Source organism: Marinitoga hydrogenitolerans DSM 16785 (assembly GCF_900129175.1).
Lineage (GTDB): Bacteria > Thermotogota > Thermotogae > Petrotogales > Petrotogaceae > Marinitoga > Marinitoga hydrogenitolerans.
Map to the genome: position 1 here is coordinate 1 of NZ_FQUI01000015.1, position 46,419 is coordinate 46,419.

At 26.1% G+C, this 46,419-nt stretch carries 41 protein-coding genes and 1 pseudogene; 21 read left to right on the plus strand and 21 right to left on the minus strand.

From position 1 onward, the window contains the following. Positions 1-396: 396 nt before the first annotated feature. The 9 genes from BUA62_RS05550 to BUA62_RS05590 are packed head-to-tail and all read right to left on the minus strand — an operon-like array spanning position 397 to position 9,463. Complete coding sequence (locus BUA62_RS05550) at positions 397-768, minus strand: hypothetical protein (protein ID WP_072864320.1); 372 nt, start codon at positions 766-768, stop codon at positions 397-399. A 60-nt stretch (positions 769-828) separates the two neighbouring features. After that, positions 829-1,518, minus strand: a complete 690-nt coding sequence (locus BUA62_RS05555) for a 16S rRNA (uracil(1498)-N(3))-methyltransferase (RefSeq protein ID WP_072864322.1) — start codon at positions 1,516-1,518, stop codon at positions 829-831. Further along, on the minus strand, positions 1,518-2,792 hold the full coding sequence (gene serS, locus BUA62_RS05560; RefSeq protein WP_072864324.1) for a serine--tRNA ligase: 1,275 nt from the start codon (positions 2,790-2,792) through the stop codon (positions 1,518-1,520). Before serS ends, BUA62_RS05555 begins: the two co-directional genes overlap by 1 nt. Next, positions 2,789-3,433 (minus strand): LptA/OstA family protein, encoded by a 645-nt coding sequence (locus BUA62_RS05565; RefSeq protein WP_072864326.1) that lies wholly within the window; start codon positions 3,431-3,433, stop codon positions 2,789-2,791. Before BUA62_RS05565 ends, serS begins: the two co-directional genes overlap by 4 nt. After that, positions 3,430-4,224 (minus strand): hypothetical protein, encoded by a 795-nt coding sequence (locus BUA62_RS05570; protein ID WP_143148335.1) that lies wholly within the window; start codon positions 4,222-4,224, stop codon positions 3,430-3,432. Before BUA62_RS05570 ends, BUA62_RS05565 begins: the two co-directional genes overlap by 4 nt. After that, on the minus strand, positions 4,211-5,002 hold the full coding sequence (locus BUA62_RS05575; protein ID WP_072864330.1) for a patatin-like phospholipase family protein: 792 nt from the start codon (positions 5,000-5,002) through the stop codon (positions 4,211-4,213). Before BUA62_RS05575 ends, BUA62_RS05570 begins: the two co-directional genes overlap by 14 nt. Next, on the minus strand, positions 5,002-7,332 hold the full coding sequence (locus BUA62_RS05580) for a coiled-coil domain-containing protein (protein ID WP_072864332.1): 2,331 nt from the start codon (positions 7,330-7,332) through the stop codon (positions 5,002-5,004). Before BUA62_RS05580 ends, BUA62_RS05575 begins: the two co-directional genes overlap by 1 nt. A gap of 12 nt (positions 7,333-7,344) precedes the next feature. After that, positions 7,345-9,033 carry a PEGA domain-containing protein gene (locus BUA62_RS05585; RefSeq protein ID WP_072864335.1) on the minus strand — a complete coding sequence of 563 codons (1,689 nt, stop codon included), beginning with the start codon at positions 9,031-9,033 and terminating at the stop codon, positions 7,345-7,347. Next, the gene (locus BUA62_RS05590) at positions 9,020-9,463 is read right to left on the minus strand and encodes a MarR family winged helix-turn-helix transcriptional regulator (protein ID WP_072864337.1); all 444 of its coding nucleotides are present in this window, start codon (positions 9,461-9,463) and stop codon (positions 9,020-9,022) included. Before BUA62_RS05590 ends, BUA62_RS05585 begins: the two co-directional genes overlap by 14 nt. A gap of 50 nt (positions 9,464-9,513) precedes the next feature. On the opposite strand from BUA62_RS05590, the gene BUA62_RS05595 reads away from it, so the two are divergent. The 7 genes from BUA62_RS05595 (at position 9,514) to BUA62_RS05625 (ending at position 17,223) form a co-directional block, all read left to right on the plus strand. Beyond that, entirely contained in the window at positions 9,514-9,981 is a 468-nt protein-coding gene (locus BUA62_RS05595) for a YybS family protein (protein ID WP_072864339.1), read from the plus strand. A gap of 89 nt (positions 9,982-10,070) precedes the next feature. Then, a complete protein-coding gene (rlmD, locus tag BUA62_RS05600; protein ID WP_072864341.1) occupies positions 10,071-11,408 on the plus strand; it encodes a 23S rRNA (uracil(1939)-C(5))-methyltransferase RlmD in 1,338 nt (445 codons plus the stop codon). A 98-nt stretch (positions 11,409-11,506) separates the two neighbouring features. Next, entirely contained in the window at positions 11,507-14,074 is a 2,568-nt protein-coding gene (glgP, locus tag BUA62_RS05605; protein ID WP_072864343.1) for an alpha-glucan family phosphorylase, read from the plus strand. A 121-nt stretch (positions 14,075-14,195) separates the two neighbouring features. Then, on the plus strand, positions 14,196-14,408 hold the full coding sequence (locus tag BUA62_RS05610; RefSeq protein WP_072864345.1) for a ferritin family protein: 213 nt from the start codon (positions 14,196-14,198) through the stop codon (positions 14,406-14,408). Then, positions 14,380-14,697 (plus strand): ferritin family protein, encoded by a 318-nt coding sequence (locus BUA62_RS05615; RefSeq protein WP_159429499.1) that lies wholly within the window; start codon positions 14,380-14,382, stop codon positions 14,695-14,697. Before BUA62_RS05610 ends, BUA62_RS05615 begins: the two co-directional genes overlap by 29 nt. 61 nt (positions 14,698-14,758) lie before the next feature. Continuing rightward, positions 14,759-16,645: a thiamine pyrophosphate-dependent enzyme gene (locus tag BUA62_RS05620; protein WP_072864349.1), complete on the plus strand. Its 1,887-nt coding sequence runs from the start codon at positions 14,759-14,761 to the stop codon at positions 16,643-16,645. Then, complete coding sequence (locus BUA62_RS05625) at positions 16,645-17,223, plus strand: 2-oxoacid:acceptor oxidoreductase family protein (RefSeq protein WP_072864351.1); 579 nt, start codon at positions 16,645-16,647, stop codon at positions 17,221-17,223. Before BUA62_RS05620 ends, BUA62_RS05625 begins: the two co-directional genes overlap by 1 nt. Before the next feature lie 50 nt (positions 17,224-17,273). Here BUA62_RS05625 and uvrB read toward each other — a convergent pair whose 3' ends face one another. The 9 genes from uvrB to BUA62_RS05670 all read right to left on the minus strand — a co-directional run bounded on the left by uvrB (position 17,274) and on the right by BUA62_RS05670 (position 25,785). Then, on the minus strand, positions 17,274-19,250 hold the full coding sequence (gene uvrB, locus BUA62_RS05630; RefSeq protein ID WP_072864353.1) for an excinuclease ABC subunit UvrB: 1,977 nt from the start codon (positions 19,248-19,250) through the stop codon (positions 17,274-17,276). A gap of 91 nt (positions 19,251-19,341) precedes the next feature. Continuing rightward, positions 19,342-20,559 carry a 6-phosphofructokinase gene (locus BUA62_RS05635; protein WP_072864355.1) on the minus strand — a complete coding sequence of 406 codons (1,218 nt, stop codon included), beginning with the start codon at positions 20,557-20,559 and terminating at the stop codon, positions 19,342-19,344. 120 nt (positions 20,560-20,679) lie between these two features. After that, the gene (locus tag BUA62_RS05640; protein ID WP_084670720.1) at positions 20,680-21,852 is read right to left on the minus strand and encodes an inorganic phosphate transporter; all 1,173 of its coding nucleotides are present in this window, start codon (positions 21,850-21,852) and stop codon (positions 20,680-20,682) included. A 54-nt stretch (positions 21,853-21,906) separates the two neighbouring features. Beyond that, positions 21,907-22,557 carry a DUF47 domain-containing protein gene (locus BUA62_RS05645; RefSeq protein WP_072864359.1) on the minus strand — a complete coding sequence of 217 codons (651 nt, stop codon included), beginning with the start codon at positions 22,555-22,557 and terminating at the stop codon, positions 21,907-21,909. 36 nt (positions 22,558-22,593) lie between these two features. Further along, a complete protein-coding gene (locus BUA62_RS05650; RefSeq protein ID WP_072864361.1) occupies positions 22,594-23,037 on the minus strand; it encodes a J domain-containing protein in 444 nt (147 codons plus the stop codon). A 103-nt stretch (positions 23,038-23,140) separates the two neighbouring features. Next, complete coding sequence (locus tag BUA62_RS05655) at positions 23,141-23,413, minus strand: thioredoxin family protein (RefSeq protein ID WP_072864363.1); 273 nt, start codon at positions 23,411-23,413, stop codon at positions 23,141-23,143. A 94-nt stretch (positions 23,414-23,507) separates the two neighbouring features. Then, positions 23,508-24,467 carry a calcium/sodium antiporter gene (locus tag BUA62_RS05660; RefSeq protein WP_072864365.1) on the minus strand — a complete coding sequence of 320 codons (960 nt, stop codon included), beginning with the start codon at positions 24,465-24,467 and terminating at the stop codon, positions 23,508-23,510. After that, a complete protein-coding gene (locus BUA62_RS05665; protein ID WP_072864367.1) occupies positions 24,464-25,294 on the minus strand; it encodes a hypothetical protein in 831 nt (276 codons plus the stop codon). The genes BUA62_RS05660 and BUA62_RS05665 overlap by 4 nt, the downstream gene beginning before the upstream one ends. Continuing rightward, on the minus strand, positions 25,249-25,785 hold the full coding sequence (locus BUA62_RS05670) for a hypothetical protein (protein WP_072864369.1): 537 nt from the start codon (positions 25,783-25,785) through the stop codon (positions 25,249-25,251). The genes BUA62_RS05665 and BUA62_RS05670 overlap by 46 nt, the downstream gene beginning before the upstream one ends. 211 nt (positions 25,786-25,996) lie before the next feature. Between BUA62_RS05670 and BUA62_RS05675 the strand changes: the two genes are divergently transcribed. The 7 genes from BUA62_RS05675 to mnmG all read left to right on the plus strand — a co-directional run bounded on the left by BUA62_RS05675 (position 25,997) and on the right by mnmG (position 32,811). Next, positions 25,997-26,395 (plus strand): PspC domain-containing protein, encoded by a 399-nt coding sequence (locus BUA62_RS05675; protein WP_072864371.1) that lies wholly within the window; start codon positions 25,997-25,999, stop codon positions 26,393-26,395. A gap of 4 nt (positions 26,396-26,399) precedes the next feature. After that, positions 26,400-27,239 (plus strand): LiaF transmembrane domain-containing protein, encoded by an 840-nt coding sequence (locus tag BUA62_RS05680; RefSeq protein ID WP_072864373.1) that lies wholly within the window; start codon positions 26,400-26,402, stop codon positions 27,237-27,239. A gap of 9 nt (positions 27,240-27,248) precedes the next feature. After that, the gene (locus tag BUA62_RS05685) at positions 27,249-27,728 is read left to right on the plus strand and encodes a LiaI-LiaF-like domain-containing protein (protein WP_084670718.1); all 480 of its coding nucleotides are present in this window, start codon (positions 27,249-27,251) and stop codon (positions 27,726-27,728) included. Next, positions 27,721-28,620 (plus strand): ABC transporter ATP-binding protein, encoded by a 900-nt coding sequence (locus BUA62_RS05690; RefSeq protein WP_072864375.1) that lies wholly within the window; start codon positions 27,721-27,723, stop codon positions 28,618-28,620. The genes BUA62_RS05685 and BUA62_RS05690 overlap by 8 nt, the downstream gene beginning before the upstream one ends. Positions 28,621-28,630: 10 nt before the next feature. Beyond that, a complete protein-coding gene (locus BUA62_RS05695) occupies positions 28,631-29,779 on the plus strand; it encodes an ABC transporter permease (RefSeq protein WP_072864377.1) in 1,149 nt (382 codons plus the stop codon). Further along, entirely contained in the window at positions 29,772-30,824 is a 1,053-nt protein-coding gene (locus tag BUA62_RS05700; protein ID WP_072864379.1) for an ABC transporter permease, read from the plus strand. The genes BUA62_RS05695 and BUA62_RS05700 overlap by 8 nt, the downstream gene beginning before the upstream one ends. Positions 30,825-30,936: 112 nt before the next feature. Then, complete coding sequence (mnmG, locus tag BUA62_RS05705; protein WP_072864381.1) at positions 30,937-32,811, plus strand: tRNA uridine-5-carboxymethylaminomethyl(34) synthesis enzyme MnmG; 1,875 nt, start codon at positions 30,937-30,939, stop codon at positions 32,809-32,811. A gap of 17 nt (positions 32,812-32,828) precedes the next feature. Here the strand turns inward: mnmG and BUA62_RS05710 are convergent, their stop codons facing one another. Next, entirely contained in the window at positions 32,829-34,547 is a 1,719-nt protein-coding gene (locus BUA62_RS05710) for an HD domain-containing phosphohydrolase (protein ID WP_072864382.1), read from the minus strand. A 54-nt stretch (positions 34,548-34,601) separates the two neighbouring features. On the opposite strand from BUA62_RS05710, the gene BUA62_RS05715 reads away from it, so the two are divergent. From BUA62_RS05715 to BUA62_RS05745, 7 genes are all read left to right on the plus strand, one after another. Continuing rightward, positions 34,602-36,044, plus strand: coding sequence for an alpha-amylase family glycosyl hydrolase (locus tag BUA62_RS05715; protein ID WP_084670719.1), 1,443 nt, complete (start codon positions 34,602-34,604; stop codon positions 36,042-36,044). Between the two features lie 9 nt (positions 36,045-36,053). Continuing rightward, positions 36,054-36,644, plus strand: coding sequence for a transglycosylase SLT domain-containing protein (locus tag BUA62_RS05720; protein WP_072864384.1), 591 nt, complete (start codon positions 36,054-36,056; stop codon positions 36,642-36,644). A gap of 161 nt (positions 36,645-36,805) precedes the next feature. Next, entirely contained in the window at positions 36,806-38,056 is a 1,251-nt protein-coding gene (locus BUA62_RS05725; RefSeq protein ID WP_072864400.1) for a glycerate kinase type-2 family protein, read from the plus strand. 263 nt (positions 38,057-38,319) lie between these two features. Further along, entirely contained in the window at positions 38,320-40,257 is a 1,938-nt protein-coding gene (locus BUA62_RS05730; RefSeq protein WP_072864386.1) for a CotH kinase family protein, read from the plus strand. A 10-nt stretch (positions 40,258-40,267) separates the two neighbouring features. Beyond that, positions 40,268-42,175, plus strand: coding sequence for a CotH kinase family protein (locus BUA62_RS05735; RefSeq protein WP_072864388.1), 1,908 nt, complete (start codon positions 40,268-40,270; stop codon positions 42,173-42,175). Continuing rightward, complete coding sequence (locus BUA62_RS05740; RefSeq protein WP_072864390.1) at positions 42,175-42,846, plus strand: polyphosphate polymerase domain-containing protein; 672 nt, start codon at positions 42,175-42,177, stop codon at positions 42,844-42,846. Before BUA62_RS05735 ends, BUA62_RS05740 begins: the two co-directional genes overlap by 1 nt. A gap of 27 nt (positions 42,847-42,873) precedes the next feature. Beyond that, the gene (locus tag BUA62_RS05745; RefSeq protein ID WP_072864392.1) at positions 42,874-43,548 is read left to right on the plus strand and encodes a DUF4956 domain-containing protein; all 675 of its coding nucleotides are present in this window, start codon (positions 42,874-42,876) and stop codon (positions 43,546-43,548) included. Between the two features lie 17 nt (positions 43,549-43,565). On the opposite strand, the gene glgB is transcribed toward BUA62_RS05745, so the two are convergent. Both glgB and BUA62_RS11480 read right to left on the minus strand, forming a co-directional pair. Then, positions 43,566-45,767: a 1,4-alpha-glucan branching protein GlgB gene (gene glgB, locus BUA62_RS05750; RefSeq protein WP_072864394.1), complete on the minus strand. Its 2,202-nt coding sequence runs from the start codon at positions 45,765-45,767 to the stop codon at positions 43,566-43,568. Positions 45,768-46,094: 327 nt separating this feature from the next. Then, positions 46,095-46,419 (minus strand): annotated as a pseudogene (locus BUA62_RS11480) (transposase); the annotation flags it as partial.

Here is a 46,419-nt window from a genome sequence, read left to right on the forward strand (position 1 = left end):
TATTTACCATATTTTCTGCTTCTTTTTCACTTATGTTATCGACTCGACCAAGATTCGCTATTACCTTTTGTTTGTTTTTACCGTTCTCTCTATAATTTTCAACAATTCTCAAATATTCTGTTCCTTTATTATTTTTAACAATTCTTAAAAACATAAAAATCACCTCTTGATTTCATAATGTCACTGTATATTATACCACAAAAACACTATGAAATCAAGAAAATTACACTATTGTTAAAATACTTTGTGTCACCACACGATTTTTTTTAATCCTATTTTTCCATACTTTTATCGTCTCAAACCCGCATTCTACCGTTCCATTTTCCTTAAATTTCCCAGATTGCTGTCAAAGTTAGGAAGATATATAAATAAAAAAGGCGGAGATTTCCGCCTTAATCAATAATTTTTTGAACTATTTGATAACCTAAATGTTTCCGTTCTATCATTATCATTTACTATATGCAAATATCGGTCTTTGGCTTCTTTAGCTTTTTTTCTCAATATTGAAGGCAAATCTGAAGTTTCGAATTCTTCCTTTAAAATGTTCATTAAGGGTTCTTCAAAATAGTAACCTTCTTCAAGTTCTTCATCAAATACAATATAATTTAAGTGTTCATCTGTGATTTTGTCTGGGAATGTTTTTTTCAAAAAATTTAAAGTATACTTTGCAAAAACATTTACAACATCATGAGGTCTTTTAGCATGGTTTAACATGTCATGATACTCTTTTTTTGTTTCTTCATAGAATTTAATATAAGATTTCATCATACTTTTCCCTCCCATTTATGAGTCTATTTATATTTGACTCTAGAAAAAAAGGAAAAGTTCTTAATATAATCTATTAAAATAATAATTTAATATACTTAATATATAAATTCCGGCTGTTTCAAATCGCATTATAGAATTTCCAAGATTTATTCTGTACAAGGATGGTAATTTCGATAATTCATCATTAGAAAAACCCATATCTGGCCCTAAAATAATAGAGATGATTTCAGGATTGTTTAGTTGTTTCAATGCAAAATTGATATCTGATTTTGCTGTTAAATCTAGAATAAATGGGTTTTTTATTGAATTTAATTTTTCAAATTTAATTAATTCAACTTTTGGGAATATCGGATACTCTGATTGCTTTGAGCTTTCTATAATAGTCCTTTTGAATTTTTCTAAATTTTTGAATTTTAATTGTGACTTTTGTCCGTGAAAAATATAAATATTATTTACCCTTAATTCAACTAATTTTTCTATTAATAATTTCATTCTATCGAATTTGCTTGCACCAATATAGAAGTTTATTTGCGGTTTATATATTTTTTCAAAACACACTTTTTTTACTATTTGGCAAATAGTTTCATTTTTTTTAATTTTATCAATTTTACAATAATAAATATTTCCATTGCCATCATATACTTTAATTTCGTCATTTTCATGAAATCTGACTATTTTTATATGAGAAGTTTCATTTTTATCAAGTATAATAGTTTCGTTTTTTACAGTACCATAAAAGGCATTAGGCATTAACCAATAACCTCCACTCCCATGTATGGTATTAAAACATCAGGTACTTTTATTTTTCCATCTTTTAACTGATAATTTTCCATTATTGCAACGAGTGTTCTACCAACAGCTAGTCCTGAACCATTTAAAGTATGAACATATGCCATTTTATTTTCTCTAGTTCTATATCGTGTATTACCTCGTCGTGCTTGAAAGTCTTTTACATTACTACAGGAAGATATTTCTTTATAATTATTATAACTTGGTAACCAAACCTCAAGATCATAAGTTTTAGATGCTCCAAAACCTAAATCACCAGTACACAATGTGATTACCCTATAAGGTAATTTCAATAATTGCAGAATTTTTTCAGCATGAGAAGTTAGTTCTTCTAAAGCCGATTCTGAATTATCAGGGGTGGTATACCAGAATAATTCAACTTTATCAAATTGATGTTGTCTAACCATACCTCTTACATCTTTACCATAACTTCCAGCTTCTCGTCTATAACATGGAGTATATGCAACATATTTTAATGGTAAATCTTTAAAACTTAAAACTTCATTTTGATGCATGCCGGCTAAAGTAACTTCTGCAGTTGGAATTAGAAATAAATCGTCATCTTTTGTATTATATGCATCTTCTTCAAATTTTGGTAATTGTCCAGTTCCTAACATTGTTTCTCTTTTTACTAAATGAGGTGGTATTATTTCTATATATCCATGTTCTTTCGTATGAACATCAAGCATAAAATTTATTAATGATCTTTCTAATTTTGCAAGCTGTGATTTTAATATAGAAAATCTTGAACCACTTAATTTTGAAGCTCTTTCAAAATCTAACATTCCGAGTTGAGGACCCAAATCCCAGTGAGCTTTGGGTTTGAAATCAAAATTTCTTGGGTTTTCCCAACGTTTTATTTCTATATTATCCTCTTCAGATTTTCCCACAGGAACAGAATCATCAGGAATATTAGGTATATATAATAATTTTATATGTATTTTATCTTCGATTTCTCTCATATCAACTTCTAATTTTTTTATTTCATCACCAATTTCTTTTGATTCAATCATAATATCTTTTAATTCTTCAGTGTCACCAGATGCTTTTAACTTTGCAATTTGTTTAGATAAAGAGTTTCTTTGTGCACGTAATATTTCCACTTTTTTTTGTATATGTCGTTTGGATTCATCTAATTCTATTATTTGGTTAATTAGATCAGTTTCATGATGTCTTTTTTTTAAAGCTTCAATTACAATTTCTGGATTTTTTCTTATTAATTTAATATCAATCATTTATTTTCCTCCTTATTCTCAATTTCAAGAGTCAGTTTAACTTTTTCAGCGGAAATTTCATTTTTATCTGTTTTAAATGTAGCTTGAGAAGTATCCATATTTATTTTTTTCTTATCATTTTTAATTTTTACATTATCTTTCAATATGAGTATTTTTGTGTTTTCATCATATTCAAATGATTTTGCGAAGATTATATAATCTTCTTTAATTATTTTTACCAAAGCATTTTCATCTAACATTTTTCCGGAATAAGTTTTATTTTTATTATCAAAGTTGATTATATCACAAAAAATATATATATCTTTTTTTTCTTTTTTTAAAGTAATTTTGGTTTCTACAGAACCTTTTAATATTCCTATATCATTCTTTAAATCATAATTTAAATTTGATGAAGTAGCTTCCATTGTATCAGTTTTAATTTTTATACCACCTTCAGCTTCTAATTTCCTCCATTCATCATTAACTAAAGTAACAGTAGCTAAATTTGTTAATACATTAAGTGTATCTTTAATAACTTGAACATTGTTTTTTAAAACATAAAAGTCGTCTCCGCCTTTAACAGTGTCAGCACTCACATGAATAGTTGAAGAAAAAGAAACAATAGTAAAAATAATAAAAAATAAAAGAATAATTTTTTTCATTCTAAGACCTCCAAATTCTTTTCAATCCATAATTTAGCAGTTTTTTTTGCGTTGTTATAAGATGCTCCACTTAAAGACAATGAAGCAGGTTTTAAAGGAGTTAAAACATCGGTGTCTTTAGTAATTATATCAAATAATTTCTTTTTTCGCAAAAAAAATGAATAAAGTAAGATTTCAGCACCATTTTTAGGTATAGGCAATTTCAAAGAACATTCTAATGAGGTCACAATATCAATGTTTTTAATTTCCAAAGGGCATAATGATATTTCAGCTGTTGGTATAAGTTTTTTTTCATTATATTCAAAATATTTGAAAAATGGAGGTGACGAAAAAGAAGATAATAATGCATTGATATATAATTCATCAGGACTAAAATTATAAATTTCTTTTTTTAATATATCATAAGTCTCAATTTGAAAGAAATTTCCTAAATCTTTAATTTTTATATTTCCAAAATAATTTTTAAATTCTTTTTCTAATTCTTTGTGAGATTCAAATTCGAATTGCTTTTTCCTATTTAATCTCCATAAAGCAAGAGCTTGATTATATAAGTTTTCATATATACTATCTTTAAAAAAATAACGATCTAATATCTTTGAATTTTTTATAAATTCAATCATTTTACCGAAAAAATTATTTTTGTATTTTGAAATAAAAAATATTAATAATACACTGGATCCAGATGCTTTTAAAAAAATAGGTATATTATGATTCATAAATTCGGATATTACTCCAGAATTCCAATAAACACCATATTTAAAATCTCCGGAAGCTATTTTAATTGTACGCATTTTTTTCACTTCTTTCAAGTTTCTTTTTTGCTTCAAAATAAATATCTTTAAATTTATTAAAATCATACCATTGGTATATTGAATCAAATATATATACTTCATTAGCTTCTTTTAAATGATTATTTGTTATATAATCAACACTTAAAGATGAAATAAAATTTATATATTCTAATCCATCACTAAAAGAATTACTTTTTTGTGGTATATGAGAAGCAATAACATATTCAGCACCTAATTTTCTACATAAATTTATAGGAACTTCTTCAATCACACCACCATCAATTAATCTCATTCCCCCTAATAATTTTGGTGTAAAAGCAGCGGGAACATTAGACGAAGCCATTACAGCATCTAAAATATAACCTTCAGTAATTTCTTCAATGCTTTCTGAATCAATGTCGACGGCAACAACACCAAATGGTATTTTACAATCTGAAAAACGTTTTTTATGAAATAAAGACTTTAAAAGATTAAATAATATATCATTGTTTAATATACCAGTTGAAGCTAATAATCTTGCAAATCCAGTAACTTTATTCTCTAAATTTTTTCTTATATGATTAATTTCTTTAGATGAATGATTAATAATATAATTTAGTTTTTTCATTATTAATGTACTATTAGGTTCTAAAGAATAAAGAGCGCCTATTATAGATCCAGCACTACAACCAGTTATTACTAAAGGTTTATTATTATACTTTTTTTCTAAATATTCCAAAAGAGCAATATGAGCCATTCCTCTGATTCCACCACTTCCTAATGCGATTCCGTAATTCATTATATTCCTCCCATTATTACATATACAGCAATACCGCCCACAATACCACCAACTAATCCGTATATAATATTATTTAAAATATTTTGATTATTAATTCTATTTTCTAATTCTTGAACTTTCGAATTCAAATCATTTGTATTAGATATATCTTTTTTCATTTCCAAAAGTTCTGAAGTAATTTTGTTATTTTGGGATTTCAACTCAGTAATATTTTTTTCCAAATTAATAACTTTTTCATCAATATAAGATATATCAGAAACATTTTCAACTTTCTGTTCAACATTGTTTAATCTTGTTATAATAGATTCTAAAGACTTCATATTTTCTTTTATTAAATCATCCTTTATCTGCATATATACGTAATTTTTAATATCATCAGATTTTTTCATCATAGATTGGGTGACCATTTCCCCTATAATTTCTGTCAAAGCTTCTTTATTATTTGAAGGTAAATTTTCCAAAGTATAGATAGAATTTTCTAATGATTTTAATCTCTTTTCAAATGTATCTAATTGTGACATTTTCTTATCAAATTCACTTTTCAGTTCAAATAAGGTTTTGGTATTGTTAATAACATCAGTTTGTAATCTTTCTGTTGGAGGTTGAAGAGCCAAGTCTTGAACTAATTTATTCATATCTCTAATTTTCTTTGTCAAATCATCATCTTTGATTTTTAATTCATTTATTACTTTTAATTTATCATTTATTTTTTGTATTTCTTGATAATTTTTTGTACTTAATTGTTCAATATTTGAAATTTTGGGTAATGCGGAATTTATATTTGTTAAAAGTTCTCCAATATTATTTAATCCGCTTTCTTCTACAGCATTTTTGAAATCTTGTAAATCCTTTGCCATACCTAAAACTTGAGCAGTAAGATTTGAAACAGCATAATCATTAGTATTAATTCTTGATTCGATTTGATCAAGTTTTGTAAATAGATTAGAAATACTTTCATTTTCTTTGTCAAACGCTGCTCCTTCTAATAAACCAATTCTTTGATCATATTCTTGCAATTTTTTACTAAATTTATTTATTTCATCAGCTGCATTTTGTAATTTCGTCATATTGTTTAAACGTTCTTCTATTATAGATAATCTATCTAATAATTCTTTTGGTAATTCTGTTTGTATAGTTGTTTTTAAATTGCTTAGATCCTTTTGGAATTCTAATATTTTATTATCAAAATTGTTTAATCTATTTGATGAATCAGATAAAATAGCAGAATATGAATTCGTTACTTTTTCTAATTCTTCAACCTTAATTTTTAATGATTCAAGTGAATTTATAGAATTTTCAATGCTTTGCAATTTTTTAAAAAGCAATGTGTCATTTGAAATTGTTGAATAATCAGTAGGACTTATTCCTGATGTTTCTAATTGTAAAACCTTATCATTTAATTCTTTTATTTGATTGCTTAATTCGGGGATTTTTGTTGTTAAATTTATTAGAGGTTTTATTTGGAAATCAAATTTTTGCTGTATAATGTTATCAATATATGCATTAGAAGAAGATAATTCATTTTTCAAATCATTAATTTCATTCATTAATTGCGTAATAGTTGCACTATCGCTATCCTTTTTCCAACGCATTTGTGCTGCAACTTCGTTAGTAATAAATAATTTTAAACCATCTCTTTCTTTAGTGAATAATTCATCTATATATGATTTATAATTATTTTGTTCTCTTTTTAAATAATCATCTAAGGTATTGGTCATATATTCTTTAGTTTTAGCAAATTGTTCTAAAACTTCTTCAACAGCACTTTCAAACTCATTCATTCTGTTGCTGAATATTACTATGGAGGCTAAAGTAGTTTCATATAATTCATTAATTTTTTCTACAGATTTTTTTTCTGCAACCATATATGCATTTTGAGCAATAGCATTAAAAATAGGATTATTTGAATCAGTTGATTCAATTGTTATAGCATTTTCTAAATTTTTAACTTTATCAGAAAGTTCCATTACAATATTTTTTGTATTTTTATAATCAGCATCAAGTGAGAATATAAAATTTTCTAACGTATATACTCTTTCAGGTAGTTTTTCTGTTTCTAAGTTTGTTAACGATGCGTCTAAGGAGTCTAATCTTTTCTTATAATTTGTATCAAGATAATCTAAAAGATTAGAGCCAAATATTGCTAAATCATATCTTGAAACAGAAATAGCTCCATTAAATTTTCCTTGTGTATCAGTTTCCATTATACCTGCATTAACTACTTTATACACATAAGGATAAACTGGAGATGCTGGTTTTACGTCTATTATTTCTCCAAATAAAAAGGAAACAAATATTAGCATTGTAACAAAAATAAGTAATTTCTTCATTTTATAGCCCCCTTAATACCAATTATCCAAATTAATATATTTACCTTCATCTGTTAAATAAATATATCTTTCGGTAATTTTTCTTTCTCCATTATATACACTTATTTTATGAACTCCATATTCTAATCTTAAATCTAATTCCGAAGCTGTATATTTAATATCATCAATATATATATCAAAAGATTTAGTATTTATTATTTTTACAGGAACAAGATTAGCCTTAGAAAAGAAAATAACTTTATGTTCGAAATTATTGATATTTATGTTAATATTATATGTTTTTCCATCAGCGAATTTAAAAGTAACATTATGAACTCCATTATTTAAAACATGTCCTAAAACATATCCTTTGTTTATATATTTTCCGTCAATATATATTAATGCATAAGAGGAAGAAGTGAATAATGAAACCGCACCAACGTTATCAGAATTGGTTAAAAAAATTGTTTGTGATCTATTTTTTCTTAATGTTGTTGATTTTTTTGAATTTAAATAATACACATCTAATGTTTTTGTATTTTGCATAGTATTTATTAATATTGTAGAAGGCGCGAAAGCATATTTATCTCCAATATATGTTAATATTTTTTTATTTGACAAAACCTCTACTGATGTTGATAACCTTGGATTTAGAATAATTTCTTTTGGGAGATCTTTATTTATAATATATCTGAAAAAAATATTTTCGTTATTTTTTGAAACTATTTCTATAATGTGAGGCATGCCATCTAATTCTAAATATTCAACATTTTCTCCAATATATTTTCCATCTAAATAAAAATCAAGATTTTCTGAATCTTGAAATCTTATAATTCTATTATTTTCGTATAATTCAAAAAATAATTGTTTTTTTTCTAAAGATTTATCTAAGTTTATTGATAATTCTTTTGAGATGTAACCAATTTTTGATAAAATTATTTTTAGACTTCCTGAGGGTACTGTAAATGTATTTGGAGTATATCCCATTTTTTTTCCATTTATTGTGACTAAAGCATTTTGTGGTGAAGAATCAATATATAATTTAATTCCTTTTTTTAATTCATATTGAAGTTTTATAGGTTCATCGTTTTTTAGAGAAATATTTTTTTCAAAAGTTAAATAACCATCTTTTTTTAATTTTATATTATATGTGGAGTTTAAAGATAATATTGTAGAATAAGGTGTTTCGCCTACAAAAGTATTGTTTATATATAAATTAGCTGTAGGAGTGGATTCAAAAGTGACCATACCGTTTGGTATAAAATCAATATATATTTTTTTTGTTTCAAAAGGATTTAATTCGAGATTTATTGTTTGAGGTTTATAATTTTCTGTGGAAGCTATAATTTGCTTAATGTTTATGGGTATTTTTAGAATTTCCCCGTTGTAAATTGATATTTTGTTTTCCCCAAAAGTAACATAAAATTTATCCAGATTCGAATGAAATTCAATGCTGGCAATTGGGATTAATTCAGCTGTAACTATTTTATCAGAGTTTAACGATATAGAAGTTTTATAATCCATATACCCGAATTTTGATATAGTTATTTCATAATTTCCTTTACTTAAAGACAATGTTTCCTGTGAATTTTTCATTGTTAAGATATATTGATTATTGACGTATACAAGAGCCCCTTTTGGAGCATTAATTGTTAATTGAAATGAAAAAGATAAAATGGTGAGAGTTAAAAAAAATATTAGAGAGAACTTACTTGTTTTCATTTTTTCTCACCTCATTAATAATATTATCCAAATTTTCTAATTCTTCCATTAGTTTTTCGGGATTTTCAACTTTAGATAAGACATCATTCATAAATTCGACACGGGCTTTTATAACTTCTTGAATAACATTTTCACCTTTTTTTGTTATTTTAATTGTTGTAACTCTTTTATCTTTTTCGTCTTTGGTTTTTTGGAGATACTTGGATTCTTCAAGTCTGTTAATAAGACCTGTTGTGGTGCTTTTTGTTATTCCTAATGCCATACTAAGATCCGTAACTCTTTTTGGACCTCTGAAAAATAATATTTGAAGTAGGTCAAATTGGGCAGGAGAAATATCAATATTTTTGATAATTTTTCTACCTTCCACCTTAATTTTAAAACATATATCTCTTATAATTTTTTCAAAATTTTCTAATCTCTTTTTTTCCATAATAATCCTCCTATCTGAATTTAAATTTCTTTGAAAGTGGGGTAAATTAGATGGTAAAAAATATTACATATTCTGCTATGTTAAGCGTCATTGCAGTATTATTATTTACTTCTCAAATGTTTATTCCAGTATTTGGTGTGTTAATATCCTTTTTTAGTTTGATTCCTTTAATATTGGTGTATAGATTAACAGATATGAAGTATTTTATTATTTCTACATTAACTTCAGCTTTTTTAATATTAATTTTAAACGATGTTTTTGGATTAATATTTTTTTCAACGTATTTGTTACCACCAGTATTAAGTATTGTATATAATAAAAAAAATAAAATCCCCCGTATTATATTTTTTCTCGTGCCGGTGGCATCATCCTATTTTATGTATAAATCATTTTTTAATGTAAAAATATTTTATTATTTGTGGCCTTTAATTGGAGCATCAACATTCTTCGTGGTGAAATTTTATTATATAAAGATATCAGATCTAATTATGAAAGGATTAAAATCTAAGGGATTTTAATTATATTCCCTATTATATTTTATCAGAAAAACGGTAAAAAATGAAATATATGTTATAATGAAATTAGAATTTGACAAGAGGTGATTAAAATGGAATTTATCGATGTAGTGGTTGAAAAAATAGTTAATGGTGGCTATGGTTTTGCTAGATATGATAATAGAATTTATATGATAGAACATGCTTATCCAGGAGAATTTGTTAAAATAAAGATTAAAGGAAATAAAAAAGATGTATATTTTGCGGAAGTGGTGGAGTATTTAGAAAAATCCCCATATAGAAATAGAATGATATGTCCGTATTTTCAAAAATGTGGAGGATGTCAATTGTTAGATTTAGATTATAAAGAACAGTTAAAAATCAAAACAAATATAGTTAAAGAGCAAGTTAGAAGAATTGGTAAATTAGATGATAAACTTGTTATAGATGCAATAGGGTCTGACGAAATAATTAATTATAGGAATAAAATGGAATTTTCTTTTGCATATGATAGAGGCGAAATAAAATTAGGATTAAAAAAAAGAAATAGTAATGAAATTATAAACGTAAAAAAATGTTTAATTGCCCCAAAAGAGTTTAACAAGATTATAAATGAAACAAAAAAGATATTTGAAGCGTTGAATTTAAAAATATATAATCCAAAAAGTAAAAAAGGAGAATTTAAACATTTAGTATTGAGAAAATCATTTTCAAAAAATGAAATTATGAGTATATTCATTACTAAAACAGAGTATATCACTAATTATAAAAATTTTAAATCTTTAATAAAAGAAAGAATTAAATCTGATTCTATTATACACGTAATGAATGGTTCGGATTCTATAGTTTTAAGGGGACCTTATAAAACATTAAAAGGTGAAGGAGTTATAAAAGAAGAATTTGATGGTTTTACATTTCAAATTCCACCTACAGCTTTTTTCCAGAATAATTATAATGTAACTAAAAAAATATTGAATGAATTTGTAAAAATAGTTAAATCAGAAAAAATTACAGGAAATCTTTTGGATTTATATTCGGGAGTAGGGTTGTTTTCAATTTATTTAGCACCACTTTTTAAGCATGTAACTGGTGTTGAAAGTAATGGTATTTCTGTAAAAGCAGCCCATTCCAACGCTAATATAAATGGAATAAAAAATACGTCTTTTATAAAAAGCGATGTTCAGGAGTTTATTAAGGAATATGATAAAAGAATAGATTTATTAATTATAGATCCGCCGAGAAGTGGGGTTAGTAAAGAAGTCTTAACTAAGATTTTACAATTAAAACCTAAAAATATTTTTTATTTATCTTGTGATTCTACAACTTTAGCAAGAGATCTTTCGAATTTGAAGAAAACCTATAATATTGAATTTATAAGACCTTTTGACATGTTTCCTAATACATTTCATATTGAAAATTTTGCGTTTTTAAAGGTGATTAATAGCGATTAATTATAATTAAAGTTAAATTTCTGAGATTATTGCACAAAATCAATAATTTTTGGTATAATAAGTATTGGATATATTAAATTTTGGAGGGAGGACTTTCCATGGAATTTATTTCAAAGATAAATGTATTACCTAAGGTACCAGAAAAATTATCAAGGTTACCTGAATTAAGTAAGAATCTTTGGTGGACATGGAACTACGATGCACAGGAGATATTTGAGAGGATAGATGAAAAGTTATGGATAGAGGTTAATCGAAATCCTGTATTGTTCTTGAAAAAAGTTAGTCAAAAAAAATTAAATGAGGCAGAAGAAAATAATGCTATTGTTTCATTGTATTCTCAAGTTATAGAAAAATTCGATAAATATATGAAAGCAGAAAACACATGGTTTAAATCAACACACAGAGAATATAAAGGTGGAGAATTCGCGTATTTTTGTGCAGAATACGGACTACATGAATCATTCCCGAATTACTCGGGTGGCTTGGGGGTATTAGCTGGAGATCATTTGAAATCATCTAGTGATTTAGGTATTCCATTAGTTGCTGTTGGTCTATTGTATAAACAAGGGTATTTTGAGCAACGAATTAATTCAGAGGGATGGCAGGAATCTATCTTTAATCCGTATGATTTTGATAATTTTCCAGTAGTACCTGTTAAAGATGAAGAAGGAAATGAAGTTTTTATTTCTGTTGAAATGGATAATAGAAAAGTATATGCGAAAATCTGGAAATTACAAGTAGGAAGAATTAACTTAATATATCTGGATACAGATATTCCACAAAATGATCCTGAGGATAGAATGATTACGTATCAATTATATGGTGGAGACCAAGAAATGAGAATTAGGCAAGAAATTTTATTGGGAATTGGTGGAGTAAGGGCTCTAAGAGCGATAGGATATAATCCGTCAGTTTGGCATATGAATGAAGGGCATTCAGCATTTTTAGGATTGGAAAGAATTAGAGAATTTGTTCAAGAAAAAGGATTAACCTTTAAGGAAGCTGTTCAAGCTGTAAAGGCAAGTGGTGTATTTACTACACACACACCAGTACCAGCGGGGCATGATGCTTTTCCGTTTCATTTGATGGATAAATACTTTAGGGATTACTGGCCACAGTTAAAAGCATCTAGAAGAGAATTCTTAGATTTAGGAGCAGAAATAAGGCCAGATGGATCAGAATTGTTCTCTATGACAACATTAGCATTAAATCTATCTTCAAGAGCTAATGGCGTAAGTAAATTACATGGCGAAGTATCTAGAGATTTAGCAAAAGATATTTGGAAAGGGTTAGAAGCAGTTGAAGTGCCAATTACACATGTAACTAACGGTGTTCATGCGACAACATGGATTTCTAAAGAATTGCAAGACCTATTTTCTAATTATCTTGGTAAAGATTGGCATGAAAATGTTGATGATCCAGATTTGTGGAAAAAAATAGATAATATACCAGATGAGGAATTATGGAATGTTAGAAAATCATTGAAGAAGAAATTAATTGAATTTATTCATGAGAGAACGAAATTGCAAAGAATGAGACATGGTGAAACAGTTGAACAATTAGAAGAAATAGAGGAAATACTTAATCCGGATGCTTTAACAATAGGTTTTGCTAGAAGATTTGCTACCTATAAAAGAGCAACATTAATATTTAAAGATTTAGATAGACTTAAGAGAATATTAAATAATCCTGAAAGACCAGTTCAATTAATATTCGCTGGTAAGGCGCATCCTGCTGATAAGCCAGGTCAAGAGTTAATAAAGAGAATATATGAAATTTCCAGAATGCCAGAATTTAAAGATAAAATTGTATTTGTTGAAAATTATGACATGAATGTTGCCAGACATTTAGTTGCTGGTGTTGATGTTTGGTTAAATAATCCAAGAAGGCCAAGAGAAGCAAGTGGTACGAGTGGTCAAAAGGCTGGAATGAACGGTTCGCCAAACTTTAGTGTATTAGATGGTTGGTGGGTTGAAGGATATAATGGCAAAAATGGATGGGCTATAGGTGATGAAAGAGATTACATAGACTTAGAGTTACAAGATAGAATTGATAGTGTTTCTATGTATAATACATTGGAAAAAGAAATTGTACCGTTATATTATGATCACAATGAAGAATTAGGAGTATCAAGAGAATGGATAAAAATAATGAAAGAATCTATAATATCAGTAACATCATTCTTTAATACACATAGAATGCTAAAAGAATATACTCAAAAATTATATATGACTGCAGCTGAATTAGGAGAAAAATTTGTAAAAAGTAATTTTGAAATTACAAAAAAATTCTCAAATTGGGTTGAAATATTAGAGAGAAATTGGGATAGTATTAAAATTAAAGTTTTATCAAATGTAAATGAAGATGTTGAATATTCTACAGGAGGTAATATTGAAGTAAAAGCAGAAGTATATTTACCAGGAATAGGTCCAGATTCTGTTTTGACTCAAATTATCTTAGCTAAATTAGAAGATAATAAAGTTGTTTCTTTAAAATCATTTGATATGAAACTTGTTAAAGAAGTTAATAAGGATACATATCTTTTTGAGGGTGAATTTGAAGTAGATGAAAGAGGTCAATATGGTTGGAATGTAAGAGTAGTACCTTATAATCCAATAATGCCTTATCAACATTATCTAATAGGATTTGTAAAATATCCACAATAATTTAAATAAAAATACCTGTAGCTATTTTTATAGTTGCAGGTATTTTTTTATTTGTTGTTTTTAAAATTAATAAAAATATGATATAATTACAAATATATAATTAATTATAAGGGGGGTAAAAATGAATGATGGGATTTTAGGAATATTAAATTATGCATTAGCAAAAGAAATTGAAGGTAAAGATTTTTATAAAACTAAATTGAAAACAGTTTCTAATATTCAATTAAAAGAAATTTTTTCTATGTTGGTTGAAATGGAGCAGGGACATGCAAATTACATAAAAAAATTAATAGAAAAATATGAAAATGAAAAAAAATTGGATATTTTTTTTTGAAGAAAATGATGAAAATTTGTTTCAAAAAAGAGAATTAAAAGAAATTACAGGTGGGCAAATAAAAAATATGACATTGGATTTAACCGTTGTAAAAATGGCATATTTAATTGAAGATGATTTTATGAATTTTTATAAAAAAGCTGCTGAAAATGTTAATAATGAAGAAGCTAAAGATTTATTTAACAAGTTAGCTAAGTGGGAACAAACACATAGAGATATTTTATATGGTATTTATAAAGAATTATCAGCAGATTATTGGACAAAAATGAATTTTACACCATTATATTAAAAAAAAGGAATGGTACTCCCATTCCTTTTTTGTATTAAATTATAGTTTGTGAGGTGATAAAATGAAAACTTTAGGAGAAATATTAATTTCTGAAAGACCAATAAGCGAAATAGTTATGGGGAATCATGCTCTTGTTAGAGCGATGCTGGAATCTGGAGTAAGAGTAGTTACGTCATATCCAGGGTCACCCACTCCAGAAATAGCTGAAGGTATAAGAAATATTCCAAAAGAGAAAAATCCTATGTATTTTGAATTTTCAGTGAATGAAAAAGTTGCAACGGAAGTAGCTTTTGGAGCATCAATGAATGGACATCTTTCAACGGTTTTTTTTAAAAGCGTAGGGTTAAATGTTGCTGCTGATTCATTTGTTCAACTCGGTCTATTTGATTTAATAGGTGGAATGGTGATAGTTTTAGGTGATGATCCAGGGGCGAATTCGTCTCAAAATGAGCAGGATAATAGACATTTTTCGAAATTATCTTATATCCCTATTTTCGAACCCAATTCTCCAAGAGAAATATATGAAATGTTTAAAGAAGCAGCAAAATTATCTAAAGAATTACATATGCCAGTGATTTTGAGATTAACTACACATGTTTGTCATGCGAAACAAAAAATAGATTTTGGTGAATTAATAATTGAAAAATATGATTATTCACCTAAATTTGATCATATTAATGCTCCACACATTCCTATTGCAGCAAGAGCTCTTGAAATGAAAAAAAGAGCATTAGAAAAATTAGAAAAGTTCAAAGAGATATCTAATAATTCCAAATTTAACGAATATATTAACAATAATAATTATAAAAGAGGAATTATAGTATCTGGTCTGCCTTATCTATCATTATTGGATGTTTTAGAGTATACAGATCAAAAAATAGATATTCTAAAAATAGGAATAACAAATCCTTTGCCAGAAAAAAAAATAATAGAATTTTTAAAAACACATGAAGAGGTTAAAATTTTAGAAGAATTAGATGATATTATGGAAAAAGATATAAAGGCATTGGCATTTGATAATAATATTAATTGTAAAATTATTGGAAAAATTGATATAGAAGATTGGATAGGTGAGTATAAGCCAGATAAAGTTTATGGCATTTTAAAAAAGACATGGCCAGATTTATTACCGAATTTAGATATTAAAATTCCTGAAATTCAATTATCTCCAAGACCACCACAGTTATGTCCAGGTTGTGGTCACCGGTCAGCATTTCATGCAATTAAATATGCTTTGAAAGATACTGATATTACAGTAGCTGATATTGGATGTCATACTCTTGGATATTTAGAACCATATAATATGGGACAAGTATTATTATCAATGGGTCATTCAACATCTACGGCTTCAGGTTTATCATTATTTAATAAAACAAGAAATGTTGTAGCTTTTTTAGGTGACTCCACATTATTCCATGCAGGTATTCCGGGAATAATTAATGCTATTTTTAATAATCATAATTTAACCTTGATTATAATGGAAAATGGTACAACAGCTATGACAGGGCATCAAGATTTACCATCAATAGGTAAAAATATTAATGGCCCAACAGAAGCGGTTCCTATAAGGAAGATGTTAGAAGAATTAGGGGTTAAGTTTATTAGAGAGGTAGATACATATCAACAATCCAAATTAAGAGAATACGTTTTAGAAGCTCAAAAAGAAAAAGGATTAAAAGTTATAATAGCTAAACATCCGTGTATGTTAAAATTGACAAGGGAACAAAGGAAAAAAGGAATATATAAAAATAATAAGGTTGAAGTAACGGAAAAATGTGATCATCAATATGTATGTATAAGTGATTTTGGATGTCCTGCATATCAAATAACCCCTGAAGGAAATGTTTGGGTTCAAGAAGATTTATGTATTGGTGATGGTTCATGTGTTCAAACATGTCCTACAAATGCATTATCGTTTAAAATTGTATCCAAAGGGGGTAATAGATAATGAAAGCTTTTAATATTTATTTGATTGGTGTTGGAGGTCAAGGAATAGGATTATTAAGTGAAGTTGTTATAAGAGCTGCAGATAAATCGAATTTAAATGTTAGAGGTGTTGATACACATGGATTAGCTCAAAGAGGTGGAACGGTTTCATCTAATATTCGTATTGGGGATAATATTAATTCTCCTCTTATAATGAAAGGAAAAGCTGATTTAGTAATAGCTTTAGAAAGACATGAGGCTTTAAGAGGAATGAATGAATATTCAAAAGACTCTTCAACAGTAATATATTATGATGCAGTATGGCAACCACTTGATGTAAGATTAAGGAGAGCTAAAGAAATAGATAATGAAATTATACAAAAAGTAGCAAAAAATAGAAACATAAATTTAATAAGAGTCTTTTTAAACGACTTAAAAGATGCTAGAATGCAAAATATGGCAGTTTTAGCTACAATGGCAAAATATAAATTAATTCCACAAATAAACAAAACACATTATTTAGAAGCTATAAATGATCTTTTATCAGGGGATGTTTTAAAGAAAAATATAAAATTGTTTGAAAGAGTTTATAATAATTAAGGAGTCCAATGATGGACTCCTTTTTATATATGGTTAGTGAGAATATATATTTATTTTTTTATCCTATATTTCTTTTTTACTTTTTTAATTTCGTCTCTATATTTTGCAGCATCTTCATACCTTAATTCAGAAGCAGCTTTAAACATTTCTAATTCTAATAATTGTATATATTCCTGAGGCGTCGTGTTTTCTGCAACTTCAAAAATAAATTCTGGTTTTTCAACTTTTTCCATGAACTGCTCAAAGATGTTTTTGGGTAATTCCTTGATTATAGATTTTGGTTTTATTCCATTTTTTTCATTATAATCCATTTGTAATTTTCTTCTTCTATTTGTTTCATAAATAGCGTTTTGCATTGCTTCTGTAATTTTATCAGCATATAGAATAACTTTACCATTTACATTACGTGCTGCACGACCTATTGTTTGAATTAATGTTGTTTCAGATCTTAAGAAACCTTCCCTATCTGAATCCATGATAGCCACAAGAGATACTTCAGGTAAATCGAGACCTTCTCTTAATAAATTTACTCCAATTACAACATCTACTTCGCCACTTCGTAATTTTCTTACAACTTCAGATCTTTCCATGGCATCGAGTTCAGAATGTAAATATGTGGATTTTATTCCTAATAAGTTTAAATGATCTGATAACATTTCTGCATCTTTTTTCGTTAAAACAACAGCAATAGCTCTTTCGTTTCTCTTAATAACATTTTTTAATTCGTCTATAAAATCATCGACCTGTCCAATAGTAGGTTTTACAATAACTTCAGGATCAATAAGTCCAGTTGGTCGTATAATTTGTTCTACAATTTGTTCCGAATGTTCGAATTCAAATGAACCCGGAGTAGCAGATACAAAAATTGTTTGTTTAATTCTTTCTAAAAATTCTTCAAATCTTAGAGGCCGGTTATCGAAAGCAGAAGGTAATCTAAAACCATAATCAATCAAATTTTTCTTTCGCGAATGATCTCCTGCCCACATGGCTCTTAATTGTGGAATAGCAATATGTGATTCATCGATAAATGTAATAAAATCATCGTCAAAATAATCAAGTAATGTCCACGGAGGTTCGCCGGGTTTTCGATTGTCAAAATGTCTTGAATAATTTTCTATTCCTTTACAATGTCCAAGTGTTTCTAATAATTCCATATCCATTAATGTTCTTTGCTTAATTCTTTGAGCTTCTAGTAATTTTCCAGCTTTTTGAAATTCTTTAATTCGAATTTCTAATTCGTTTTTTATAGAATCAATGGCTTTTTTTATTTTTTCTTCAGTTGTAACAAATTCGTTTGCAGGATATATAGTTATCTTATCGAAAAAATCTATCTTTGTTCTATTCAATATATCAAAAGAATAAATTTTTTCAACTTCATCGTCAAAAAATTCTACTCGTATTCCAAAATCTTCATAAGGTGGATAAATTTCTAATATATCACCTTTAAATCTGAAAATTCCACCACTGTGCTTTTCTTCAGATCTTGTATATAACATTTTTGCTAAAGATTCTAATATAAATCTCCTATTGTATTCTTTACCAACTTCTAATTTCAAATTAATAGAAGCAAAATCTTCTGGATTACCAGAAGCATATATAGTTGAAACGCTTGCTACAACAATAACATCTCTTCTTGTTAAAACAGATTTTAAAGTTGAAAGTCTCATTTTTTGCAGTACGTCATTAATACTAGCATCTTTTTCAATATACATATCTCTCCCAGGAAGATAAGCTTCTGGTTGATAATAGTCATAATAACTGATAAAAAATTCCACTCTATTTTCAGGAAAAAATTCTTTGAATTCTCTGTATAATTGAACAGCAAGTATTTTATTTGGCGATAATATTAAAGTAGGTCTATTTAATTTTTCAATAACATTAGCCATTGTAAAGGTTTTTCCTGAACCAGTAACCCCAAGAAGTGTTTGGAACCTATAATTTTTATTTATACCAGCAATTAATTTTTCTATAGCTTCAGGTTGATCTCCCTGTGGTTTATATTTTGAATGTAATTTAAATTTATTCATTTTAAACACCTCTTTTTGAACATCAATATAATATATATTATACACTAAAAAATATACCGGTTAAAATAACCGGTATTGATAATAATAGCATTTATTTTTTAATTTTTTCAAGTTTTAATCTGGCATATACAGGTATTCCATTTAAAAATGGTGGATAATATTCACCCTCAATTAAAGGTAATGCGTATTCAATAAACTTTTCATTTACAAACATACCATCTTCACTTATAAATTCATCAGGAATTAATTTGGTTTCATTAGCTACGTTTTCTAAAGGGATCAATTTAGTAGTGCTTAAGTATGGATCATTCATTAATCTTTTAATTCCTACCATATATCCACTATAACCTTCTAAAGCATATTTTACTGCCATCGCACCAACGTTAATAGCTTCATTAACATCCACTTGACTTGAAATATGCCTTCCACTTCTTTGTAAATAATCAGGTACAGCATAATGTGTTTTAATATTTAATTCTGTTTTTAATAAATTACCTAATGTAGAACCTATACCACCTAATTGAACATTTCCGAAATTGTCTTGATATCCTCTTGCTGCAACAAAACTTCCATCTTCATATTTAATTCCTTCAGAAGCAGCTATTGAACAATATCCGTATTTTTTAATAGTTTCTTGAACTTTTTTGAAAAATTTTTCTTTATTAAATGGCACTTCGGGAATTAAAATAATGTGTGGGCCATCGCTTTCATGTCTTTTTGCTAAAGCTGTGGATGCAGCAACCCATCCAGCGTGACGCCCCATTGTTTCTAAAATAAATACTTTTGTTGAATCTGCAGCCATGCTTTTAACATCTAAAGTTCCTTCGAGAATAGAAACAGATAAATATTTTGCGATGGATCCAAATCCTGGAGTATGATCAGTTTCTGGTAAGTCATTATCAACAGTTTTTGGAACTCCAATAACTTTTAAATCATATCCGATTTTTTTTGCATATTGATGAATTTTATTTGCTGTATCCATCGAATCATTTCCACCATTATAAAAGAAATAATGAATATCATATTTTTCAAATATATTAAAAACTTTTTCAAATTCATCCTCAGTTTTTATTTTTCTTCTACAAGATCCAAAAGCGCTTGAAGGTGTGAATTTTAATAATTCTATTTGATCAGGATCTTCTTTTTTCATATCAGCTAAATTTTCATCAAAAACACCATTGATTCCATTAATTGCAACATAGATATTATCAATATCTTTAGAATTTAAGGCAGCTTTAATAACACCATATGCAGAAGCATTTATAACACTGGTAACTCCACCAGATTGAGCATAAATAGCATTTTTCATATATATCCCTCCTAATTTATATGAATTTTATATAAAAATAGTCCTGTTTAGTACAGGACTATTTTACCAGATAAATAATTCTATTCTTTAAAAAATATTAACCTTGTATGACAAAATTATTTATATAAACAGAGAGAAAATTTTAAATATAATATATGACACTATAGCTGCTGCTGGAACCGTTAAAAACCATGAAACAAAAATATCTTTTATAACACCCAAATTAATTGAACCAGTACCTCTTGCCAAGCCATTACCAATTACAGAACCTACAACAGTATGTGTTGTAGATATGGGCATTCCCATGTTTGATGCCAATAATACGGTAGTTGCAGTTGAAAAATCTATAGCGAAACCTCTTGAGTTATTTAATTCAGTAATTTCTGTTCCAACGGTTTTCATAACTCGACTTCCCCATATGGCAACGCCAATAGCAATTCCTACACCACCTAATGCTAATATATATCTTGGTATTTCAGCTTTAGCACCAACTGTTCCGGTCATAACAGCAGCATATATTGCTGCAACTGGTCCAATTGCATTAGCAACATCATTTGCACCATGTGCTAAAGCAACGTAGCAGGATGTTACAACCTGTGATTTTCTAAATATTTCTTCAACATATATATATGGGTCATCTGAAACATTTTTTAATTTAATTATAATATAAATCATTATGATTAAAGAGACAAAAATTCCAAATAGAATGGCATATATTATAGATTTAAAGGTTATAGATATGTGTAGAGTTTTTACTATGAAAGAGAGACCGATTATAAATGCAGCTAAACCAAGAAAGAAAGGAATCCAAATTTTTGAATTTTTCTTAATGTTTTTACTATGAAGAATAGTTGCAGAAATAGCTTTAAACATTGCAAAAGAAACAGCAAGACCGACTAAAGGAGAAATAATCCAACTTAGAGTAATAGTAAAAATCTTTGACCAATTAACAACAGCTAAACCGCCTGCGGCTATACCATAACCAACCATACCTCCAACAATTGAATGGGTAGTAGAAACAGGCCATGATTTATATGTAGCAATAGCAAGCCATATAGTAGCACCAACTAAAGCTGCCATTGACCCCCAAATAACCAATTTCGGATCTGCTAAAATTTCTAAATGCAAAATACCTTTTCTAATAGTGTCTGTTACTTGTTTTCCAAAAAAAGTAGCACCAACAAATTCTAAAACTCCAGCAATGATAACAGCCTGTTTTGGAGTTATAGCTTTTGCTCCAACGGCGGTAGCCATAGAGTTCGCGACATCGTTAGCTCCAATAGCTAATGCCATTCCGAATCCTATTAATAAACCGATTATAAGGATAATGCTCACAATATTCCTCCTTTACTCGTTTATTAGAATATGTATTCTATCACAAACATTTTGTGTAACATCGGCAATTCTTGCGAGTAGCAACACTAATTCTCGAACATATAAAAAATCCACAGGATGCATATTGTTTTTTTGTGAATATAACCATTTTCCAAATTCAAATAATTTATTATCAATATCTTTTTCAAACCATTTCATCTCAGAAATATCCTTTTCTTCAGAGGAAATTGTATTTTTAGAAAAATCGGATTCTAATATAACTTTTATATATTTTACAGTTTTTTTAAAATGATCAAGCATTTTTTCAATTTCGTCAACAATTGAGTAAATCATTTTTTTATGCTCTTCATCAAAATCAATTTTATTAAATGTCATCTTTTTTGCAACATCTTCTATTAAATCTATAATTTTATCTTGTAAATCGATAAAATCAAGCAATTCAGATCTTTCGAATCTGTATAAATGACCTCTCTTTAAATATTGACGAAAATTTCTTTTGATATCATCAGCATCATCTTCAAGCTTGTCAATTTTGTTGACAATATCTTCTATGGGTTTATTGTTTAGATATCTTTCAAATAATTCCGGCAAATAATCTGATGCTTCTTCTACAATGCGCGCATGTTTTATTAACTCTTCTATGGGATTGAATTTTTGAAACATCTTACCCCAAATGGTAATAACAATCACCTCCAGATTTTATTTAGCATATTTTGATAAAAATTCATATGCTTCATTAATTTTTTTAAATTGTTCTTCACATTTTTTTCTGTTTTCAGGACATTTATCAGGATGATATTTTTTTGTTAGTTCTCTAAATTTCTTTTTTAATTCCTCTTTAGTAAAATTTTCTGGAAGATTAAATAAGTTCCTATAATAATCGTATTTTTTTCTTAAATCATAATAATTTTGTGATGAATTATTGGTGTTTTGAGAACGATTATTGTAATTACCATAGGGATTATTTCTTGTTCTATATGTATAAAACTTGAATCTGAAATTTTTAAATAAAAAATATATGCCTAAAATTGCAAATAAAAATAGTAAAGGGTATCTAAATAATAAAATAATAATAGCTCCAATAAACCTAAAGAAAATAGATACAACAACTAATAATCCTATAAATGTTAATAAAGTTTCCATAATATTCCTTCTTTCTGAGAAATTTAAATATATTTTATCATAATTATTTTGATAAAATGTTTCTTTGCTTTTTCAAAAAAAAAGTAGACTCATATTAATGAGTCTACGAATTCATTATAGATAAATATCTATCAATAAAAGCCTGAATTTCTTGCATGCCAAAATTTCTGTAAAATCTGTTAATTTCTTTATTATCTTCATCAATAAAAACCAATGTGGGGACAGAAAAAACTAACATTTGTCCTGAAATTTCCGGCTTTTCTTCAACGTCAATATACTCTAATTCGATTTTATTTTCTTTCATCAATTTTTCTACTTTAGGCCATAAACCTTTGCAAGTTCTACAAGTCTTATTAGCAAAATAATATGCTTTCACTTTTTAACCTCCTCTATAATTTCTTTTTCTAAGGATTTTAACAAATCGATTTTAAATATTAAATAAAAATAGTTAACAAGAGTAGAAATTTTAATCATCCTAACATTATATTAATAGCTATATATAATAGATAAGATAAGAGTAATATAAAGCCCTTCCAAAAACCAGCTTTTCTTTTTCTAAGTAAGAATATTTCTGTTAATATAATAACACCAACCATGTATACTGCATCAAATATAACAGATCTATCTGGAGTTATTGGGTGAATTGAAGCAGTAATTCCAAGGACCACCAAAATATTGAAAGCATTAGAACCAATAAGATTACCTATTAAAATATCTTTTGTTCCTTTTTTGGCAGCTATAATACTTGTAACAAGTTCAGGTAAAGATGTTCCAATAGCAATAATAGTAACACCAATTAAAGTTTCTGTTAAACCGAGCAATTTAGCAAAATCGGAGGCTCCTCTAACAGTGATTTCACCACCGATAGCAAGCATTGTAATTCCAAGTAATACAAGAAAAATGATTTTATTCCAACTTATTGCTTTATTTTCTGTTTCTTGTATTTCTTCGAGTAATTGTTCCTGGATATTTTTATCACTTTTTGCCATGTTGTACATATATGCTATAAATATTATTAGATAAGTTAATAAAATAAAGCCATCATAATTTGAGAGGGTATTATTTCCATCTAACAACATAAACAATAATGTTAATGAAATTAATATTACAAAAGGAATTTCATAGATTAAAGTGCTTTTTGGAATTGAACTTTTTTTTATCATTAATGATAAACCTAGGATCAAAGCAATATTTGTAATATTACTGCCTATAACATTACCTAATGCTATTCCGGCCGAATTATTTAAAGCAGCACTAATACTAACAAAAAGTTCAGGAGCGCTTGTACCAAATGCCACTAATGTTAAACCAGTAAATAATTCAGAGACACCAATTTTTCTTGAAAATCCAACAGAGCCTTCTATTAAGTAGTCTGCACCTTTAATTAATAAAACCATACCTGAGATAATTAATATAATGTCTAATATCAATTGGATTCTCTCCTTTCAAAGTTTCTATAAAAAATAAAAAAATCATTATCAGATATTAGTGTGTTGTGGAATTTTTTTATAAAAATAGTTATGAAATTTTCAAAATCATCTAATAATATAGGATATTTAATAATTTGAGAATAAGTATTATTTTCTTTCTTTTTTTTATTAAGTATGCTATTATATAGATCTTTATTATAATAGTATAAGTATTTTAATCTTATCGCCTCACAGATAATTTCGGGCCATAGGTCTTTTTCATTTTTTCTTTTTATAATATATCCGAAAGTATAATGAGATAATTCATGTATTAAAACACCATTTTTTAAATCGTTTTTTCTTAAAAATATATAATTTTGTGGTAAAAAAAATGATTGATTAAAACTATTTTCGAAAATATATAATTCTTCTGGAAAGGAAATGCCAAATGCTTTTAAGAAAAGAAGAGAGTTTTTTAATTCTTCACTTTCAATGTTAAACTGAGAAAATATAACACTTTCTTCAACATTATATGTTTTGAGGTTATTTTCATATATTATAAAAAAATTATTTGAAAGAGCAAGAACATTTTTGTTTTTAGATATATTAACAGTAAAAACATAACCCCAGTTAGTTAATTTTATAAGGATATTTTTTTTTATATTGAAATTTTTATATATATCATACCCCTCAAAAAAAGAGTTATCAGCAATTAAGTCAAATTTTGGATATAAGGATGGATTAAAGATATAAATATAATTGTTAGTGACAACTACAAATTTAAAAAAATTTAATATAATTATTACCAGGAAAAAAACAAATAACCTTCGGTATTTCCGCCTATCCATATTTGATCTCCAATTTTTATTTTTGTTTTTCCCAATAAAGGTTGAGTTAAGTATAAAGAATAATCTATACTGCTTAAAGATTCTACATTTGAAATCTCAAAATTTGGATTAATTATCACATTTAAAATATTTTTGCAGTTTTTTGGTTTTGTATTAATGAAGATTTTTTTGCCATCGTTTAATTCTAATTCAATAGATTTTTTTATTTCTAAATTTTCATAAGGTTTTTGAATAAACAATTGATACTTTTTATTATATGTTTGTGCTGTGATAATGGTACAATTGTTATAATCAGATATAGCAGATAAAAAATCATCGATTTGTTCTAATTCCTCTTCTGATATTGAACTGTTTTTAAATGGATTGCCATTAATGAAAAAGAAAGATAACTTTTTATGGTACACAAAGTCCATAATTCCTTCAATAAATTCTAAATTATCTTCTATGGTGTTGAGAGGATTAAATTGTAATGCTAAAAAATTTAATTTCATAATCAGCCCCCTTTCAAATTTATTATACCATATACAATAAAAAAAAATAAAAGTATTATTTTCATCATATATACAACTTCCACATACAACAAAAGCTTCTTAAAGTGACATTTTACTATAAAAAAATGACATAATATCATTTTTTATTTTAAAAGAAATGTAAAAAGGTATATAATATACTGGAAAGTATTAACTTTAAAGGGGTGATGGTGTGAAAAGGGATTTATATCGTTCTCGAAAAGATAAATTTTTAGGTGGAGTTTGTGGTGGTTTAGCGGAATATTTTGATATTAGCTCAACACTGATTAGACTATTATGTCTGGGGTTAATTTTAGTTGATGGTGTAGGTTTCTTATTGTATATTATTGCGTGGATGATTATACCAGAAAAACCAGCTAATTCATCTGATAATAAAAAATCATATGAACAAAAAGATGTTTTCAATAAAAAAGTTAGTGAAAGAAATAATTTAATTATAGGGTTAATATTTTTAATTTTTGGAGCAATTTTTATTTTAAATAATTTTTTTCCATATATTTTATCTTTTACGGTGATTTTAGGCATATTTTTTTTAATTATTGGAATATATTTAATAGTAAAAGGGAGATGATAATATGAGATATATAATAGGCCTTTTTTTTGTTGCGATTGGAATTTTATTTATTGTTCAAGGGTTTAATCTGGATTTATTATTTAGAATATCTATAAATTTTTCAAAATTTTGGCCTTTTATACTAATAATGATAGGAATATCCATTTTATCTAAAAATATAAAATGGCTTAAATTTATTAATTTAGCAGTAGCAGTACTTTTTTTTGCATTGTTATTTTTTTGGAATTATAATATAACCTTCGAAAGTTTTTCAACAGAAAATTTTAATTATGATAATTACAAAAAAACAGATATAAAAATATTGCCTGATTCTGAAATTATTGATATCCTATTTGATCTACCTGTTACAAATCTCGATATTTCGACAGACGAAAATTCTGAAATAATATCCGGATATTATTATGGTTTTCAGAAATTAAATATAGTAAAAGAAGATGGGAAAATTAAGTTTAGAAATAGTATTTCAACGTTTGGTAGAAATAAATATAAGATATATTTAAAATTGCCCTTAAAGTACATTTATAATATTTCTATAAATAGTGCTGTTGCAAATATTGATTTAAAACAAAATTTAAATATTATTAGAAGGTTTCAAATAAATGCAGGTGTTAGTAGAATTACTGGAAATATTAATGGATTTAAAGAGAAAATGTTCTTTGATGTAGACAGCGCTGTTGCAAAAATAACTTTTATATTACCTGAAGATTCAACATATTACCTTAATTATGATAGTGGAATAAAAAAGATTTATATTGATAATAAACTTATTAAAGATAGTGAAGGGAAGTTTTATGGAAATATTGATGCAGGCGTGTTAACAATAGATCTTAATACAAAGTAGGTGATGATTATGAGAAAAAATATTTATGGTGGAATTATATTAATTTTTTTAGGAGGATATCTAATTATATCTAACATTTTTAATATTAATTTTTCCTGGAATTTTATATGGCCAATTTTTATATTAATTCCAGGTTTAAAATTTGAATATGAATATTTTAAATATAAGAAAAATCCTGGAATATTAATTCCAGGGGGAATTTTAACAATAATTGGTATATTATTTTACTTATGTGCGTTTTTGGGATATGAAATACTAAATGTTTTATGGCCCACTTTTATTTTGGCTCCAGGAATTGGGATGTTGCAGATGTTTTTAGTTACTAAAAGAAAAGGACTATTACCTCCAGTTATTATTTTGAATGGATTAGCTATTATATTTTTTGTAGAAGAATTTGTTAATGTTGATATATGGAATTATGTAATAGGATTTGGTTTTATTCTTTTAGGATTCAATTTCTTAGTTGGAAGGAGAAATAAAAATGAATAATGTAATTGAAATTAAAAATTTAAAAAAATATTATGATAATACAAGAGCTGTTGACGGTATATCTTTTGAAGTAAGAAAAGGAGAGGTTTTTGCTTTTTTGGGTCCTAACGGTGCAGGGAAAACAACAACACTTGAAATAATAGAAGGATTAAGAAAAAAAGATGATGGAGAAGTAATATATTTTGGACGATATAACTCACCATCAGATTTTTATATAAAAGAGAGAATTGGAGTTCAATTACAAAATAGTGCGTTTTTTGATAATCTTACAGTGTTTGAAACATTAAATATGTTTGCAGGATTATATAAAAAATCATATAATGTAAAAAAATTAATTGATATGATATCTTTAAATGAAAAGAGGAAAGCAAAAGTAAAAGAATTATCAGGTGGTCAAAAACAAAGATTGGCTATAGCTGTTGCTTTAGTTAATGATCCTGAAATAATATTTTTAGATGAACCAACAACCGGACTTGATCCTCAAGCAAGAAGAATGATTTGGGAGATTATAATAGAATTAAAAAAATCTGGTAAGACTATAGTGTTAACTACTCATTATATGGAAGAGGCAGAACAATTGGCAGATAGAGTCCATATAATAGATCATGGAAAAATAATTGCCAGTGGAACAGTTGATGATTTGATAAAGTCTTTGAAAAAAGAAACAGTAATAGTATTTAAAACTGAAAATCAGAAACTTTTTGAGGAAAAATTTAAATGTATAATTATCGATAATAAGGTTGAACTTGAAACTAACAATATTGAAAAAGATATGTTAAAGCTTTTAGAATTTTCAAAAATTAACAATATTAACTTAGAGGATATTCTAATTAGAAAGCCTAATTTAGAAGATGTTTTTTTAAATATAACTGGACGCTCTTTAAGAGACTGAGGTGAAGCTTATGAGAAAAATATTTTTATTATCTTTTTATCAGTTTAAAAATGACATAAGAGAATTTGATGGTTTTTTTTGGTCTTTTATATTTCCTTTGATTTTATTTATATTGTTAGTTTCTATTTCTGGTAATATATCAAATACAGAAAATATTGATATAAAAGATTTTAATGTTGGTATAGTGTATGAAAAAGATTTAATAGGATTTTCAAAAATGATTATTGAAAATAGTTTTGAACACATACCGTTTAAAATAAAAGAAATTGATAATTTAGATATAGCTTTAAATAAATTAAAAGAAAAAAAAATTAATGCAGTGTTGTTTTTTCCGGGAGATTTTTCAATTAAATTAAATACATCTTTGTTGGGTTTAAAAAAAGATACGGCAAATATTAATTTATATTATATTGAAGGAAGAAGTAATTCTAAAATTACAAAGGAGATATTAAATACATTTCTTGAATATATTAATATAGAAATTTTGAAAAGGATAAAAAAAGTTGAACCAGTTAATGTAAAGAAAGTTTCAATTACATCAGAAAAAGCAGATTTCTCTTATAAAGATTTTGTTTTTCCTGGAATTCTTATTCTTTCTATAATGTCTGTTGGATTTTTTAATATTCCGTATAATTTGCTTTTTTCAAAAGAAAAAGGTATTAATAAGAGATTATTAATAACGCCTATAAAAGGAACAACATATTCTTTTGCATTAATAATAAGTAGTTATATAATGGCTCTTATTTCGAGCGTTTTTGTGGTTGTAGAAGGGATGCTTTTAAAAGTGTCAAACAAATTTTTCACTTTAGATTTTATTTTATTTTATTTTTTTTCTATTATTGTTATATTTTCATTTGGATTGTTATTTACAACAATATCAAGAAAAATAACGACGGTAATGGCTGTTTTAAATGTAGTATTCCAAATTTCGATGTTTTTAGGTGGATTGTATTTTCCTGTATTTAATGTCCCTTGGGTAATAAAATGGATTGTGTATATAAACCCAATTACATATTTAGTAGAGGGATTGCGAAGAATAATAGGTTTTAATATAGCCCCTTTTTCGAATATGTGGATTTATTTAGTGCCGTTGTTTTGGTTGATTATTTCACTTTTGGTGTTTTCTATTAACTATAAAAAGGTGATGGGATATGAATAAGATCTTATTTTTATCTAAATATATAACCAAAGAATCTTTAAGAAATAAAGCAGAATTATTTTTTAATTTGTTTTTTCCGCTTATTTTTCTTGTTATGTTTGGATTTGTATTTAATAATGAAAGTGACAATATGCTATCAATAGCATTATATGCAGATCATGATGTTAGATATTATACAGAAAATTTATCCCAAGAATACAAAGTTTATGAATTGAAAACTATAAATAAAATAAAAGAAAATATAAAAAATGGAAATTATGATGTTGGAATAATAATAAAAAACGGGGAAATAATTTTGTATTATGATAATACAAATATTAATAATACAGCATTTATGAACGCTATAGAATTAAAATTAAAAAAACTTGTTATGAATAAAGATTATAAACTAGATTATTTAGTGACCAAAGAATTTAATATTTCACCTACAAATATAAAAGGGAAATATATTGATTTTTTATTAACAGGTGTAATCGCAATATCTCTTTTATCAAATGGTATGTTTTCTGTAATAACAGTTTTTGGAAGATATAAAAAATTAAACATTTTAAAACGGTTTATATTGCTTCCTATAAGACCATATGTTTTTGTTATAGGAATAACTTTAACAAGAATAATTATTAGTTTTTTATCTTTGATATTATTAAGCTTATTAGGAAAACTTATTTTTTCATCAATAATACAAATAAATTGGATTTTATATATATTATTAGGGATTACAAGTACATTGGGAATGATGGGCTTTGGACTTTTATTTTTATTTTTATTTAAAAAAAGTGAGACTGCACAAAATGCAGCTTCAATATTTTTTTCAATAATGTTATTTTTTTCTGGTGTTTATTTTCCAGTTGAATTCCTTCCAAAATCATTAAGATATTTTTCCTATTTTTTACCAATAAAATATATAGTGGATGCATTAAGATATATAACGGGTATAGACGTGATGAATGTTAGTACCTTTGTTATATTGAATATTGTTATGCTACTTGATGGAATTTCTTTATTGATAGTCGCTTCAAGAAGTTTTTTAACACCAGAAAATTGAAAGTTCACAAATTATATTAATAAAAGAAAAGAAAGAGATATATAATAAAATAGTTATATAAAAAATAGTTATATAATAAAAATGTAAATGCTGTAAAAACGGAGGGAATTTTGTGAGTAATTATAAAGATGACTTGAAATATGATGTTATTGTTGTTGGTGGGGGACATGCAGGGATTGAAGCAGCTTATGCAGCTGCAAAAATGGGAATGAAGACCTTATTGCTTACAATAAATTTAGATAATGTTGGTTGGGCTCCATGTAACCCTGCTATTGGTGGCCCTGCTAAAGGTGTTGTTACAAGGGAAATTGATGTTCTTGGTGGACTTCAAGCTAAAGTAACGGATAATAATATGATAAATATAAGAATGTTAAACACAAAAAAAGGACCTGCTGTAAGGGCGTTAAGAGCGCAAATAGATAAGTATGATTATTCCCAAACAATGAAAGAAATTTTGCATTCAACACCAAATCTACTATTAAGATATGGACTTGTAAAAGAATTAATTGTAGAAAAAGGCAAAATTAAGGGAATTATTACAGAACTTGGTGTGAAATACGAAGCCAAGGTAGTAATTTTAACAACAGGAACATTTTTAAGAGGTAGAATTTTTGTTGGAAGAAGTGTTTTTGAATCTGGAAGAATGGGGGATTTTCCTGCGAATGGACTTAGTAAATCATTAGTTAAAAATGGAATAAAGCTAGGGAGATTTAAAACAGGAACACCAGCAAGAATTTTGAAAGATAGTATAGATTTTTCAAAGATGGAAAGACAGGATACTTCTGATGAACCATTATCTTTTTCGTATTTTTCTGAACCTAAGGTTTTAGACAAAGAATATCCATGCTGGTTAACAAGAACAACAAAAGAAACGCATAATATTATAAAAAAATATTTAATGTTTTCTCCATTATATGGAGATGTAAAATTAATAGAAAGTGTTGGACCGAGATATTGTCCCTCAATAGAAGATAAGGTTGTTAAATTTAATAAGGATTCACATCAATTATTTATTGAACCAGAAGGAAGAAAAACAAAGGAATATTATATTAATGGATTAAGTACGAGCCTTCCATATGAAGCGCAAATACAAATGGTAAGAAGTGTTCCAGGCTTAGAAAATGCTATAATAGTAAGACCGGCTTATGCAGTTGAATATGATTTTGCCTATCCTGATCAGCTCCAACATTCTCTTGAGTCTAAAATTATAGAAGGTTTATTTTTTGCAGGTCAAATTAATGGCACAAGTGGATATGAAGAAGCTGCTGGTCAAGGACTAATAGCAGGTATTAATGCTGCATTAAAAATTCGTGGAGAAGAACCTTTTATATTATCAAGAGCAGAATCTTATATGGGAGTATTAATAGATGATTTAATAATAAAAGGAACTAATGAGCCTTATAGACTTTTAACTTCGAGAGCAGAGTATAGATTATTGTTAAGACATGACAATGCACATTTAAGATTAACAAAATATGGTTATAAATACGGATTGATACCAAAGGAATTTTATGAGAAAGTAATAATTCTTGAGAAAAAGACTTATGAAGAAGTCGAACGGTTGAAAAAAGTTAAAATTAAACCAAATAATAAGATTAACGAAATAATAGTAAATAAAGGAACAACTCCTATAAAAAACGGTATGAGTTTATATGATTTATTAAAAAGGCCGCAAATATTATATAAAGATATAAAAGAATTTGATACCAAACCAATCGTAGACTCGGAATTATTAGAGCAGGTTGAAATATCTATAAAATATGGTGGATATATAAAGAGAATGATGGAAGATGTTGAGAGAATGCAGCGGTTAGAAAAAGAAAAAATACCGAAGAATATAGATTATAGTAAAGTGCCTAATTTAGCATTTGAAGCAGTAGAAAAATTATCAAAAATAAAACCAAAATCAATAGGGCAAGCAATGAGAATTCCAGGGATTACTCCAGCTGATATAATGAATTTAACTATGTATTTAAAAACAAAATAAATAGCGGGATTATTCCGCTATTTATTTTGGATTATATCTATAATTTCTAATTTGTTTTTCAAAAGAATATCAACTAGTTCCGGATCAAAACTTTTATTAGATTCAGATTTTATGATTTCTATAGCTTCTTCAAATGAATATGCGTTTCTATATACTTTTTGAGAAATTAAACTAACTAATGTATCAGCAATTGCTACTATTCTACCTTCTAAAGGGATTTCTTCTTCAGACAGTCCGTAAGGATAGCCGCTTCCATCCCATTTTTCGTGGTGAGAGACAACAATTTTTCCAATAGTTGAAAAAGGATATTGTTTTAAATCTTTTAATAATGTAAGGCCATATTTTGGATGTTTTTTTATTATGTCCCATTCTTTTTCATCAAGCTTTTCTTTTTTTAAAAATATATATTCTGGAATATATATTTTTCCGATATCATGAATTTTTGCTCCATAATATATACTATTTAATAAAAACTCATTTAAATTTAATTTTTTTCCAAAGAATAAAGAAATTTCGCTTATTAATGTATTGTGAATAAAATTATATTCTTTTATTTCAGATATTGTACCAATAATGCTAAACAAAGTTTCAAGTTGTGAATAATAGTTATTTTTGATATTATCTATCTCCAATATCTTAATACTTAAATTGTTGAACAAATTATTTAAGTTTTGTTTTAATAATTCTGAATCAAAAGGAAGTTCTTCTGTTATTCTTTTTAAAGTTATTTCAAATGTATTAAGGTTATTTTTTCCATATAAATAATTCTTGAAGGAAGTTAAAAAAGTAATAATAGCTAGATTTTCTTTTTCTGTTCTATTCAGATTATATTTTAATGTTCTATTTTCTAATAAAGTATTTTTAAGTGGAATTTTTAATAAATTAATTTTTTCAAAAAAAAGTCTATAGAGTTCATTGAATTCTGGAATAGCTGTTTCAATTATTTCAAAGTCATCATCTTTTTCAATAACAGAATTTAAGTTAATGCTTTTTAAAAGTTTTTTGTTTAAATTAAATTTATCCATTATAAATTTAAAAAGAAAAAAATGATAAACAAAAACAATAACTAGAGAAGCAATTAGAGAATATAAAATTGATTTAAGATAATTTATTGGGAAATCAAAAATATTTGGTTTGAAAAACGCATGAAATTTAAGAATTTTTTTGTTTCCTAAATTAAAAAAGTCAAATGAACTTTTATAAATATTTTTTATTTTATATAATTTATTGTAATAAATTATATTCTTATATTTATCGTACAAAGGTTTATTTCCATAAATGAAATTATTGTTAGTATCTGTAATGTAAAAATTAAAATCAAGATTTAGTTTTGAAAAATGGGTATCAAAAAAATTATCCAATTTAAATTTTATATATTTATTATCATTTTTATATCTAATTTTTATATATAAGAAATTATTTTTAATTCCTGAAAAATATATATTTAAATTAAAAATATTTTTTATAAAAACAGAGTTTTCAAAAGGAGGATTTTCGATTTTAGAAATAAAAGAAGGTTTAAATTCTGAAAAATAGTAATTGATTATTTCATTTTCAAAATCATTTTTTACAACATCATTAATAACTTCAACTGTTAATTTTATATTTTCATAAAGTTTATCAACTTGTTCGTTTTGTTTTAAAAAAGATGATATGATAATGAATGATATAGAAAAAGATAATAGAATTATAATCATAGTCATTAAAGTTATTTTATGCATTGATAATATCTTCATATTATCACCTCACAATATTATTATAAATATTATATCATAGAAAGGAGATATATTATGATTTTTTATGAATTGTTTGTAAGATCTTTTTACGATTCTAATAATGATGGAATAGGAGATTTGAAAGGAATTACAATGAAACTTGATTACTTGAAAGATTTGGGCGTTGAAGGAATTTGGTTATTACCTATTATGCAATCGGCTGCATTCCATGGATACACTGTAATTGACTTTTATTCAATAAATCCTTCATATGGAACAATAGATGATTTTAAAGAATTAACAAAAGAAGCTCATAAAAAAGGAATGAAAATTGTGTTAGATGTTCCTATTAATCATACGTCAGTAAAATGTGAATGGTTCCAAAAAGCGATAAATGGAAATGAAAAGTATAAAAATTATTATGTATGGGCAAATGAAAAAACAGATTTAAATGAAAAAAGACATTGGGATGATAGCTTAATTTGGTTTAAATATAAAGATAAATATTTTTATGGATTGTTTGGATCTTCTTCGCCGGATTTGAATTTTGAAAATAAAGAATTGTGGAAAGAAATAAAGAATGTGTTTAAATTCTGGATTGAATTAGGAGTGGACGGGTTTCGTTTAGATGCAGCTAAACATATTTTTGATTATGATATAAAAAATATGAAATTTAAATATCAACATGAAAAAAACATTGAATTTTGGAAAGAAATGACTGGATATATAAAAAGTTTAAAATCGGATGCTATTATTATTAGTGAAATATGGGATTCACCAGAAATTGTGAAAAAATATCATGGCCTTTTTGATGTTGAATTTAATTTTCCTCTTTCATATTATATAAAAGATACAATAAAATATCATGATCCTAAAATTTTGGTAAATGGTATAGAAGAAACATTAAAGCATTATATAAATGGACATGTTGAATCTATTTCTGGAAATTTCTTTACCAATCATGATATGGAAAGGTTAACATCAGAATTTAATGGAAATAGCGATATGTCAAAAATGTCATTTAATATATTATTTACATTACCAGGATATCCATTTATTTATTATGGTGAGGAATTAGGGATGTTGGGAGAAATAATTGATGTTAATTTTACTGAAGATTCTCAAGAACCTATGCAATGGTATGAATCAGGTTTTGGCCCGGGACAAACAGAATGGAAAGGTTGTAAATACAATCCGCCGTATTCAAAGCTTTCTGTAGAAGAGCAAGAAAAAAATCAAAATTCTGTTTTAAACCATGTAAAATCTTTGATTAAATTCAGAAAAGAAAATAGATGGATTGAAAATTCTAAAATAGTAGATTTAAAGAACGATAGGTTTATTGTAACTTATACGTTAAAATCCGAGTATAAAGAATTAAAAGTTTATCATAATATTAAATCGCAAAAAACAACAATAAAACTAGAGAAAAATAAATCGTATAAAATATTTGGTAATGCAAAAATTACTGGAAACATTGCACAATTATATGGATATGCAACATTAATTTTAGAAAAATAAAAAACGGAGGTGGTACTTATAAAAAAGTATCTAATTATATTTTTAGTATTGATAACAATAATTGCACATGGTGAAGTAAAAAGTTATAATTTAACTAATGAAACAAATGTAAAATTATTTTTGATGGATTTTATGAGTCGTGAGTATAAATTAACAACTGGAAAAGAATTAAAATCTGAAAGAAAAGTATTATTGGCAGAAAGTATTTTAATAGCTTCAAAGGAGTTTAATATATCACCATTACTCATAGCATCCATAATTGATATTGAGACAAATTTTAGAAATGTTATAGGGAAATATGGTGAAATTGGATATATGCAAATCAGAACTGAAACAGCTAAATATATTATTGAGATGTATATAGAAACATTTAGAAGATATAATTATGATAATTTAGATTTAAATTGGATAAAATCAAGATTATTATATGATCCAAAATATAATATTTTAGTTGGGACTGCTTATTTGGATTATCTCGAGGAATTACATGGTGATATAACCCATGCTATAAGTTGGTATAATGGTGGAGGTAATTCATATTATTTAGAAAAAGTTGTATTTAAAATTGCACAAATGACAATAGAATATCCAATAATATAAAATACTAAGGAATCACACTTTGTGATTCCTTATGTGTTATAATTAATTAGAAATAACAAAAATACGAAAAACTATTAAAAAAGAAAAAATAAAGCAATTTCAAAAACTAAAAAAATAAATATTAATAAGATGTTAATTGAAAATAATTTAATTAAGAGGTGATCAAAATTTTAAAAGAAGATTTAAAGAAAATAATTGATTATTCTATTAATTCAGTTTTACCAGAAAATGCAGTTAAAGAAAATTTAAAAAAAATAGAATTTAAAAAGAATAAAGTATTTTTGATATCTATTGGAAAAGCAGCGTGGAGAATGGCGAATGCTGCAAAAGAAGAATTAAAAGATAAAATACAAAAAGGTATCGTTATTACAAAATATGATTATGGTCTTGGAAATATTAAAAATATGGAAATATATGAAGCTGGTCATCCTATTCCAGATAAAAATTCACTTAAAGCAACTAAAAGAGCAATAGAATTAATAAAAAATCTGGATGATGACTATGAAATATTGTTTTTAGTATCAGGAGGAGGCTCTGCATTATTTGAACTGCCAGAAAATGGTGTTACTCTTGATGATATACAAAACATAACAAGTCAATTATTAAAATCTGGAGCTGATATTGAAGAAATAAATGCTATACGAAAAAGATTATCTAAAGTTAAAGGTGGAAAGTTTGCTAAACTGTCATATCCAAAACAAATATATGCGTTAGTTCTTTCGGATGTTTTAGGAGATAAATTGGATAGTATAGCTTCTGGACCAGCGTACACAGATAAAACAACTACAAATGATGTATTTAATATTATTAAAAAATATGATATAAAAATAAACACAGAGATAAAGAAGGTTTTGGAAAAAGAAAGACCTAAAAATATAAGTAATACAAAACATATAATTATAGGAAGTGTGAAATTAGCTTGTGAATATGCAATGCAAAAAGCTAAAGAATTGGGGTATAATCCATTACTTTTAACAACAATGTTAAATTGTGAAGCAAAGGAAGCAGGAAGATTTTTTGCAAATATTGCAAAAGAAGAAATAAAATCAAATAACCCAATAAAAAAACCCTGCGCAATAATTGCTGGCGGTGAGACTGTTGTTATGGTAAAAGGAAATGGGATTGGTGGAAGAAATCAAGAATTAGCTTACTCCTTTGCTATTGAAATAGAGGGAATAGAAAATATAGTATTCGCTTCAGTAGGGACAGATGGAACAGATGGTCCTACAGATGCAGCGGGAGGAATTGTTGATGGCGATACAATCAAAAAAATAAAAAATAAAGGATTAGATCCGCTTATTTTTTTAGAAAATAATGATACCTATAATGCTTTAGAAGAATCAGAATCTTTATTAAAAACAGGACCAACAGGTACTAACGTAAATGATATTATGATTTTATTAATAAATTAATTAATTTGAAAATCTAAGAGAAAAACATATAATAACTAATATTTTACAATAATTTCTATTAATCAACTATTATCAATTTACATAGAATTTTGGATAGTCCCAATTAAAATATTAAAATCAATAGTTATACATACGGCAGTAAAGAACAAAACAGAGGATTATAAAATATTTTAAGTAAATTATTTTATATAAGTATTGATGTGAGATATATTTGGATGATTAAAAAAATTTTTTAAATAAGATTAGTAGGTGGTGATTTTTTAATGAAAAAAGTATTTATTTTAATTATAATATTAATAAACATAAGTATTTTTTCTATAGAAAAAGCTATTAATCCAATATTTTCAAAAGAGGCTGGGTTTTATAGTAAACCCTTTTCTTTAAAATTATTTTCAAATGCAAAAGACGCTAGGATATATTATACTATTGATGGCTCTGACCCGAAACCAGGCAAAAAAAATACATATTTATATACTAAACCAATTGAAATTAAAGACATGACTTTAAAAGAAGGTATAGAATACATAAAAACATCACCAGAATGGAAAGTCCCTAGAGGAAATGTTTTTAAAGGTATGATTATTAAAGCTAAGGCAATATGGAATAATATTGAAAGTGAAATTGTAACAAAATCTTATTTTATAGGTAAAAAATATGATATATTAGCAATATCTATTGTAGTTTCACCTGAAAAATTATTTGATCCAAATGAAGGTATATATATTCCAGGTGTCGATTATAATAAAAAAAGTAAATTTTCATCTTGGACAGGAAATTATTATAGAAGAGGTAAAGAGAGCGAGGTAGAAGTTCATGTGGAGTTTTTTGAAAATGGAAAATTAATTTATAAAGACAATTTAGGTATGAGAATTAGTGGGAATTTTTCAAGAATGTTTCCAATGAAGTCGCTCAAATTTTATGCAAGAGATAAATATGGCGAAAAAAAGATTAAAATACCAATATTCCCAGATTTGAAAAATATAATAGGAGAAGAGATAAAAAAGTATGATAAATTTATGATTAGGAATGGAGGAAATGAGTTTGGGAAAATATTTTTTAAAGATGCGTTTATGCAAACAGTAATTTCAAATATGGGATTTGAAACTCAAGCGTATAGACCAGCAGTTCATTTTATAAATGGTGTATATTGGGGTTTAGGAAACGTAAGGGAAAGATATAGCAAAGATTATTTTAAAGAACATTATTTTATAGATGATATATCTATTATAGAACTAACTTCCGAATTTAAAGAACATTTTGTTTTAAATGAAGGAAATGAAGAAGCATTAAAAGATTTTAAAGATTTAAGAAATTTTATATTAAATAATGATATGAATAAAAAAGATAATTATGAATATATAAAAACAAAATTAGATATACAAAATTATATTAATTTTTATATATCTGAGATGTTTTTTGACAATAGGGATTGGCCTTCTAATAATATGAAATTTTGGAGAAAAAATGAAAAAATATATAATATTAAAGGATATGATGGAAAATGGCGATTAGCAATTTATGATATGGATAATGGTATGTATACTATTAGTTCAAATATGTTCAAACATACTATAGATGATCATCCAGAAGTTGAATTTCATCCAAATCCAATTTGGTCTACAATAATGTTTAAAAAATTATTATCTAATAAGAATTTTAAAGAAAAATTCATAAATAGTTATTTAGATAGATTGAATACAACTTTTTTATATACAAACACATCTCAAATATTTTTAAATATGTTTAATCAATATTCTCCTTATTTAAAAGAATACTTAAATAGATGGAATTTAATGAATTATGAAAAGTATATGAGTATGGTAGAATATAATCTATCTTTTTTGAAGAAAAGGCCTGAAGTTGTAAAAAAACAAATGAAAGAATATTTTAATATAAATATAGTGAAATTGGAATTAAAAAGATTTTCAGGTAAAATAAAAATAAATACGGTAGAATTTACAAAAGGACAGAAAATTGAGTATGCTAAAGAAATACCAATTACTTTGACTGCTATAGGAAATTTCAAGTATTGGATAATAAATGGAGATAAGAAATTTGAAAAAAATATAACAATATATCCTAAAGAAGGATTAGAAATAAAACCTGTTTTTGAAGAAGAGAAGAATAATTTCTTAATCCCATTAATAACACTTTTTCTATCTTTCTTAGGTATATATATATTATTGAATTCTTCAAAGTAGAGGAGGGAATATGGAAAAATTAAAAGTAATAATCTTCTTTTTATTTTTATCATCAATTTTTTTTGGGAAAACTTTGAAAGAATTAAATCCCGTATTTTCTAAACAAGCTGGTTTTTATGATAACTCGTTTTATTTAGAATTATCATCAAGTATAAAAGATGTCAAGATTTATTATACGTTAGATGGATCTGAACCAGATCCTAGAAAAAAGAATACATATTTATATAATAAACCGATTAAAATAAGAACAGTAGAAAATGAAAAAATTGTATTTTCAAATATAAAAACCTCTGTTTTTTGGGAACCGCCTAAAAGAAACATTTTCAAATGTGTTATTGTTAGGGCTCGTGCGTATTTAGAAGAAAATAAAAGCAAAATAATTACAAAATCTTATTTCATTGCCCCGAAAAATAAATATTCATTTATTGTTATATCTGTTGTAACTAATCCTGAAAATTTATTTGATTATAATAAAGGTATATATGTTTTAGGTAAAACATTTAAATATGATAATGAAAGTTCAGAAGAATTTAAAGGGAATTTTCATCAAAATGGAAAAAAATGGGAAAGAAGAGTTCATATTGAGTTTTTTGATAAAGGAAAGCTAATGTATGCAGATGATATGGGAGTAAGAATACATGGTGGGTTTACAGCGTCTTTTCCGTTAAAATCATTAAGACTTTATGCAAAGAGTAAATATGGTAAAAAGAAGATAAAATATGAAATATTTCCATTTCTAAAAAATAATTATGGCAAATCAATTAGAGAATTTGATAAATTAATTCTGAGAAATGGTGGTAATGATTTCCAAGAAACATTTTTTAGGGATGCATTAATACAAACTTTAGTAAAGAATATGGGATTTGATACACAGGCATATAGACCAGCAATTCATTTTATAAATGGTGAGTATTGGGGAATTACAAACATAAGAGAGAGATATGATGCAGATTATTTATATGAGCATTACAAAATCTCTAAAAAAGATAGTATTATTTTAAAGATTTCAGATAATCCGAATGACAAAAATCATTTTGTTGTAGATGAAGGTAAAAAAGAAGATCTATATCCGTTTTTAGAATTAAAGAATTTCATTGTAAATTACAATATGAATATTAAAAAAAATTATGAATATGTAAAAAAAAGGATTGATATAAAAAATTATATTAATTATAATATAGCGGAAATTTTTATATTTAATGAAGATTGGCCAGGGAATAATGTTCGTCTATGGAGGAAAAAAGGGAATATTACAAATGAATATGGGCATGATGGGAAATGGAGGTTTATGTTATTTGATACAGATAATTCTTTGTTTTTATATGATCACAATACAATAAAATATGCTATTGATGGAAATCCGAATGTAATTTTTCCGAATCCAACTTGGTCAACAGAAATGTTAAAAAATTTATTAGAAAATAAAGAATTTAAAGATCAATTTATTAATACATTTATGGATCATATAAATACAACATTTTCTGCAGAAAACACACTATCTATTGTAGAAAGATTTAAAAATATATATAATAAAGAAGTAATAGATCATATTGATAGATGGAATTTTCCAGAATCTTATGAGTATTGGTTGAATGCCATAAATTATATAAAGATTTTTTTTTCCGAAAGACCAAAATACATAATAAAGTATTTAGAAGATTACTTTAGATTAAAAAAACATAACTTTGTTTTAGAAGAATTTAAAGGAGGGTATATATCAATAAATTCTGCAACTTTTTATAAAGCTAAAAAATTAACTTATTTTGAAGGTATACCTATAACATTAACAGCACATAGTTATAATGGGTATAAATTTAAATATTGGATAATAAATGAACGAAGATATGAAAATAAAAAGATAATACTTGATCCAAATTTAATTGAAAATATTAAACCGGTTTTTGAAAGAGTGAAATAATGAAAAAATATTATAGATATGAATTAAAATATTTAATTAGTTATCAGAATTATATAGTTTTACGAAATAAACTGAAAAATATAATGTTATTAGATGAAAATGCTAATAATTTAGGGTTTTATTATGTTAGAAGTTTATATTTTGATGATTATTTGAATACTGCATATTATGATAAATTAAATGGGATTATGAATAGGTATAAATATAGAATTAGGATTTATAATTTTCAAGATAATGTTATAAAGCTTCAGAAAAAGATTAAAAAAGGGAATTTTTCCACAAAGATAGATAATTTAATAGATAAAAAAGAATATTTTAAATTTATTAATGAAAGAAAATGTTGTTTAGATAATAAAGTAAAAGATTTTTGTTTTTTGATGAAATATAAAAGATTAAGCCCTGTCGTAATAATAGACTATGAAAGAGAAGCTTATAAATATAAATATGGAGGAGTGAGAATTACATTTGACTTTAATTTAAAAGCAACAACATTTAATAAAGATATTTTTGCAAAAGATCTAAAGTTAATAAATGTATTAGAAAAAAATAAGATAATATTAGAAGTAAAATTTGAAAAATTTATTCCTTTCGTAATAAAAAATATTATTAAAAATTCTCGAATTAATATGTCAATTTCAAAATATGTAATTTGTAGGTCAGTATTTATATAATATTATTTATTTGGAAGAGGTGTTATTATGAATCAAGTAATAATTGATATGTATAACCTAATTTCCTCTCAAACGAGAATGAATATTTCAATATATAGCGTTTTATTCACTTTATTAATATCTTTTTTTGAAGGATTAATAATATATTTTGTATATAAAAAAACTTATCAAGGTGTAATTTATGTAAAGTCATTTAATGTATCATTAATTATATTATCCATGATTACATCTATGATAGTAGAAGCTATAAGTTCTAATTTTGTGCTTTCTTTTGGGATGGTAGGAGCTCTAAGTATAATACGTTTTAGAACAGCAATAAAGGATCCTTTAGATACAGTTTTCATGTTTTGGGCAATTTCGATAGGTATAGTAAACGGAGGAGGATTTTTTTTATTAGGATTTTTTGGTACAATACTAATATCTTTAGTATTAATTATTATGATGGAAATCCACAGTTTTAATAATCCCTATTTATTAATAATAAACTACGATTCAGTAAATGTTGAAAAAGATATAAATCAATTTATGAAAATGAATTTTAAAAGGTATAAAGTTAGGTCGAAAAATTTTAATGATAAAATAGAAATAACTTATGAAATTAGAATAAAAAACTTTGATTTAATCAATGAATTAAAAAAAATAAAAGGTATTGAAAATATCTCATTAATAAGTTATAGTGGAGATTACATAGAAACAATATAGGCCCAAATGGGCCTATATTATTTTTCCTTTTGCCATTTAAAATATATTCCAGCTAATGGAGGTAAGGTAAGATTTATGGAAAAATCTCTTCCGTGGAATGGAATTTTTTCAGCATATAATCCTCCTTGATTACCCACATTACTTCCCCAATAAATTTCTGAATCAGTGTTTAGTATCTCCTTATAAAAACCTGCTCGTGGGACACCAATTTTGTAATTGTATCTAACAACAGGTGTGAAATTAAATATAGCAACAATTAATTCATCTGAATTTTTACCTTTTCTAATAAATGAAATAACACTATTTTCCCTATCGTTATAATCGATCCACTCAAAACCATCAGGAGAATGGTCTAATTCATAAAGTGCTGGATTTTTCTTATATAATGTATTTAAATCAGTTATTAGTTGAAGCATTTTTCTATGAGAATCAAAATCCAATAAATTCCAATCAAGAGATTTTTTGCAATTCCATTCGTTAAATTGTGCAATATCATTTCCCATAAATAAAAGTTTTTTTCCAGGATGTGCAAACATATATGAGTAGAATAATCTTAAATTAGCAAATTTTTGCCAATAATCTCCAGGCATTTTATTTATCATAGATCCTTTTCCATGAACAACTTCATCGTGAGATAAAACTAAAATATAATTTTCAGCAAAAGCATAAACCATAGAGAATGTCAACTCATCTTGATGAAATTTTCTATATAAAGGATCTCTTTCAATATATCTTAAAGAATCATTCATCCATCCCATATTCCACTTCATTGAAAAACCAAGGCCTCCAAAATCTACAGGTTTTGATACACCTGGCCAGGCGGTGGATTCTTCTGCTATTGTTAATATTCCAGGGAAATATTGATGTGTAACAGTATTAAAATATTTTACAAAATCTATAGCTTCTAAATTTTCCCTTCCGCCAAATACATTTGGAACCCATTCTCCATCTTTTCTACTAAAATCTAAATATAACATAGATGCAACAGCATCTACTCTTAATCCATCAATGTGAAATTTATCAAGCCAATATAATGCATTAGATATTAAAAAGTTTTTAACCTCATTTCTTCCGTAATTAAATACATAAGTTCCCCAATCAGGGTGTTCTCCTAATCTTGGATCCATGTGTTCATATAAAGCAGTTCCATCAAATTTACCTAATCCGTGAGCATCTTTTGGAAAATGTCCTGGAACCCAGTCTAAAATTACACCTATATTATTTTGATGCATATAATCTACAAAGTACATAAAATCTTCTGGTTTCCCATATCTACTTGTTGGAGAAAAATATCCAGTAACTTGATATCCCCATGATTCATCTAAAGGATGTTCTAAAATTGGTAATATTTCAATATGTGTATAATTATGTTCTTTTACATAATTAACTAATTCATGAGCTAATTCTCTATAATTCATAAATTCATTACCATTTTTCTTTTTCCATGATCCTAAATGGACTTCATAAATAGAGATAGGTTTTTCAAACCAGTTTGTTTCTCTTCTTCTCTTTAACCAATCTTTATCTTTCCACACATACTTTTTATGAAAATCATATACTATTGAAGCATTATTAGGTCTTAATTCAGTATAAAAAGCATATGGATCAGCTTTTAAAAGAATATTATTATCTTTAGTTTTTATTTCAAATTTATAAGTATCACCTTCCTGAACAAGAGGGATAAAGATTTCCCAAACACCAGATGAACCTAAAACTCTCATTTGATGAATACGGCCATCCCAATTATTAAAATTTCCAACGACACTAACCCTTTTAGCGTTTGGAGCCCATACAGCAAAATATGTACCTTTTGCTCCATCGATTTCCATAGGATGCGCCCCTAACTTTTCATATATTTTATGATTATTACCTTCATTAAAGAGGTATAAATCATAATCTGATATTACAGGCAAAAAGCTATAAGGGTCTCTAGACTGCCAAATGTTATTATCTTTATCTTTATATAAAAACTCATATTTAAAAAAAGTTTTTCTTTTTAAAACTCTTTCAAACAACCCACCAGGATGAATTTTTTTCATTTTATATTTTCTCTTTGTTTTCGTATTAAGATTCATAATTTCAATACTCTCTGCAAAAGGATGGAAAGTTCGGATAACAATTTCTTTTTCATTTAATTTATGAATACCTAATATAGAAAAAGGATCATGATGTTCGGCCTTTACTATTTTTAACATTTCATCATCTAACATTGTACCCATGTCACAGCCACCCCCAGAATTTAAATTCACTTAAAAAAATGAGATTTTTTAAGTTTATCGTCTTTATTTAATTATAACACAAAATTTTTATCTGTCAAGAAAAATAAAAAATATACTTGAAGAAGGATTGTGATCTTTAACAAAGTTAAAAATTTATTCTAATCATATTTATTGATAAATGAACATTATATATAATAAAAATCAATTAAGAGTAAAAAGCTCAAGTTTTTTTTGAATTGTAAATTTTAGATAAAAATAAAATTATGATATAATGAAGACCCAGTAAAAAGATTTTTTTCAAAAAATTAAATAGCCTGTCTAAAAAGTCTAAAGGCCAAAAAAATTAGAAATCTTTTTTAAAGGTAAATTATGAAAAAGATTAAAAAGAACAATAAGATTGAATAAAACAACAGTAATACCAGCAAAAGTCAAATAATTTCTATTTCTAACATACCAAACATATTCAGTACCAAAAGACATATCCATAATACCATTAACTCTTTCAATCTCCCAACGTAATTTATAATCATTCTTAAAAGCAATTCTAAAAGATTTCATAACATATCTATTATAAGATTCATAATATTTAGTATTTCTTTTATTTAAGTCAATAACTGGTATAGAATTAGAAGACTTAATTTTTGAAAAAATA

Bases quoted from the DNA above. Each gene is read 5' to 3' on its own strand.
- BUA62_RS05550 (WP_072864320.1), bottom strand. From the start codon at position 768: ATGATGAAATCTTATATTAAATTCTATGAAGAAACAAAAAAAGAGTAT.
- BUA62_RS05555 (WP_072864322.1), bottom strand. From the start codon at position 1,518: ATGCCTAATGCCTTTTATGGTACTGTAAAAAACGAAACTATTATACTT.
- serS (WP_072864324.1), bottom strand. From the start codon at position 2,792: ATGATTGATATTAAATTAATAAGAAAAAATCCAGAAATTGTAATTGAA.
- BUA62_RS05565 (WP_072864326.1), bottom strand. From the start codon at position 3,433: ATGAAAAAAATTATTCTTTTATTTTTTATTATTTTTACTATTGTTTCT.
- BUA62_RS05570 (WP_143148335.1), bottom strand. From the start codon at position 4,224: ATGCGTACAATTAAAATAGCTTCCGGAGATTTTAAATATGGTGTTTAT.
- BUA62_RS05575 (WP_072864330.1), bottom strand. From the start codon at position 5,002: ATGAATTACGGAATCGCATTAGGAAGTGGTGGAATCAGAGGAATGGCT.
- BUA62_RS05580 (WP_072864332.1), bottom strand. From the start codon at position 7,332: ATGAAGAAATTACTTATTTTTGTTACAATGCTAATATTTGTTTCCTTT.
- BUA62_RS05585 (WP_072864335.1), bottom strand. From the start codon at position 9,033: ATGAAAACAAGTAAGTTCTCTCTAATATTTTTTTTAACTCTCACCATT.
- BUA62_RS05590 (WP_072864337.1), bottom strand. From the start codon at position 9,463: ATGGAAAAAAAGAGATTAGAAAATTTTGAAAAAATTATAAGAGATATA.
- BUA62_RS05595 (WP_072864339.1), top strand. From the start codon at position 9,514: ATGGTAAAAAATATTACATATTCTGCTATGTTAAGCGTCATTGCAGTA.
- rlmD (WP_072864341.1), top strand. From the start codon at position 10,071: ATGGAATTTATCGATGTAGTGGTTGAAAAAATAGTTAATGGTGGCTAT.
- glgP (WP_072864343.1), top strand. From the start codon at position 11,507: ATGGAATTTATTTCAAAGATAAATGTATTACCTAAGGTACCAGAAAAA.
- BUA62_RS05610 (WP_072864345.1), top strand. From the start codon at position 14,196: ATGAATGATGGGATTTTAGGAATATTAAATTATGCATTAGCAAAAGAA.
- BUA62_RS05615 (WP_159429499.1), top strand. From the start codon at position 14,380: ATGAAAAAAAATTGGATATTTTTTTTTGAAGAAAATGATGAAAATTTG.
- BUA62_RS05620 (WP_072864349.1), top strand. From the start codon at position 14,759: ATGAAAACTTTAGGAGAAATATTAATTTCTGAAAGACCAATAAGCGAA.
- BUA62_RS05625 (WP_072864351.1), top strand. From the start codon at position 16,645: ATGAAAGCTTTTAATATTTATTTGATTGGTGTTGGAGGTCAAGGAATA.
- uvrB (WP_072864353.1), bottom strand. From the start codon at position 19,250: ATGAATAAATTTAAATTACATTCAAAATATAAACCACAGGGAGATCAA.
- BUA62_RS05635 (WP_072864355.1), bottom strand. From the start codon at position 20,559: ATGAAAAATGCTATTTATGCTCAATCTGGTGGAGTTACCAGTGTTATA.
- BUA62_RS05640 (WP_084670720.1), bottom strand. From the start codon at position 21,852: ATGGCATTAGCTATTGGAGCTAACGATGTCGCGAACTCTATGGCTACC.
- BUA62_RS05645 (WP_072864359.1), bottom strand. From the start codon at position 22,557: ATGTTTCAAAAATTCAATCCCATAGAAGAGTTAATAAAACATGCGCGC.
- BUA62_RS05650 (WP_072864361.1), bottom strand. From the start codon at position 23,037: ATGGAAACTTTATTAACATTTATAGGATTATTAGTTGTTGTATCTATT.
- BUA62_RS05665 (WP_072864367.1), bottom strand. From the start codon at position 25,294: ATGGATAGGCGGAAATACCGAAGGTTATTTGTTTTTTTCCTGGTAATA.
- BUA62_RS05670 (WP_072864369.1), bottom strand. From the start codon at position 25,785: ATGAAATTAAATTTTTTAGCATTACAATTTAATCCTCTCAACACCATA.
- BUA62_RS05680 (WP_072864373.1), top strand. From the start codon at position 26,400: ATGAGATATATAATAGGCCTTTTTTTTGTTGCGATTGGAATTTTATTT.
- BUA62_RS05685 (WP_084670718.1), top strand. From the start codon at position 27,249: ATGAGAAAAAATATTTATGGTGGAATTATATTAATTTTTTTAGGAGGA.
- BUA62_RS05690 (WP_072864375.1), top strand. From the start codon at position 27,721: ATGAATAATGTAATTGAAATTAAAAATTTAAAAAAATATTATGATAAT.
- BUA62_RS05695 (WP_072864377.1), top strand. From the start codon at position 28,631: ATGAGAAAAATATTTTTATTATCTTTTTATCAGTTTAAAAATGACATA.
- BUA62_RS05700 (WP_072864379.1), top strand. From the start codon at position 29,772: ATGAATAAGATCTTATTTTTATCTAAATATATAACCAAAGAATCTTTA.
- BUA62_RS05710 (WP_072864382.1), bottom strand. From the start codon at position 34,547: ATGAAGATATTATCAATGCATAAAATAACTTTAATGACTATGATTATA.
- BUA62_RS05715 (WP_084670719.1), top strand. From the start codon at position 34,602: ATGATTTTTTATGAATTGTTTGTAAGATCTTTTTACGATTCTAATAAT.
- BUA62_RS05730 (WP_072864386.1), top strand. From the start codon at position 38,320: ATGAAAAAAGTATTTATTTTAATTATAATATTAATAAACATAAGTATT.
- BUA62_RS05735 (WP_072864388.1), top strand. From the start codon at position 40,268: ATGGAAAAATTAAAAGTAATAATCTTCTTTTTATTTTTATCATCAATT.
- BUA62_RS05740 (WP_072864390.1), top strand. From the start codon at position 42,175: ATGAAAAAATATTATAGATATGAATTAAAATATTTAATTAGTTATCAG.
- BUA62_RS05745 (WP_072864392.1), top strand. From the start codon at position 42,874: ATGAATCAAGTAATAATTGATATGTATAACCTAATTTCCTCTCAAACG.
- glgB (WP_072864394.1), bottom strand. From the start codon at position 45,767: ATGGGTACAATGTTAGATGATGAAATGTTAAAAATAGTAAAGGCCGAA.